This window comes from Brevibacterium sp. LS14 (assembly GCF_012027885.1).
GTDB lineage: Bacteria > Actinomycetota > Actinomycetes > Actinomycetales > Brevibacteriaceae > Brevibacterium > Brevibacterium casei.
Genome location: NZ_SJXG01000057.1, coordinates 1 through 56,890, shown reverse-complemented (window position 1 = coordinate 56,890; position 56,890 = coordinate 1). Strand labels below are relative to the sequence as shown.

Below are 56,890 nucleotides of genomic sequence, written 5' to 3'. Positions count from 1 at the left end.
ACGACGCGAGTCTGAGAATCGACCCGGAATCGACGCAGATGTCTCCAATCCCACATCGCCGCCTCGACACTCGCACCGCTGCCGCCGCACAGACGCCGCACGCAGTCCGTGAGGCGACCTCTCCGTCGGCGCGGAAACGCATCCCACACCCGCAGCGCTTCGTCGCACCGGTGCCAGGGGAGGACGTGACGCTGCGGGGGTGGCGTGCGAAGCGGCGCGGATGATTCGGCGCTACCGGTGCGTCGTAACGCGAAGGGTGCGGCGTGCCACGAACGGCGCACGATGACGCGAGGGGCGTGGCGCGGCTCGAACGGCTTGCCGTGGTCCAAAGGTCGTGACGCGAGGGGTCCGATGGCAGGCCGCCGGTGCTTCGTGAGACGAGTCGCCACCGCACCCAGGGCAGACAGCAGACGACCGGCCTCCACGGACGCATCCGCGAAGACCGGTCGTCGCCGTGCAGTCAGCGACGGATCGCGACTGCGTCAGCCTGGAGCTCAGACGTCGAAGCGACGGCCCTCCGGCTTCGAGGGCATGAGCATGAGGGCGAGCACGATGAGGCCGCCGACGCCGGGGATGAAGGTGAGGAACCAGAACGGTCCGGCGAGGTTCGCGTCGTGGAGTCGGCGCCAGCTGATGGCCAGCGTCGGCACGAGCAGGGCGAGCATGACGATGATCATGAGGATGCCGCCGATGAGCGCGAGTGTCGCACCGCCGGCCGAGGGCTCCGCGGTCGGCGTGCCGTAGGGCGAGTACGACGACGATGCCGCCGTGGCCGTCACCATCGAGAAGCCGATGACGTAGAGGACGGTCGGCACGAGCATGAGGAGCGCCGTGAAGAGGTAGGCGAACCAGTACTCGCTGCGGGACGCGCGTCCGGAGAAGACGGAGAACTTCTTGAAGAAGCGGCGCACGGCCTGGCCGAACGTCGCACCGTAGAGGGGACGAGAGAGGTCATCGGGGCTCTTGGCGCCGTCGAGGTCCGAGCTCAGCGGGCTTCCGGAACCGTATGCGCTGTTCGCGTCGTAAGTCATGATGGCTTCCTGGTTGAGGGGTGGGCCGCACGGTTCGGGATCGATCCGCGCGGTCTCTGCGAACACCATTCTTGCACCTGGCACTCAGGATGAGCACAAGGAAGTGTTCCGAATCTGCCACAGCAGACCACCGCCGTCGTCGGCCGCAGACGGATTCGGCCCCCGAGAGTCTCCTCTCGAGAGCCGAAATCCCAGGTCAGACCGTGAACGCGGGGGCGCGCCCCGTCCGCCGACGCAGGTTCAGGCATCGCCTCCGGTGAGAGCGTAAGCCTCGTCGACCGGTGATTCCTCGAGGTGTCCGTCGATGCGCCTCAGCGCCTTCCATCCGAAGGCGATGACGAGGATCGCCAGCACCACGGAGGCGGCACCGAAGAGGTAGGGCGCTCCTGCCCCGATGCTCTCCGAGACCGTGCCTGCCACGATCGGCGCCATCGCTCCGCCGATGAATCGCACGCCCGAATACGCACCTGATGCGACCGGTCGCGGCAGTTCGCTGACCTCCATCGCCGATTCCGTGAACACGGTGTTGAGGAGGCCGAGCACGAGGCCGGCGGCGACGACGCAGATGATGAGCCCGACGAACGAGGTCACGAGGAAGCACATGGCGACCAGAAGCGCCGCCATGACGACGAGCACCATGATGAGAGTCGCGCGCCGCTTGAAGTGCCGGGTGAGCACCGGTGCGCCGAACACCGAGGTGATCGCGAGGCAGATTCCCCAGCCGAAGAAGACGTAGCCGAGGCCCATCGCTCCGAAGTTCTCGACGCCCATCCGCTCAGCCGCCGCCTCGACCGGGAAGGGGCTGTAGGCGAGGAGGATGAAGAACGCGAAGTTGTAGAGCAGAGACGAGATCGCGATGACGAGGATCCCGGGATGGGCAAGGGCGCGGAATGTGGCGCTGAGATGGACCGGCGCCGCATCGTCCCTGATCGCCGACCCCTCCGACTTCGGGTTCGGCAGGAGCACGATGATCGCGATGAGTCCGATGGCCATGAGCGCCGTGGTGCCGAAGAACGGGCCGCGCCATGAGATGCCGCCGAGCAGGCCGCCGATGAGCGGACCGGTCGCGATCCCCAGCCCGAGAGCCGCCTCGTAGAGGATGATCGCCTTGTCCGCCCCGCCGGCGGCTGCGCCGACGACTGCCGCCAGAGCCGTCGACAGGAACAGGGCGTTGCCGAGTCCCCATCCGGCCCGGAAGCCGATGATCTGATCGACGCTGCCGGAGAGGCCGGCAAGTGCCGAGAACGCGATGATGAGCACGAGCCCGATGATGAGAGTGGTCTTCGTCCCGATGCGGGAGGAGGCGAAGCTCGTGAAGAACATGACCCCGCCGGTGATGAGCAGGTAGCTCGTGAACAGCAGCATCGACTGCGCCGGCGTCGCGTTGAGCTCACGGGAGATCGCGGGGAGGATCGGGTCGACGAGCCCGATGCCCATGAAGGCGATGACGCAGGCGAAGATGACCGCCCACACCGCCTTCGGCTGCCGCAGTATCGACGCCGTCTCGCTGTCCTGCTTGGTTTCGTTCGTCGCGCTCATCGTTTCGCCCGTTCGTCCTTTCGTTCGGTGTTCGCTGTCTGGTCGATGGAGGATCGGAGAGCCGTCCGCCCGTCCGCCTGCACGTGCGTGCGGCGTCATTCGTGGGACTCCCCCGCCGAGGCGGCTCTGGAGTCCGGGTCCCCCGCCGGGACGGTTCCCGGTTCCGGACTTCCCGCCGAGGCGGCACCCGGGTCCGGTCCGACAGGGTCGTCGGCCTCACCCCCGCCGTCGGCCTCGGCGGAGTCGTCGGTGCCCACGGGGTGCTCGTTGCGGAGGTAGTCGCCGACGAGCTCGAGGGCCCGATAGACGCTCATGCGCTCCTCGGCGGTGAGCGACTCGAAGTAGGGGACCATCTGATCGGTCATGATCTGACGGTTCGTCGCCAGGCGTGTCCGTCCCGCCTCGGTGAGCGAGAACTGAGACGCCCGCCTGTCCGTATCACTCGCCTCACGCACGACGAGCCCTTCGCTCTCCAACCGTCCGAGGAGCTTCGTCGCGGCCGGCTGCGAGGACAGGTAGCCCTGCGCGAAGTGACCGACCCGCACGGGCTGATACTGCTCGACGACGGCGAGGGCTCGCAGGGTGACGAGCTCGCTCTCGTTGCCGATGAGCCGTCGGAACGCCCTGGTCAGCCGCGAGGAGACGACGACCAGTCCGCGGACGATCTTCTCCGGATCCACATCTTCCATAACTCGTTTATATACCTTGGTTATGTAACTATGCAACCGCGTCCCACGCACGATCCCGGCTCGCCCCCTCTCCCCGCACCCACCTCACCCAGCACCCGCCTCGGCGGGGACATCGGCCACATGACGGACATCACAGACGTCGCGGGCCCCGGCGTGCTAGCCTGATCGCAACATGTTCCGGGGACGGTGAAATTCCGTGCCGGCGGTGACAGTCCGCGACCCGAGCGCAGCAGTGCGATCGGCCGACTCGGTGGAATTCCGAGACCGACAGTAAGAGTCTGGATGGGAGGAACAGGACGACCGCGGTCGTCGTGTCCGTGCGTGAGAGCGCTCGAGACCGACACCCGTGATCGGCGACCACGCTCCTCCCTCCCGGCCAAGGCTCGGGAGGTTTTCTTATGGGCGCACCGCCCACCGATGACGCGGCGATGGCCGCTGCGCTCACGGCCGCACGCGACGGCCGCCGCGGAGCCAATCCCCTCGTGGGAGCGACCATCCGCGCAGCCGACGGACGAACGGTGACCGGTCGCCACCTCGGCGCGGGGACCGCTCACGCCGAGGTCGACGCGATCGCCGCCGCCCGGGGCGCGGGCCTCGATCTCACGACGTCGACGCTCTTCGTCACCCTCGAACCCTGCTCGCACACGGGCCGGACCGGACCGTGCACGGAGGCGATCCGCGACGCCGGGATCCCCGAGGTCGTCTTCGCCCTCCCCGACACGACGGAGGCCGGTGGCGGCGGGCAGATCCTCGCCGAGGCGGGGGTCCGGGTCCGCTCGGGACTGCGAGCCGAGGAATCGGCTGAGCTCAACGCCCGCTGGCACCGCGCCACCGCCGAGCGCCGTCCCTTCGTCACGGCGAAGATCGCGCAGAGCCTCGACGGGAAGGTCGCGGCCGCGGACCGGACGAGTCAGTGGATCACCTCGGCGGCCTCGCGCATCCATGCCCACAGTCTGCGCGGCGAGGTCGACGCGATCCTCATCGGCACCGGCACGGTCAGCGATGACGATCCGCGCCTGAGCGCGCGCGGTGAGGACGGGGAGCTCCTCGACTCCCAACCCGTGCCCGTCGTCCTCGGCTTCAGCGACCTGCCCACGGGCTCGACGCTGGCAGCCAATCCCGCGACCGTGCACCTGCGCACCCACGACGTCGCCGCTGCCCTGCGCGAGCTCCACGACCGCGGTGTCCGCCACCTCCTCGTCGAGGGCGGGCCGCGTGTGCTCGGAGCCTTCTTCGCCGCCGACGCCGTCGACGAGGTGCTCTGCTATCAGGCTCCCGTCCTCCTCGGTCCCGGCCTGCCGAGCATCGCCGGCCTCGACATCGCGACCCTCGCCGAGGCGGTCGGCCTCGTCCCCGACGACACCGACATCCCCGCGGTCGCCCGGCTCGGCCCCGACGTCCTCCTCCACTTCACGACGGGAGGCCGATGAGCCTCCTCGCCCCCATCACCATCGACCCACCTCACGCACAGGAGGCATCAGTGTTCACCGGAATCATCGAAGGACTCGGCACCGTCGTTGACGTGGCGCGCCACGAGGACTCGGCCGTCCTCACGATCGACGCCGGCGACGTCGTCGCCGACCTCGGCCCCGGCGGATCGCTCGCCGTCGACGGCGTCTGCCTCACCTCGATCGTCGAGGACGAGAACGGCACGGCCGCCGAGACCGGCCGCTTCGTCGCCGAGGTCATGGGTGAGACCCTGCGGCTGACCGGCCTCGGCGCCCTGACCCCCGGTGACCCCGTCAACCTCGAACGGTGCACCGTCGCCGGCGGTCGCCTCGACGGCCATGTCGTCCAAGGCCACGTCGACGGCCTCGGTGAGGTCATCGCGCGCACCGACCACGCGGAGTGGACGACCCTGCGGATCGGGATCCCCGCCCGGCTCGCCCCGTTCACCGCGGTCAAGGGCTCGATCGCCCTCAACGGCGTCTCCCTCACCCTCACCGCCGTCTCGGAGCCCAGCCTCGCCGAGGCGTGGGTCGAGGTCGGCCTCATCCCCGCGACGCTCACACACACGACCTTCGGCGGCATCCGCACTGGCGACCCCGTCAACGTCGAGGTCGACGTCATCGCCAAGTACACCGCCCGGCTACTTTCGTTCGCCCCGGCGACAGCACCCACCACCGACCGAGGAGTCGATCATGACTGAGACCTCACCGACCACCGCTGCGGCTCAGGCCGCAGGGCCATCGCCGCGCACCGGGAGCGTGCGAAACACCGGGGGCGCTCCGGGCGCAGGCGGCGCTCCGGGCGCCGGACTCCTCGACACGATCCCCGAGGCGGTCGCCGCGATCGCAGCGGGCCGTCCGATCGTTGTCGTCGACGATGAGGACCGGGAGAATGAAGGCGACCTCATCATCGCCGCCGAGTTCGCCGACTCAGCGACGATGGGCTTCATCGTCCGCCACAGCTCGGGCGTCGTCTGCGCACCGATGACCGCTGCCCGCGCCGAGGCGCTGCGCCTGCCGCCCATGGTCACCGACAACGAAGACCCCAAGGGCACGGCCTACACGATCAGCTGCGATGCCGTCGGCGTGACCACCGGCATCAGCGCCGAGGAGCGGGCACTCACCGGGCGAGTGCTCGCCGCCGCCGATCCGGACCCGGAGGCGATCTCCCGCCCCGGTCACGTGTTCCCCCTCATCGCGAAGGACGGCGGTGTGCGCGAACGTCCCGGCCACACCGAGGCCGGAGTCGAGTTCGCGCGCCTCGCCGGCGCCCGCCCGGTGTCGATGATCGCCGAGGTCGTCCACGACGACGGGTCGATGATGCGCTTCGACGCCCTGCGGAGGTTCGCGACCGACAACGGGCTCGTCATGGTCTCGATCGAACAGCTCATCGACCACCTCGGCGAGGTCGAGGCGAAGGAGAGCGATGGCGCGGCGGACGATCTTCCGCTCGCGGACGCCGCCCTCACCGGGGCCCCGGCCATGCTGCGGCCCGCGGAGATGCTCGCCGCAGACGCGTCCGACGAGGTGCCGCTGCCGACGAGGTACGGCAGCTTCACGGCCCGCGCGTTCACCGTCGACGGTCAGGACCACCTCGGCGTGTACACGGGTCTGGACGACGATCAGGCTCCCCTCGTGCGGGTCCATTCGGAGTGCATGACCGGGGACGTCTTCGGTTCGCATCGCTGCGACTGCGGGGAGCAGCTCGATCTGGCGATGCGCACGATCGCCGAGGAGGGCGGCGCCGTCGTCTACCTCACCGGCCACGAGGGCCGCGGGATCGGGCTGAGCAACAAGATCCGCGCGTACGCGCTCCAGGACTCCGGCCTCGACACCGTCGATGCGAACCTGCGCCTGGGCCTCAGCGACGACGCCCGCGACTACCGGGCGGCAGCGGCGATCCTCACGTCGATGGGCCTGACGCGGATCCGCCTGCTCACGAACAATCCCACGAAGACCCAGGCGCTCGAGGCGCTCGGGATCACCGTCGAGGAGGTCGTGCCGCTCGAGATCCCAGCACGGCCAGAGAACGCGAAGTACCTCGCGACGAAGCAGACGCGGATGCACCACGCCCTGCATCTGGCCGGCTGAACGCGACCGCCCGGGCTCCCCGCACCGCGCGGGGCGGGCGGGCGGACGCGACCGGCAGGCGGACGCTTCCGGCTGAACCACCCGACCATCACACGCACACCCACACTCACAGAGGAGACTCACCCATGGCGCACTCCGGCGCACCCGACATCACCGTGACCGCAGGCGACTTCACCGTCGCAATCATCGCCGCCTCCTGGCACACCGAGGTCATGGACGGCCTCATCGCAGGTGCCGAGCGCGCAGCCGAGGAAGCCGGCGCGCAGACGACGCTCATCCGCGTGCCCGGCAGCTTCGAACTCGCGGTCGCCGCGGCCCGGGTCGCGAAGCACTTCGATGCCGTCGTCGCGCTCGGCGTCGTCATCCGCGGGGGCACACCCCACTTCGACTATGTGTGCTCGGCCGCCACCGACGGCCTCAACCGCGTCGCCCTCGACTCCGGCAAGCCTGTCGGGTTCGGCGTGCTCACCTGCGACAACGATGAGCAGGCCCGCGACCGCGCAGGACTCCCGGGCTCACGCGAAGACAAGGGCCACGAGGCGATGACCGCGGCCCTGGCGACCGCCTCGGCGCTGAAGGACTATCCGGTGAGCTGAGGGCCCGCGCGGCGAGGGGCCGTCCGCGCCGCGGCGAGGCGGCGAGGGGCGGCGAGGCGGCGAGGGGAACAGACAGAGTCGAGGACGCTCAGTGTCGATTCGTGCCGCAGAAATCGACACTCAGCGTCCTCGACTCGCGGGCTCGCGGGCGCTCCGCACCTGGAGCGCCACCCGCACACAGGTGACTCTCCTCCGCGACGGCAACGCCCCCACGAACGTGCTGCCCGACCGAGTTATGGACGCCCGGTGTCGATTTGTGCCGCAGAAATCGACACTGAGCGTCCTCGACTCGCGGGCTCGCGAGCGCTCCGCACGCAGGCCACGCTCGCCCCGGCTCAGAAGAGCTGGCGGACGTTGGTCCTCGCGAGGTCGATGAGCTCGTCGCCCTTGCCCGAGAGCACGGTGCGGATCGCGTAGAGCGCGAAGCCCTTGGCCTGCTCGACGGTGATCGACGGCGGCATCGAGAGCTCCTGGCGCTCGGTGGTGACGTCGAGGACCGCGGGCCCGTCGTGGTTGAGGAACTCGGTGACGACCGCTGGCAGGTCCTTCGACTTCTCGACGCGGTAGCCCTTGATGCCGACCGCCTCGGCGATCGTCGCGAAGTTCGGGTTCTCGAGGTCGGTGCCGAAGGTGACGAACCCGGCGGCCTTCATCTCGAGTTCGACGAAGTTGAGCGAGGAGTTGTTGTAGACGACGACCTTGACGGGCAGGTCGTTCTGGGTGAGTGTGATGAGTTCGCCGAGCAGCATCGCGAGCCCGCCGTCACCGGCGAGCGCGATGACCTGACGACCCGGATAGGCGGCCTGCGCACCGACGCTCTGGGACAGGGCGTTGGCCATCGACCCGTGGCTGAAGGAGCCGATGAGGCGGCGCCTGCCGCTCATCGTCAGGTACCGCGCCGCCCATACGACTGGTGAGCCGACATCGGGGATGAAGACCGCGTCGTCGGTGGCCGCCTCGTCGATGAGCTTCGTCAGGTACTGCGGGTGGATGGTCCGCTTCGACGGGGTCGCGAGCTCATCGAGCTCCTTGCGGGTCTTCGCGTAGTGCTTCGTCGCGGTCTTGAGGAACGAGCTGCTGCGTCCGGTCCGGATGAGCGGGAGCAGGGCGTTGACCGTATCGGCGACGGTGCCGGTCAGCGCGATGTCGACCTTCGTCCGCTTGCCGATCTGGGATCCGCGCACATCGACCTGGATGACGGTCGCCTCGTCGGGATAGAACTGCTGATAGGGCAGGTCGGTGCCGAGCATGAGAAGGGTGTCGCACGATTTCAGCGCATGGTAGCCCGAGGAGAACCCGAGCAGGCCGGTCATGCCGACGTCGAAGGGGTTGTCGTACTCGACGAACTCCTTGCCCCGCATCGAATGGACGATCGGAGCCTGAAGGGCGTGGGCGATTGCGATGAGTTCGGGATGGGCGCCCTCGGTGCCGGCACCGGCGAGGATCGTCACCTTCCTGCTGCCGTTCAGCGCTGCCGCGGCGTCCTCGATGAGGGTCTCAGCCGGGATGACGCGGGAGGGATAGAAGGAGATCTCCTCCGCCTCGGCGTCGATGTCGGCGAGACCGACGTCGCCGGGGATGACGAGCACGGCCACGCCGCGCTTCTCGATCGCCTCGCGCATCGCGATGCGCAGGAGGCGGGGCATCTGCGAGGGGTGGGCGACGTGCTCGGCGTAGACGCTGCACTCCCGGAAGATCTCCGTCGGGTGGGTCTCCTGGAAGTAGTTCGACCCGATCTCCTCGCTGGGGATGTGCGCGGCGATCGCGAGCACTGGCACCCGGGAGCGCTGGGCGTCGTAGAGGCCGTTGATGAGGTGGAGGTTGCCGGGTCCGCAGCTGCCGGCGCACACGGCGAGCTCGCCGGTCAGCGCCGCTTCACCGCTGGCAGCGAATGCCGCGCCCTCTTCGTGGCGGACGTGGACCCATTCGAGTTCGGGGTTGACCCGCAGGGCGTCGGTGAATCCGTTGAGCGAGTCCCCGGGGATCCCATAGACTCGCTTGACCCCGCTCGCGACGAGCGTGTCGACGATGTTCCTGGCGACGGTGGGCATGGTGCTCCTTCGGTTGGGACACGGCCACCGGAGCCCTGGTCTGCGCCCCGGTGTGAGGCATGGACTGCTGGTGCCAGTCTAGACCTCGCTCTGCGGCAGGGAGAGTTCCGTCGGTCACACCGCGCCAGCGGCAAGGTTTATTGCCACCGCTGTGCTGGGTTCGAGGTGTGAGAGAGGGGCCGCCGCGGCGAGGTGGGAATGCGTGCCCGCCGAGGTGGGGCTGACTCCCCCGTTCCGCCGAGGCCGTCAGGGGCGTTATCCCGCCGAGGCTGTCAGGCGCTCATCGTGTGCGCCTCGCGCTCGGCGATCGACTGCTTCTCGTCCCGGTTGATGATCGCGAGGAACACGACCGCGATGAGGCAGAGCGCGATGAGGAGCGCGAAGGTGAGGTTCCATCCGAAGTGATGGACGACGAGTCCCACCCCGCTCGAGGCCATCGTCGCCCCGAGGACGTACCCGAAGAGTCCGGTGAACCCGGCCGCCGTTCCGGCGACGTGCCGCGGGGAGAGGTCGAGGGCCTGGAGTCCGATGAGCATGACCGGGCCGTAGATGAGGCCGCCGATGACCGTCACCGTCGCCAATGGGATCCACAGGGGTGCATCGGCAGGGGCCAGCCAGTACACTGCGGTCGCGGCGGCGACTGCGAGCATGAACACGATGCCCGTGATCGAGCGGTTGCCGCGGAAGACCCTGTCGGAGAGCCACCCGCAGAGGATCGTGCCGACGATGCCCGCGAGTTCGAACAGCGAGAAGCCGGCGATGCCTCCGGTGAGGCTGGCATTGCGAACTTCGGAGAGATAGACCGGCGTCCAGGTGAGGATGCCGTAGCGCAGCGCGTAGACACAGACGTTGGCCAGGGCGAGGAGGACCATCGTCCGGTTGCGCAGCACGTACTTCTCGATCGTCTGCCACGTGCTCAGGGATTCGCGCTCCTCGGCGTCGGCCTCGACCTTCGCCGGGTCGTCCCGGTACTCCTCGATCGGCGGCAGGCCCTGCGATTCCGGGGTGTCGCGGATCATGAGGAAGGCGAAGAGCGCGACGACGAGGGCGACGAGCGCCGGCAGCCAGAACACAGAACGCCAGTCGTCGCCGGTGAGCTGGAGCCCGAGAGCGGCGAGGACGCCGACGAAGAATCCGCCGACGTTGTGGGCGACATTCCAGATCGAGGTCTTGATGCCGCGCTCGCTCGTGGAGAACCAGTGCACGAGGACGCGCCCGCTGGGAGGCCACCCCATGCCCTGCACCCAGCCGTTGACGAACATGACGATCGCGAACACCGCGATCGATGACGACAGCCAGGGCACCCAGGCGATGAGGAGGTTCGCCACCGCCGAGAGAGCGAGGCCGATCGGGAGGAAGAGGCGGGCATTGGAGCGGTCGGAGACGATCGCGGAGAAGAACTTCGAGAACCCGTAGGCGATGAGCGCGGCATTGGCGATGATCCCCAGCCCGACGGAGTTCATCCGGCCCTCGTCGATGAGCAGGCTGCCCACCAGCGGCACGTTGTTGCGGATGAGGTAGAAGCCCGCATAGCCGACGAAGATCCCCATGAACACCTGCGCCCGGAGGCGAGGATAGCGGCGGGCGACCTCGTTCTCAGAAAGCCGCGGTGCCGGGCTCGGCGCCGCCAGCCACCCCAGACCAGATCCCAGTCGCGCTCCCACGGATTCCCCTTCTATTCATGAACAAGACACCTCATGTTCACAGGAAGTTCAGAGGAATTCAAACGCGGCTCGACGGGCCCTCGCCGAGGCGGTGCTCAGACCTGCCCGCGCGCGAAGTAGTCGGCGACCTCGGGGTCGAGAGGCGGAACGGGCAGCGCCGATCCGCCCTTTCGCAGGGAAGCGGTCGCCTGACAGCCGACGGCGACGGCTTCCCGGGCCGCCACGGGTGAGGTCTCCGTGGGTCCGCCCTCGCGGGCGAAGCGGAGGAACTCGGCGATGAGGAGCGGGTCCGCGCCCCCGTGCCCGCCGTCGCCGCCGGAGACGACGACCGTCTCGTCCGGGGGTGCCGAGCCGTAGTGCCGACGGTCCCAGATGCCGATTTCGTCGCCGTCACCGTCGCCGAAGTTCTCGATCCGGCCGCGGGTGCCGATGACCGTGTAGTTGCGCCAGTAGTCGGGAGTGAAGTGACACTGTTCGTAGCTCGCCAGCGCCCCGCTGCGCAGGGTCATGTTCACCTGCGAGATGTCCTCGACGTCGATGGTCTCGTTGAGCCCTGTCTGCTCCTCCGGGGGCCAGGTGCCGAGGTCGAACCAGTCCCCCATCCGCTTGTCGGAGTTGTCGGCGCGATCGCCGACGTCCCCGTAGACCGTGAGCGCGCCCATCGCCGCCGTGACACGGGTGTACGAACCGGCCAGCCAGTGGATGACGTCGATGTCGTGGGCGCCCTTCTGCAGGAGCAGTCCCGTCGACTTCCGCCTGTCCGCGTGCCAGTCCTTGAAGTAGTAGTCGCCGCCGTGGCCGACGAAATGGCGGCACCACACCGCTTTGACCTCGCCGATCCGTCCGGAGTCGATGATGTCCTTCATCGTCCGCATCGCCGGCATGTGCCGCATGTTGTGGCCGACGTAGAGGCGCGCGCGGTTCCTCGCGGCGGCGGTGAGGATCGCGTCGGCGTCCTCGATCGTCGTCGCCAGCGGCTTCTCGCAGAAGGTCGGGATCCCCGCCTCGAGGCAGGCGATCGCGACCGGAGCGTGCGCGTGATCGGGGGTGAGGACGAGGACGGCGTCGAGTCCGGCGGAGAGGACGTCGCCGAGGTCGTCGGTGATCGCAGCCGTGGGGATCCGGTCTGCGGCGTCTCTGCGACCGCGTTCGCTGATGTCACAGATGATCGTCACCTCGTGTCCGTCCGCGGGCGAGTGCGCGTAGCGCCACAGTCCCGCTCGCAGCCCGAATCCGACGATGCCGATCTTCATGGTGGAGCTCATTCTGGGGTGTCCTTCTTCGTGGTCGGGGAGAGCGCTGCGGGCACCTCGGAGGCGAAGTGGCACATCGCCGTGTGAGAGGCGGGGCGGTCGCCGTCCGCGGCGTGCGGGCGGTCACTGTCCGCAGCGGCGGCGCTGTCTGCGGCGTGCGGGCGCGCACTGTCCGCCGCGTCTGTGGGGGCAGCGGCTGGTTCCCCTGCGGGTCGGGCATCGCCCCCGTGCAAAGAAGCGATGGTCACCGGCTCCGGGACGGATGTCGCACAGATCTCGGCGGCCATCCAGCACCGGGTGCGGAACCGGCAGCCGGTCGGCGGGTCGATCGGCGAGGGCGGATCGCCGCTGAGGACGATGTGCTCGCGCTCGATGCCGGTGGGCGTCCGCAGCTCCGGGGCCGCTGAGAGCAGCGCCCCGGTGTAGGGGTGCGCGGTGCGCGTGTAGACCTCTTCTGTGGGACCGCTTTCGGCGATCCGGCCGAGGTACATGGTGATGACCCGATCGGACATGTGCTCGACGATCTGCAGGTCGTGGGCGATGAAGAGGTAGCTCATCCCGAACTCCTCCTGGAGATCGGCGAGAAGGTTGACGATCTGGGCCCGCACGGAGACATCGAGCGCGGACACCGCTTCGTCGCAGACGAGCAGGCGGGGTTCGAGTGCGATCCCCCGAGCGATGCCGATGCGCTGCTGCTGCCCGCCCGAGAACTGGTGCGGCAGCCGGTCGGCGTGGTCGGGGTTGAGGCCGACGAGTTCGAGCAGCTCCCCGACCTTGGCCCGTCGCTTCCCCGGCGGCAGCAGGTCGCGGTGGATCTCGAAGGGTTCGCCGACGATCTTCGCGACGCTCTTGCGCGGGTCGAGCGAGCTCGAGGGGTCCTGGAAGATGAGCTGGATGTTGCGACGCATCTCCTTCCACGCCGACTTGGACAGCCCTGTGACGTCCTCACCCGAGAAGAGCACCTGACCCTCGCTCGGCGACTCGAGACCGGAGACGATGCGGGCGAGCGTCGACTTGCCGCAGCCGGATTCGCCGATGACGCCGAGGGTCTCCGCGTCTCCGATGGTCAGGCTGACATCGTCGAGGGCGCTGACGATCCGGTGCCGCCCGATCGGCAGAGGGCGTTTGAGCTTGTACGTCCGGGAGACGTGGCGCAGCTCGATCAGCGGCGTGGACCCGGCCGGCTCGGCCACCGAGCCGCCCAGCACCTCCCGAGTGCGCGCCGACGGGCCCAGCGCAGGGGAGGTCAGTGAAGTCGTCGTCACAGGGAAGCCACCCTCTCGCTCAGCCAGCATGCGCTGGTTCTGTCAGGTCCGGTCGGCAGGCGCTGGGGAAGCTGTGCGCACTTCTCCGTCGCGAACTCGCATCGCGGGGCGAAGGCGCACCCGCCGGGCAGGTTGAGCAGGTCCGGCGGCGCACCCGGGATCGCAGGGATCCTCTCCCCCTTGACCACCTCGGCGCCCATCGACCGGGCGAGACCCCTGGTGTACGGATGCGCCGGGGAGGCGAGCACCTCGGCGGTGGGACCCGATTCGACGACCCGCCCACCGTACATGACGATGAGATCGTCGGTGACCTCGCGCACGACGTTGATGTCGTGGGTGATGAGGACGAGGCTCATGCTCCGCGCCTCCTGCTGCTCGCGGAGCAGGTCGAGGATCTGCGCCTGGACGGTGACGTCGAGCGCCGTCGTCGGCTCGTCGGCGATGAGGACGTCGGGGTCGAGGGCGAGCGCCATGGCGATGACGATGCGCTGGCGCATCCCGCCGGAGAACTGGTGGGGGAAGTCCCTTGCCCTGGCCTCGGGGTCGGGGATGCGCACACGGCGCATCATCTCAACCGCCGCGGCCTTCGCCGCCGACCGGCCCATGCCGCGGTGGACGCGGTAGAGCTCCGCGATCTGCCGACCGACCGGATGGACCGGGTTGAGCGCGGAGAGCGCATCCTGGAAGACCATGCTCAGCGACGAGCCGATGATCCGGCGTCGGCGCCGCTCCGGCATCCCGATGAGCTCCTCCTCGCCGAGGCGGACGGACCCGGAGCGGATCCGCGCGGGTGGAGTGGGCAACAGTCCCATGACCGCCGAGGCGGTCACCGACTTCCCCGACCCTGACTCGCCGAGGATGCCGAGCGCTCTGCCCGAGGGGACGCGGAAATCGACGGAGTCGACCGCACGCACGGTGCCGCGGGGAGTCGCGAACTCGACGACGAGGTCGGTGACGGTGAGGTCGGGAGACGGTGTGCCGGTCATCGGTTCGCTCCGTTCGGGTCGAGCTCGTCGCGCAGAGCCTCGCCGAAGAGGACGAAGGCGAGCACGGTCACGGACAGGAACACGGCGGGGAAGATGAGGAGATGGGGCACCGTGGAGACGTACTCGCGGGCGACGGAGAGCTGAAGGCCCCACGACACCGACGGCGGGGTGAGTCCGATGCCGATGAACGTCAGCCCCGCCTCGGCGCCGATGGCCCCGCCGATCCCCAGCGTCTGGAGGACGAGGAGCGGGGTGAGCGAGTTGGGGACGATGTGGGAGAAGATCAGCCGCGAGTCGCTGCCGCCGAGGACCCGGGTGGCCTGGACGAACTCACGGTCCCTGATCGCAAGGACCGAGGAGCGCATGAACCGCACTCCGCCGGGCCACGCGAAGAGAGCGAGGGCGAAGGCGACGGTGAGGATGGATCGTTCGGGGAAGAGCTGGAGGATGACGATCGCGGCGAGGATGAAGGGCAGGCCGAAGGCGATGTCGCAGACGCGGGAGATGATCGCGTCGACCCAGCCGCCATAGAATCCGGCGATCGCGCCGAGGATCGCTGAGATGACGAACGAGGCGATCGAGACGAGGAGGCCGACGACGATCGAGGCCCGCGCGCCGTAGATGACGTTGGTGTAGTAGTCGCACCCCTGCGGGTCGTAGCCGAACCAGTGATCGCTGCTCGGCGGCAGGTTGCTGTTGAGGATGTCGCAGCCCTCGAGCGGTCCGGGTCCGAAGCCGGTGAAGAGCTGCGGGACGGCGGCCATGACGATCATGACGAGCACGAGGCTCGCGGAGAGGATGAGGCGCGGGCGTCGGAGCAGGGAACGGAGGCGGTGGCGCTTGGGCGGGGTCTGGGTCGAGACCGGGGCGGACTCGGTCAGCTGCTGGGTCATACTCTCACCCTCGGATCGATGATGCCGTACATGAGGTCGACGAGGAGGTTGAAGACGAGGTAGGCGATGACGAGGAATGTCGCGATGCCGACGACGACCGTGCCCTCCTTGTTGTTGATGGCGTCGACCATGAGCTGGCCGATGCCGGGGATGTTGAAGATCGCTTCGATGATCACCGTGCCCCCGAGCATTCCGGCGAGGCTGAGACCGAGATACGTCGAGACGGGGATCATCGTGTTGCGCAGGGCGTGGCCCCAGATCTGGCGCTGCGGGCTCAGCCCCTTCGCCATGGCCGTGCGCATGTAGCCGGCGCGCAGGACCTCGACGAGGCTGGTGCGGGTGAGCCGGGCGAGGCCCGCGGAGGCTTCGACGGCCATGACGAGGGCCGGGAGGATGAACGCCATCGGCCAGCCGGCTCCGATGCCCGCTGGGTCGACCCAGTTGAGCTTGACCCCGAAGAGGGTCTGCGCGCCGAGGGCGACGACGAAGCCGGGAACGCCGATGAAGAAGACCGTGAAGAAGAGCGCGAAGTGGTCAGCGGGACGGTTGTATTTGAGCCCCGAGTAGATCCCGATGAGCAGTCCGATCACGAGCTTGAGCGCCCACGCTGTGAGGCCGAGCTGCAGAGTCACCGGCAGGCGCTCGGCGATGAGACCGGCGACGGGACGACCGAAGAGATCGATGCCGAGGTCGCCGCGCAGCAGACCGAGCATGTACTGCCCGTACTGGACGAGGAACGGGTCGTTGAGGTGGTAGGCCTCGCGGATCTGCTGGACCGTCGCCGCGGGCAGTGGGCGCGACCCGGTGACGGCGGCGATCGGGTCGCCGGGCATCGCGAAGGTGAGAGCGTAGATGATGAAGGTCGCGCCGATGACCACGGGGATCATCTGGAGCACGCGACGGATCGTGTAGGCGACCATCATGCCCCCAGACGCGCGTCACCGCTCACGTGGGCGAGCGGATCCTCGAGGACCTTTGCCACCATCGAACTCGCCGCGTAGTGCGTAAGACTCATGAGGTGGCCATTGGAGACGACGACCCGCTCGGAGGCGGCCTCCCCGAGGACGGACTCCCGACCGACTCCGGTGCGGATCTCCTCGAAGTGGTCGGCCACCTCGGCGGGGGAACCGGCGATGACGAGCCGACCGGGGTCGTCGAGGTCGAAGAGCGCGGCCGCCGTGCAGCTGATGGCGCGGTTGCGTTCGCTCAGCAGCGCCGAGGCGGTGGCATCCCCGGTGTCCGCGAGCCTGACGAGGAGGTCGAGGTAGGAGATGTCGGTCAGTCCTGCCGTGTGTGCCTGCCGGACGAGGGCATCGTCGCTGGCGGCGGCCGCGAAGCAGCCGGTGCGACCGCACTCGCAGACCACGGTGGATCCGGGCACCGTGAGGTGGGAGATGATTCCGGCCCGTCGGCTCGCGCCGTGGCGGATGGCTCCCTGCCGCACGCTGATGCAGCCGACGTCCGAGGCGACGACGAGGAGGAGGAAGTCGTCGGTGACCCGACCGACACCGTAGAGCAGCTCCCACTGGGCGGCGGCGCGGACATTGTGATCGAAGACGATCGGCCCGCTGAGCGCGGCACGGAACGGTGAGATCGCATCGAGATCGCGCCACCCGGCGCTCGGGTGGTCGAGGACGACGCCTTCTCCCACGTCGACCTGCCCGCCGGTCGCGATCCCGGTGCCGAGCAGTTCACCCGGTTCCCTGTCGGCGGTGAGTCGCTCGGCCGCCGTGACGACCTTCGCGATCGCTTCAGGACCGGGAAGGTCTCCGTGCGGCACGAGTTCGGAGACCTTCTCCGTGCCGTCGAGACCCATGATCGTCAGACCCGTGACCTGCGGGCCGAGATGGATGCCGAGCACCGCACGGCGGTCCGGATCGACTGCCAAGGGCACCCGCGGACGCCCCATGCTGCCGGACTTCGACACCAGTCCTCGGAGGAATCCGTGGTCGATGAGTTCACCGGTGAGATTCGTGACCGTTGGAGCGGAGAGTCCGACGCTCTTCGCCACTTCCGATCGGGAGAGCCCGGGATTGTGGAGGAGGTGGCGCAGGATGAGTCCTGTGTTGCGCTGTTTGAGGCCGATGAGCGGCTCCCTCGTCTCGTGATCAGCAGGCATAGCCGGCCCGGTAGAACTGGATGTCGCCCTGGACTTCGTTCGTCGCCGCGCACTGCGAGCGCAGCCCGTAGTCCTTGGGGATGAAGAGGGGCACGGCCGGCATGTCCTCGAGGATGAGCGCCTCCGCCTGTGTGAACAGCTCGTTGCGCTTGGCCTCGTCCTGCTCGCCCCTGGCCTGTTCGAGGAGCTCATCGACCTTCGGATTGCTGTACTGGGTCGCCTGGTTGCCGTCACCGCCGGTCTGGTACTGGCTGAGGAACTGGTCGGGGCTCTTGTACGTCCACCCCCACAGACCGTAGACGGCACCTTCGAGCTTGCCGGTGTTGCGCTTCTCCGAGAGCTCAGTGGGCAGAACCGGGTCGAGCTTGACCTCGATGCCGAGGTTGTCCTGGATCTGACGGGCGATCGCCTGGATGAGCTGGTCGCTTCCACCGCTGGCATAGGAGATCTGCAGGGTGCCGGTGAATCCTGACTTCTCGAGCAGCTGCTTGGCCTTCGCAGGGTCGAAGGTGCACGATTCGCAGGCACCCTCCTGATAGGCCTCGAGGCTCGGCGACAGCAGCGAATCCGAGGGCATCCCCTGCCCTTTGAGCAGTGCGTCGACGGTCTTCTTGCGGTCGATCGACAGAGACACGGCCTTGCGGAAGTCGGGGTTCCTCAGCTCCTCGATGTATTCGGGGAACTGCAGGGAATCCTGTTTGCTTCCGGTCTGCACCTCGTAGATCGCGTCCTCGCCGACGTCGGTCTTCGCCTTCTCGACGATCTGCGGGGTGGAGTTGCGCATCATGTCGAGGTTGCCCGCCGTGAAGTCCGTGTAGGCGGCGTCGATGCCGGTGTAGATCTTCGCGACGAGGGACTCCGCTCCTCCGGAGAAGGCCTCTCCACCGGGGAACTCCTTCCACTTCTCAAGGTCGACCTGGACCCCGTGATCCCATGACGTGAACTTGTAGGGACCGTTGCCGATCGGGTTCTTCTCGTACTCTTCAGGGTTGTCGAACGCGGCCTGCGGCAGCGGACAGAGCGGGTTGGTCGACAGAAGCATCGGGAAGTCGGCGTTGGGGGCGTTGAGCGTGACTTCGATCGTCTTGTCGTCGGGAGCTCTCACTCCTGAGAGCTCCTTCGTCTTCGGTTCTCCCTCGGCGGGATTGAGATCGGAGTAGCCCTCGAAGGTGGTGAAGGAGCCGTTGCCCTGCCAGGCGTTCGGGCCGTAGGCGGTCTTGTTCCACGCATCGACGAACGAAGCGGACGTCACCGGGGTGCCGTCCTGGAAGGTCCACCCGTCCTTGAGCTTGATCGTCCAGTTCTTCGCATCCTTGGATTCGACGGACTCGGCGACGAGCGGTTCGTACTCCTGGTTCTCGACATTCATCTCCATGAGGTTCGCGCACAATGCCATGCCGATCTGCGAGCCCGGTTCCTTCTGGGGCAGAATCGATTTCGGCTCGGAGGTGTTGAACGACAGGCTTCCATCGCCCTCCGGGGTCGAGGATGAGGAGCCCGAGGAGCAGCCGGAGGCGAGGAGGACCGCCGAGGCGGCCAGGGCGGAAAGGGTGAGCAGGTGACGCTTCGTCTTCATTGACGTGTCCTTCGTTCCGTTCGTCGGTGAACTGCGGAGGTCGGACCGGGCGGTTCCGGTCAGCGTGATGGTGAGTACGGGGAATTCCAGGTATCCCGACTCCCCTGTGGCGGCTGTCACAGCCGCATGGTTAGTTAGTTTATCTATTGAAAAAACAAAGTCAACAGGCGCGGCGGGGAAAGATCGGTTCGCTGGCGGTGACGGTGAGCGGGCCGGTCAGGTCACCGGCGTCTCGGCTCGCGCACCTTCACCGTGGCTGCCGTCGCCGGTCTCCCACACCATCGTCGAGGCCAGGGTCTTCTGCCGGCTCGGGTTCTCGATCGAGGTCGCAGCACCGACGTAGGGTTCGATCGTCTGGAGCAGCTTCTGCGGGGTCGCGAGCACCATGTGGAAGCCGAATTCGAGGAAGACGTCGAGCGCCATCCGCGTGTACCGGGCATCGGCCTTGTCGAAGGCCTCGTCGAGGATGATCGTGCCGTACTTCGAGATCGCCTCGTCGGGGTCGGCGAGCTGGTAGCGCAGGGCGGCGGCGAGGCAGAAGATGACGAGCTTCTGCTGCTGTCCGCCGGACATCGCCGCTCCCGAGTCGTAAGTCGCGTGCGCGCGGCCGTGGTCGTCGATCTCCTCGGCGAGGAAGCTCACGTGCAGTCGGGTGTCGAGGCACTGGGTCCGCCATACCCGATCGACGTGCTCGCTCGAGGCGAAGCGGCGCATCACCTCGGCGAGGGTCGCGTACCTCTCTTCCGCAGTCTCGCTGTCGTCTTCGTTCCAGCCGCCGCCGACGATCCGGCGGAGGTCGGCGATGAAGGCGTTGACGGTCTCGCTGCGGCGGGTCTTGACCTTGAGCCGGAGGTAGCGGCCTTCGTCGAATCGGGAGCGCAGGAGGGAGGAGTTGATCGGGGCGACCCGGTCCTCGATCTCGTGCGAGGCGGCGTAGATCTCGTTGAGGAGCTCCCCGATGAGGTCGCGGGAGCGCTCGCGCAGGAGGTCGCGAAACCGGTTCTCGTGGTCGGGCAGACCGTGGGCTTCGATCTCGTCGAGCATGACGAGGTAGTCGTGGCGGTCAGCGACCTCGGCCGTGAGCTGGACGGCCACCGACGGCCAGGCCGCCTTGAACTCCGCGGCCAACCGGGTCACGGCCTGACCGGCCTCGCTCGCCGCCGCCTGCGCGCGGTCCTTCTCTGCCTGCAGGGTCTGGGACACCTGCTGGCCCGCCTCGGCGAGGGTCTCCCGGCCGATGCTGCCCTCGACCTTCCCGAAGCGGGCATCGAGGGCGTCGGCGAGGGCGGGGTCGACCTCGAGGATGCGGCCGGCGTCGATGTCCTCGGTGAGGCGGTCGATGTCGGCACGCAGGTCGCTGATCTGCTCGTTCGCCCGCCGCAGCGCATAGTCGGCGTCACGGGTCTGCGCCTCGGCGGACTCTTTGGCCGCACGGGCCCGACGTTCGGCGCCGATCGCCTGCTGGAGGTCGCCGTCGGCGGCCTCGAGGTCGCTCAGCTGCTTCTCGAGCGCCGTGATCGCCGCCTCGGCGCCGGCAGTGTCGATGTCACGCCACGACTGTTCGCGGATGCCGGCGAGGATGCCCTTGCGGCGGTTGGCCAGGGCGGTCTCCGCGGTCGCGGCGCGGACGATCTCCTCGGCTGCAGCCAGCTCCGTCTGCGCGTCGCGGAGGGAGTCGATGAGCGCGTCGAGCTTGGCGTCCCGGTTGCCGAGCACCCAGTTGCTGCGGTCGTCGATGCGGCGCCGGTCGTCCTTCTCGTATCGGGTGCGTGAGGACTTGATCTGACCGGCCAGGGTGACGGCGCGGGCGTAGTCGTCGAGGTCGTCCGGACGGTCGACGCAGGCGACGTCGAAGCGTTCGGACAGGGCCGAGCGGACCCATTCGCCGAATCCCGATTCGGCGACGTCGATCTTGTTGACCAGGGACTTCTCGCTGCTCGCGGGTCGCGGCTTGGGAGCCTTGGCCGGGATCTCCTCGAAGACGAGACGTCCCCTGACCCGGTGGGCGTCGACCCAGGAGCGGACGGCGCCGAGGTTCTCCTGCCGGACGAGGACGGTGAGCGCGAAGGGTCGGAGCACGCGTTCGATCGCTCCCGTCCACTGCGCGTGGGCGGGGTCGACTTCGATGAGCTCGGCGGCGAACGGCAGCGCCTTCTCGCTCAGGCCGGTGCCCTCGGCGAGTTCGCGGCGGATCTCGAGGAGGCTGCCGGGCACGGTCGACCCGGACTTCCGCAGCGAGTCGATCTCGGCCTCGAGGTCCCTGACCCGACGGCGTGCCGTCGAGAAGCGGTCGTGATCGGCGTGGCTGGGTCCGCTCTCGGAGTCGTCGTCGAGGGCGGCGGCGATCTGCTCCTGGAGTGCGGCGAACTCGGCCGCCGAGGTGGGTGCGTGGTCGATGCCCGCCTGTTCGAGTCGGCGTTCGAGGCCGGCCCAGCGGTCGGCGACGGCGCGCCGTTCGGTCTCGGCGGTGGCGATGCGCTGCTGGAGGTGCTCGGCTTCGGCGCCGCCGAGTTCGAGGGTGGCCCGGCGGGCGAGGTCGTAGTCGTCGACGGCGGTGTCGTAGTCGCGTTTGGCGCGATCGGCGGCAACCTCGAGTTCGACGAGGTCGCGGCTGCGGGCGCTCAGCTCGGTGCGCAGGACGTCGAGCTCGCGGCGCTTCTGGAACGGCAGGAGGGCGTCGTTGAGGGCGACGGCCTGGGCTTCGGCCTCGTGGGCCGAGTCGTAGCGTGTCGCGGCGTCGCGCAGCTGGAGGAGGTGGTCGCGTTGGCGACGGAGTTCGACGACGTGGTCGTGGGCGTCCTTGAGGTCACCGAATTCGCTCACCGCCGTGTCGGCGAGGGCGAAGGTGTTGGGGACCTCGAGCATGTGGTCGCGGAAGAGTCGGTCGAGGCTGTCGAGGCTCTTCGCCGACTGCGTCTTGTGGAGCAGCTGGAGGGCGGCATCGCTGGCCATGCCGAAGACCTTGCGCATCCGGGCGTAGAACTTCGCGTGCATGCCGTTCGAGGTGATGACCGCCTCGGGGTGATCGGCCTTGAGTCTGCGGGTCTCGAGTCCGGTGCGCGCGTACTGCTGGAGGTCGGCGAGGTCGAGGCCGGCGCGTTCGAGCAGGCACACGTCGGCGAGGTCGGCCGCGGTCGTGCTCGATCCCTTGAGGAAGAAGAGCCGGGCCAGGGTGAGCGGACGGTCGGAGCCGTTGTCGTAGCGCAGCACGATGCCGCTCCACGTGGCACGGGGCCGCAGGTACTTGCTCACCACTCGGTCCTCGTCGGAGTCCGCGGTCCGCGTCCAGGCCCCGCGGACGTAGCTGACGAGGCTGCGCTGGTCGACGCGGCTGCCGGCGGTCTGGGCGGCGACGTTGAAGCGCAGCCACTTGTCGGGGGTGAGGACGGCGGCGATGCCGTCGAGGAGGGAGGACTTCCCGGAGCCGGAGGGTCCAGTGATGAGATGGCCGCGGTGGGAGACGGGGATCCGGTGGATGTCGGAGTCGAAGGTGCCCCAGTTCGCGATCTGGATCTCCGAGAGCCGCCACTGGCTGCCGACGTCGGGCCGGTGCGCCCCGCGGGCGCGGGCCTGGTCGGCGATGAGGGCGGCGTCGAGCGGGAAGAGGGCCTCGGTCATGCGTCGACCTTTCCGTGGGCGACATTCGTGGCGGGGTCGCCGGTGCCTGCGTTCCGGGTGTCAGCGACCGCCTCGGCGGGGTCATCGGTATCTGTGTCGGCGGTGCCGGCCTCCCCGGTGCCGGCGATGCGTTCGTAGACGTCGATGAGCTCGCGGACGCGGTCCTCGTCGATGAGGAACCTCACCATCGGCGAGATCTCGAAGCGGTCGTCGCCGACCTTGTGGAGGACGCGCAGGCGGTTGCTCATCCGTCCCCACGCGCCGTTGAGGTTGCGCTGGAAGGTCGACTCGTCGCCGGTGCGGTAGATCGCGAGGCGCTCGTAGACCTCGTCGCGGTCGACGATGACCCGGCGTTCTCCGGGGGCGGCGAGGAGGAGCTGGCGCAGGACGAGGAGCATCGCGGTGTCGAGGAAGGTCAGGCGTTCGCTGCGCACGGCGGCCGGGACGTCGAGTTCGTCGGTGACGACCTTGCGGGTGAAGGCGAACTCGTCGACCTTGTCGATGACAAGGTCGAGGAAGAGCTCGTGGAGGCGGGAACGGACGAGGGCCTCGTCGGTGACGAGGGCGGACCACAGCTGCGGGCTCTGCGTGCCCGAGACGTAGGGGCCCTTGAGGAGTTCGAGGAGGACTCGGCGGGTGTTCTCACCGAGCGTTCCCGTGTCCCCGGTCCACAGTCCGTCGGGGCTGTCGGTCGCCTGCCGGTCGGCGTCGAGGCGGGTGTCGGGGGTGTCTGTCATAGTCGGATGCCTTCGGTGAAACGGTGGCGGCGGATGATGGCGTGGCGGTCGACGCCGTCGACGCCGGACCAGGTGATCCTCTCCCTGGCCTCGGGATCGACGGTGCCGTAGGTGCTCGCGAGCGAGAGAAGGCCGACGACGCTGGCCAGGCCCTGCGTGGCCGGGTAGGTCTCGAGCACCTCGGCGACGGTGACCGAGTCGGTCCCGGCGATGGCGCGGTTGATGTTGTCGGTGAGCTCGGCGAAGTCGATCTCGGACTCGCGGGCGATGGCGATGAGCTCGGCGAAGTCGACGTCGGCCTCCCCCGCCTCGGCGAGTTCGTCTCCGGCGTCGAACTCGGCGGGATCGTGGAGGATGACCTCGCCGAGGCTGCCGAGGGGAACGCTCGAGAGCTCGAGTTCGACGCCGACGTCGTCGTAGGGCCGCCGCACGGCGGCGACCGGGGCGGCGGTGGCGAGCGCGTCCTGGAGGAGGGAGCGCATGACGCGGTCGCGTTGGAATTCGTGGGAGTGGACGTAGCGACGCAGGCCGCGGGCGAATTCGGTGAGGATGTCGGAGACCTCGCGGGAGCCGTCCTTCATCTGCCGCATCAGGGTGCGCAGGGACCGGCGGGTCTCGGGGGTGAGGGCTGCGGAGAAGTCGCGGTCGAGGATCGCTGCGATGTCCTCGTCGAAGGCCGCTGCCTGCTCGGGGTCGCGGACGAGGGCGGAGAATGCGGCGAACGTCCGACCTTCGTCGGAGGATTCGATGAGGTCGACGCCGCGGAAGACCTCGTCGAGGACCTTCGACTGGGAGTCCTCGGCGGAGAGGATCGAGAGCCGCAGGTCCTGGTTGAGCTCTTCGAACCGGGCGCGCACGCGCGCGAAGTCGGCGGGCATGCCCTGGGCCTGCTGGAGGATGTCGGCGACGCGCTCGTTGGCGCGGCGCCGGTCGAGCACGATCGAGCGGGGGTCGCCGCGGCGGACGCGGGCGATCTCGGCGTCGATGCGGTCGCGTTCGGCGTGGAGCGCGGCGAGTCGGCGGGCGCTGTCGGGGTCGGTGTCGATCGCGAGCTGCCGCACCGCCTGGGCGAGGCTGACCAGCCGGGATTCGGTCGCCGTCTGCGGTGGGGTGCGCAGCTGTTCGAGCATCCGGATCGCATCGAAGCCCGCGGCGGAGAGCTCGTAGGTCTCCCCGCGCGCCGAGGTGGCCGGCCGCCGCACGAGGATGCCCGCGCGCCGCCAGTCGTCGCAGTAGGCCTTCGCGGTGCGGGTGCCGAGCGGGAAGTGGTCGCGCAGATCCTCGAGGTCGGAGTCGATGCTCTCATGGAGGTCCTCGGTGATCATACGCGTGCCCGGCCGGCCGAGGTGGGCATCGAGGGTCACTGCCATCACGGGAAGGTGGTCGGCCCGGAGCATGCGCAGAGTCTCATCGGACTCGAGCAGTCGCTTGTAGGCGAGTGCGGAACTCAGGGCAGACATGACCTCCATTGTCCGGGCCGCCGCGAATGCACGCCAATCCGGGGTCCCAGATCACAGGTCCCACATCTCAGTCCTGGTTTCGCCCTCCGAAGGTCATCGGATCGACCGGGCGGTCCCTGACCGGCAGCTTCGCCACCACCAGGCAATAGGACTCGAGGACGAGGTCGTGGAGAAGGTCGGCGTCGAAGTTCGACTCCGTCTCGCCCTGTTCGCTGGTCTCGCCCTGTTCGCCGGGATCGCCTCGTCCGGCGACGGTGATCCAATGCTTCTTGCTCATGTGGTATCCGGGTGCGATCTCCGCATAGGCGTCACGGAGGACCTCACCGTCGAGAGGGTCGATCTTGAGATTGATGCTCGGCACGCCCCGCAGCTCGTACTGCATCATGAACATCTTCCCCCGCACCTTGTATACGGCGTACTCGGGTCCGAACGGGTGGTCGACGACGACGGACGGGTACTGCATCGCCTGCTCGTGGGCGAGCCTGAGCACGGTGTCCGGATCCATGTGTGGATGCTAACAGCGGGGACTGACACAGCATCCCGATCTCCTCCGTCACCTCGCTAGACTCGGGGTCATGCCTGATACGCCACTCCATCTGCTCGTCGCCGCGCTCGGCGGAACCATCGCCTCGACCGCCGACGGCAGCGGTGGGGTCGCTCCGGCGCTCAGCGGAGCCGAGATCGCCGCAGCCGCTGGTCTCGACCGGATCTGGCCTGACCTCCAGGCCGACTTCACCCAGGTCGCCCAGGTCTCGAGTGCGAACGTCACCCTCGACATGCTCCACGATGTCGTCGACCTCGCGCGGCGGACCGACGCGGACGGCATCGTGCTCACCCAGGGCACGGACACCCTCGAGGAGTCGGCCTTCGCGCTCTCACTGCTCAATGACTCGGGCACGCCGATCGCCGTGACCGGAGCGATGCGCAATCCGACGCTGCCCGGCGCCGACGGCCCCGCCAACGTCCGCGCCGCCGCGCTCACCGCGCTCTCGCCGTCGGCTCGGCACCTGCCGGCCACCCTCGTCTTCAACGACGAGATCCACGATCCGCATCATGTCCGCAAGGCGCACGTGTCCTCGACGGCGGCCTTCTCCTCGGGTCCGGTGCTCGGCGCCATCGGGTGGATCAGTGAGGACGTCGTCCGTCTCCCCCACGCGCCGCACCCTCGCACGGCGGCCTCGCCGTTCGCAGGACTCCCCCGACCCGACGCGTTCGCGGCGGTCGCCCTCGCCGAGGTGGGACTGGGGGAACCGGCGGAGACGTTCGACCGCCTCGGTGAGGCAGGCTTCGCCGGCCTCGTCCTCGCCGGAGTCGGCGGCGGACACGTCCCCGAGGATCTTGTGCCCGCGGTCCTCCGCCTCGGCGAGCAGATGCCGGTCATCCTCGCCTCCCGACCTGGGTCGGGAGCGAGCCTGACCCGCACGTACGGTTACGTCGGCGGGGAGATCGGCCTGCTCGAGGGCGGGCTCATCCCGGCCGGGATCCTCGATGCGAGGAAGGCGCGGATCGCGCTGACCCTCGCGCTGAGTTACGGCCTCGACCCCGCCGAGGTGTTCGCCCGCTTCCGGTGAGACGGTTCAGTCGGAGAGCAGAGCCGCAATCGTCGACCTGAGCTGCGGAACGCGATCGTTGACGGCTGACCAAACGATCGCATAGTCGATCTCACCGTACTGATGAGCGATGACGTTTCTCATAGCGATGATCCGGTGGATGTCTGCGATCAATGCAGCCGTTTCGGGATCTGCACTGCGCACCCGATTGAGCGCCTCACCCAGCACTTCGAGCTGCCGCTCGACCGCAGACCGGATGAGCAGACTGTGCGTGAACTCGCTTTCATCGACGCCATCGACAAAACTGCCGATGGCATCGATCGCTTCGCGGGCATCCCACAGCCAGGCAGAGGTTTCACGCCGCATAGAGTTCCTGCGCGCCGCTCAGGGCTGATTCGCGGAAGTAGGGATTCTTCAGTGCTCGGCCGACCACCAGCTCCACCTCCCGGTCGAAGAGAGCTGAGAGATCTTCGAGCAGACCGAAATAATCATCGAACATGCTGTCACGCCCAGGAACGAAATCCACGATGAAGTCGAGGTCGCTCGACTCTGGATCGAACCGGTCGGAGACTGCGGAGCCGAAGACGCGCAATCGCTCGACTCCGCGAGCTGCGCAGATCCGCGCAATCGCGGCTTCGTCGAATCTGATTGCCGGTTCCATAGTCTCAGTCTCCCATTCGCGGCCGAACGAGTACACACCTCGATATCTCCGGCCGAATCCGGGCTCCCAACACAATGTCCACGCCGTTCGTCGAGATCGCAGCAGACAACCCGCCCCGTGTCCGGGACGGCTCCATAGCCGTCCCGGACCCCGTGACTAACGCTGGCTCTGCTCGCCGACGGCGACGACCATCTTCCCGAAGTTCCCGCCGGTGAGGAGTTCGTTGAAGTACTCCGGTGCACGATCGAGACCTGTGCGGATGTCCTCGCGGTAGCGAATCTTTCCTTCCTGGATCCACGAGCGCATGTCGGACAGGAACTGCTCGCCCAGGCGGTCGACGAACTCGCTCTGGATGAAGCCGCGCACCGTGAGCGACTGCCGCAGGATCGTCGACATGAGCAGTCCCGTGCGGTCGGGTCCGGGCGGCAGTTCGGTGAGGTTGTAGCTCGAGACGAGACCACACACGGGCACACGGGCGAACGTGTTGAGCAGCGGCAGGACCGCTTCGAAGACCTTACCGCCGACGTTCTCGAAGTAGACGTCGATGCCTTCGGGAACCGCCTCGGCGAGCTCCTGCCTGAAGTTCGGGGAGCGGTGGTCGAGGGCGACGTCGAACCCGAGCTCCTTGAGGTGGGCGACCTTGTCCGGCCCACCGGCGATGCCGACGGCCCGCGCCCCGACGATCTTCGCGATCTGCCCGACGACCGAGCCGACCGGACCGGTCGCCGCGGCGACGACGACGGTCTCACCCGGCTTGGGCATGCCGATCTCGAGCAGCCCTGCGTACGCGGTGAACCCCGGCATCCCGAGCACACCGAGCGCCGTGCTCACGGGCGCGATCTCCGGGTCGATGCGGCGCAGCTGCGAGGCGTCCTCGATGGAGTACTCCTGCCAACCGCCGTAGCCGAGGACGATGTCACCGGGAGAGAACTCCGGAGATCGCGACTCGACGACCTCGGACACCGTCGCTCCGACCATCACCTCGCCGATCTCCGTCGGCCGCGCGTAGGACTTCGCGTCCGACATCCTCCCCCGCATGTACGGATCGAGGGAAAGGTAGAGAGTGCGCAGGAGAACCTGCCCCTCACCCGGGGATTCGACGGGGACCTCGTCGTGGAGGAAGTTCTCAGCCGTCGGCATCCCCACGGGACGCGAGTTGAGGCGGATACGGTGATTCGTGGCCATAGCGATGTCCTCTCAGCGGTGGTCCGGTCTTACGTAACAACCCGCGGGTATGCGTCGATGTTCCCGCTGACCTGGAGAAATTGTGTCCGCCGAGGTGGTCGGGCCGAGCCGCGGCTTCTCCCCCGTTCCGGACCGCGGCTTCTCCCCCGGTTCGAACCCGGCGAGGTCGCGGGCGACGCCGGCCCACCGGGGATCGAACGCCCATCGGTGGTCCTCGAGCCGGTCGAGGACGAGGCTGCCGTTGCCGCGGACGATGTCCGACCATTCGGGCGGCCAGTAGCCGTACTGCGCTGCCGCGGCGATCTCGTGGACGTCCTTGAAGACGGCTCCGCGCGCATTGAGACGGCCACCGGGCAGGTGCAGCGGCTCCTCGGCGACGGGGAAGGTGATGTCGAGGATGAGATCGCTCGTGAACACCGCCTCGGCGGTGCGCAGGTGGATGTTCTCGAGATTGATGTACCACTCGATCCGGACGGGACCCGAGGTCGGGTCGGCCGCCTCGGCGGGTTTGACGAGCACCCACACGGAGAACGGGACGTTCGGCGGGGCGAGCTTGAGGACCCCGTGCCCCTGCCAGCGGGTGGGCACCATGGTCCGGCGGGGTGCCTCGGCGGGCGGGCGGAAGCGGACGTCGAGGGGGACGTCGTGGGCGTTGAAGCCCTCCCATCCGACGATCCGGGTGTCGGTGACCTCGGTGCCCCCGGGCATCCACAGAGCCGCGCCGTCGGGTCCGTCCTCGATGACCCGCATCGGCCGGAGCACCTCGATATGGTCGCGATCGAAGTCGAAGCGCCTGTACGTCCAGGTCACGGCCTGACCCGGCGTCCAGAACGGGGGCTGACCGAGAGGCCGCGCCTGCGACGGGACGGCGAGCGCGAACGGGTCGGTGTACTCCATTCCCGCAGTCTAGGGCGGGTGTTTGGACGCAGCCTGTGGGACGGATCCGCGTCGCTGCCCGGCTGTGTCCGTACCGCGACGTAGGGTGGGACCATGATCGCTCCTCCCCGCACCGATGCGGAGATCCCGGGGTATGTCGAGGCGCTCGATCTGCCGGGGCTGGCCGACATCCATGTCCATTTCCTTCCGCAGAACGTCCTCGACAAGGTCTGGTCCTACTTCGACGACGCCGAGGCGCATTACGGTCGACCGTGGCCGATCCACTACCGTCACGACACCGATACGCGGTTGCGGATCCTCCGCGACCTGGGCCTCCACCGGATCCCGGCGCTCACCTACCCGCACCGACCGGGTATGGCCGCGTGGCTCAACGACTGGAACAGGGAGTTCGCCGCAGCCCACCCGGACGTCGTCCACTGCGGAACGCTCTACGCCGAACCGGAGTCCGCCGAGTACGTGCCCGCAGCTCTCAAGGCCGGGGCACGGCTGTTCAAGGTCCACGTGCAGGTCGGCGGCTTCGCTCCTGATGACCGTATCCTCGATCCCGCGTGGGCGGCGCTGTCGGAGGCCCAGGTGCCGATCGTCATCCACGCTGGGTCGAAGCCGCTGCCCGGCGAGTTCACCGGCCCCGAGGCGGTGGCACGGGTGCTCGAACGCTTTCCCGCCCTCAACTTCGTCATCGCCCATATGGGCATGCCCGAGTACGACGCGTTCGCCGATCTCGCCGAGGCCCACAGCGGGGTCCACCTCGATACGACGATGTACGTCTCCGGGTTCTTCAACCACCCCGCAGAGGTGGCCCCTGCCTTCCGTGAGCGACTCCTGGCGCTCCAGGACAAGGTCGTCCTCGGCTCGGACTTCCCGAACATCCCCTACCCGTACGCCGATCAGCTCTCAGGGCTCGCCGGCCTCGACCTCGGCGACGACTGGATGCGCGCGGTGCTCTGGGAGAACGGGGCCAGGCTGCTCGGGCTCGAGGAGGTGGTCACTGGCGACGACGCGAGAACTGAAGAGTGAGCCTGGTCATACGGACTGATGCCGTCGTCTCACCCGATGTCCGGCCAGCCGGTCGGACTGGTGCCCCATCGGGGCATGCGGTTCTGTGGGGTGCGGCCGGTCAGTCGATGTCCGATCGGGGGATGCGCTCCGCCCCGACGACACCATCGAGCAGCGCCGGGTCGATCGGCCTGCCGCGCTTGATCACACTGATCTGGCCGGTGGGTTCGAGGATGACGCACGCGACCTCGGAGAGCTCTCGGATGCCTGCCATCCGCAGCTTCGAGATCACTTCGACGCGATCGACATGGGCGCGGGCCATGTTGTCGGTGAGGAACTCCTCTCCCGCCATGAGGACGATCGCTGGGCTGTTGACGATGCCCTCGATGCGGGCGCTCCGCCGCGCCTGCCCGGTCACCGCCTGGAGGATGAGCAGCGTCCCGACGGCGAGGACACCGGCGACGAGGGTGGGGGTGTCGCCGAGGATCGCCCGTCCCACGACGGCTCCGAGGGCGATGATCGCGGCCAGGTCGAAGCTCGAGAGACTCGCCAGGGCGCGTTGCCCGAAGAGACGGACGACGATGATGATGCCAAAGTAGAAGACGACGCAGGAGACGACGACGCGCAGGGCGTCGACGCCGTCGAGTCCGTATTCGTGCCATTCCATGCAGGCCACCTCCCGACCGGATCCTACTCGGCGGGAGGCGGAGATCCCGCGCCCCTCACCCGCCGATTCCGGCTGGAGACGCCTCTCCTGCTCTAGGGTGTGAAGGGAGCCGGACGGAACAACGGCTCTTGCCGGCAGCGGTCGACGAGCGGAAGCGGCACAGAATGAGACTGACGAAGGACCCCACACCTGAGAAGGTGCTGGCCGGGCTGCAGGCGCAGATCGAGCGCTCCTCGCAGTTCGCCTCGACCATCGACCCGGTGGCGGCGCTGCAGACCTACGAGCGCCTCATCCGGGTGATCCAGCCGCGCCTGCCAGAACTGCGCCGCAGCGTCGGACTGCCCGCTGACCCGCCGATCTTCGCAGCCGCCCGCGCTCGCACCTCCGCACGGCGTCGGTACGGCGGAATGCCGGTGCCCTCCGACCGTGTGTTCACCTACTGGAACACTCCGATCGACACGGCCCCACCCCTCGTCCAGGCGTGCCTGGCAAACATCAGGGAATCGTATCCCGCGCTGCGTGTGCTCGACGGAGAATCGGTCCGTGAACTCATCGACGTTCCCGACCGGATCGCCGAACTCCTCGAGGACGAACGCCCGGCCCACTTCTCCGACTACGTCCGCACCCGCATCCTCGAAGAGCATGGAGGCGTCTGGTTCGACGCCACGGCGTGGGTCGGACACAACCTCGACGAGGAACTGCAGCGCCGCTATCTGCGTGCGGGAACGATCTTCCCCCGGTGGACGAAGCTGTCCATCGCGAATTGGTTCATCGCCTCGCAGAAGGAGTCGGTGCTGCTGGGCCTGCAGAGGCGCGCTCTCGATGAGTGGTGGACCCACTTCGACGACCTGCCCGACTACTTCCTCTACCACCGGATCTTCGAAGTCCTCCAGGTGCTCGTGCCCGAAGCCCGCGGCCAGTGGAACGCAGCACCGGTGCTCTCGGCCACCTCGGCGCATCTGCTCCAGATGGCGATGATGCAGCCCTGGCGACCGGGTACGCTCACCGACATCGCCGCCGTCGCACCGTTGCAGAAGCTCAGCTACAAGTACGGCACTGTTCCCGACGGCTCTGTCCTCGGGCACCTCATCGGCCCGTACGTCTGAATCACCTCACCGGGTGGCGAGCCATTCGTCGACGGTGACGGTCGAGAGCCTCGGCGACTCGGGGATGAGACCGTCTCCCGCCGTCGGTCCTGGAATCGGCACGGGCACGACCCGGCGGGCCCGCGTCCGTCCCCGACGCCCCACGCCGAAGCCCTGGGTCCGTTCCCCGGTGCGGCCCGCCTCCGCTTCGGCGACGGCTCGGGCGATCGCGGCGAGGTCGCTGATCTCTGGTCCGGCCACCTCGACGGTGCCGCGCTCTCCGGCATCGATGGCCTCTGCCATCATCCGGGCTGCTTCGTCGGCGGCGAGGGCGCGCACCCGCATCTTCGGGGCGAAGACGACCGGGCCGACGGACACCGATGCCGTCTCGGCGAGTTCGTACCATTGGGTCGAGCGGAACATGAGGAGCTGGTCGGCGGGCACGAGCCTGCGGTAGACCCGCTCCTGCATGTCCTTGCCCTGGTAGTAGCCGAAGAGTGCGGATCCGGCGACCGTGGGTTTGAAGGCGATCGACAGGCACACCATCGCCGCACCGGGATTCTCCGCCGCGGCCAACGCGATCGAGCGCGCACTGCGGGAGAAGAAGTCGAGCGCCCGGTGCCGGTTGTTCGTCAGGAGGTTGACGCAGTCGACGAGGACATCGCTGCCGACCGCCGCCTCAGTGACCCCGTCGCCGGTGTACGTGTCGACGCCGATCCCGCGGTGAGCGGCGATGACGGAATGCCCCATCGCCCGCAGCCGGGTGACGAGTCGGCTGCCGAAGGTTCCCGTGGCTCCGTAGACCGTGACCTGCATTGTCTTCCCTTCGGTGGCCCGGCGAGCAGGGCGCGGCGGATGTCGCACCGTGCGCTGCGGTCGTCGAGCCGAAAGCGGTGGCCCGCCGCGCCGCTCAATCAGTTCTGGTCGATCGTGATCGCGCCCGTGTCCGCGGTGACGGAGACAGGGATGACCGCTTTGCCTTCTGCGTCCTTCGGATCCTTCGACGCGTCGTACTTCTCGAGGTCCTTCGCGAGGTCGACGCTGCCCTGGTTCGATGTCGCGTTGATCCGGTAGAAGAGGTCCTTGACCTCGGCACCGCCGTCGTCGGAACCGTCACGTCCGTCGTCGGGGCCGGCCGCCTCGGCGCTCATATGCTCTTTGACGAGGTCGAGGCGGGGCAGACGGAGATCGATCTTGCCTTCGTCGGCCTTGACCGTGATTCCCGAGGTCGGGACCATCTCATTGGAGAAGTCGAGGTCGATCGACCCCGTCGAGGTCGTCGCGTCGACTCGGTCGCGGACCTTGAGGTCGGTTCCTTCGAGGGTGCCGACGTCGGACTTCGCCTCGATCGATCCGAAGCTGCCCTTGAACCGGGTCTGACCCCAGTCGGTCGTCGTCTGCACCTTCTCGAAGTCGCCCTCGAGCGAGACCGACCCGGCGTCGGTGTCGGCCTTGACGTCATTGAACTCCCCCCGGACGTCGACTTCGCCGAGGCCGCCGGCGAACGTGAGGTTGGTGTCCTTCGACGTCGCCTTGGGGATGGCGACGTCGATGCGGGCGTTCTCGAAGACCTTCCTGTCGTCGACGGTGACCACCGATTCGCCGTTGGTCTCCTCGACACGCAGTTTCGGGACGTCATCGCGCGGACCCACCCCGGTCATCGTCACCGTCGCCGTGTCCGCATCGGTCGTCCTCACCGTGATCGAGGCTCCCGTGTCGAGGGAGAAGCGGACGTCTCTCGCCGAGGCGGCCAGCTGCTCACTCGACTCGACCTTCGTGTAGTCGAGCCGGGAGGCACCGTGGGCGACGCTGATCGCGATCGGAATGAGCAGGACGATCGCTGCGGCGATGACGAGGACGGCACGCAGTCCGGTGCGGGCCGACTGGTTGACGAGGACGGTGGCAGGCATTTCTATGCTCCGAGGAATGTGAGGACTGCGAGGACGCGACGGTTGTCCGAGGTGTCCGCGGTGAGTCCGAACTTGGTGAAGATCGAGCTGATGTGCTTCTCGACGGCTCCGGCGCTGAGGAAGAGGGTGCCGGCGATCGCGGCGTTCGACTTGCCCTCGGCCATGAGCTGGAGGACCTCGAGCTCGCGGGGACTGAGCGTCGAGAGCCCGTCGGTCTTGCGGGTGCGCACGAGGATCTGGGAGACGACCTCGGGGTCGAGGACGGTTCCGCCCTTGGCGACCTCGTCGACGGCGGAGAGGAAGTCCTCGACATCGGCGACGCGGTCCTTGAGCAGGTAGCCGAACCCGCCGGTGTTCTCGGCGATGAGTTCGGAGGCGTACTGCTCCTCGACGTACTGGCTGAAGACGAGGACCTTGACGTCCGGATTCTGCTTGCGGATGAGGACCGCGGCGCGGATGCCCTCGTCGGTGAACGTCGGCGGCATGCGCACGTCGATGACGGCGAGGTCCGGGGGCATCGTATTCACGGTCGCCAGCAGCTCATTGGCATCGGGCACGGCCGCGATGACCTCATGTCCGGCGTCGACGAGGAGTCGTTCGAGTCCGGCCCTGAGGATGGCTGAGTCTTCGGCGATCACGATGCGCATGGCACCTCCACAACGATGGTAGTCGGCCCACCTGCGGGGCTGGTCAGGTTCAGTGTCCCACGGGCGGCCTCGACCCGGTCGACGAGACCGGCGATGCCGGTGTGCCGACCCGACCGGTCGATCCGGGCTCCGCCATGACCGTTGTCGGTGACGACGATCTCGACTCCCGCCTCGGTGGGGGCGATGACGACCTTGGCCTGCGTGGCACCGGAGTGCTTGGCGATGTTCGTCAGGCACTCGGCGACGACGAAGTAGGCGACGGCTTCGGCTTCGCGTTCGATCCGACCGCCGAGGCGGACGTCGACCTCGACGGGGATCGGTGAGCGGCCGGCGAGCGCGGAGACCGCAGCGTCGAGACCGCGGTCGGTGAGGACGGCGGGATGGATTCCGCGGGCGAGCTGGCGGAGTTCGTTGACGATGCCCTTCGCCTCGGCGTGGGCTTCGGCGACGAGCTCTTTGGCACGTTCCGGGTCGGAGTCGATCTTCGACTTCGCCAGGCCCAGGGTCATCGTCAGGGCGACGAGGCGGGGCTGGGCGCCGTCGTGGAGGTCGCGTTCGATGCGCAGACGCTCAGCGGCGGCCGCATCGATCCCGGCCATGCGGGCGCGGTCGAGCTCGGAGACCTCGGCCTGGAGGGCGGCGGTGCGGGCCGGCGGCAGAAGGCTGCGGTCGAGCGCACGGTCGAGATACGGGGCGAACCAGAGGATGGCGAGCGAGCTGGCGAGGATGATGAGCGAGCCGATCGCAACGCCGACGCGGCCCAGGCCGCTCTCACCGCCGCCGAAGAAGAGGCCGGGGATCCCGTCGGGGTTGATCGCCGAGAAGACGCCGAGGATGCCGCCGCAGATGCCGGTGATCGTGCCGCCGACGACGGCGAGGCCGAGGAGCATCTTGACGTAGTGGTGGGCGGTCGAGCGCCAGAACGAGCCCGAGGACACGAGCAGCCACCGGTTGTGGAGGAAGCGGGCGAACCCGGATTCGCGGGTGCTGCGCGGGACCGTCGGCACCGGGATTCTGTCGTCGTAGACGAGTTCGGCGCGGTAGCGTTCGAAGACGTTGGCGACCTGCTGGACGAGCACCCAGAGGATGAGCGCGAGGACGCCGAGGCCGAGGGCGAAGATGCCGCCGATGCCGGTGATGAGGAGCCCGACGGGGATCCACGCCCAGAGGATGGCCATGACCGCGGAGAGGAAGAGGTTCGCGACCCCGACGACGCCGACCGGCCGCTTCGGCCAGTCGATCGGGCCCTCCGGAGGGATGTCGGTGACATCGGTGCGGCTCAGCGGCATGGGTCCGGTGACCGGAACCATGACGAGGTCGTTCGGGCGGGGCTTCTTCCGCCGAGGCGGTCGCGGCGGTTGGAGCCGGACCTGTCCCGGGTAGGGGCTCTGCCCCGGGAAGGGATTCTGTTCCTGGTGGGGGCTCTGTCCTGGGAAGGGTCCCGCGTGCGGGCCAGGCTGGGGCCCTGACTGGGTCGGGTACTGCGCACCCGGAGCGTCGACGCGCTGCGGGGACGGGCGCGACGGCGCCGGTCGACCCGGGCCGGAGACCGGGCCGCCGGGACCGTACGATGCGGACGCGTACTGGCCGGGGTGCTCAGCGCCGGGCAGCGCGTGCTCGACGCGGGGCGGCATCGGCGGCTGTGCGCCGGCAGGATGCTGTGCGGCGCCGATGTAGGTCTGTGCAGGAGTGCCGTAGGCCTGAGTCGGGTCGCTGGCGGCGGGGCTCGGGTTGCCGGCGGCGGGGCTCGGGTTGCCGGCGGCGGGGAATCGCGACGGATCGTAGGCCTGAGTGTGAGGGTACTCCCGAGTCGGTGACTCAGCACTGCCCTCGAAGCCGTCGGCCGCCTCGGCGGGGTGGGTCCAACCGGGCCGCGGGGTGGTGAAGGGAACCTCGAGGTCGAGCGGGGTGGTGCGGAACTGCCCGGCTTCGGTGGCCTGTGGCGCACTGTCGCCGTGGGGGTGCTGAGCTTCTGCAGGCATGGAGCCGGTCGGCTCCGGTTCCTGCGGATGCTCGGGGGTCTTCTCACTCATACCGAATACGCTACGCGGGCGGGTGTCCGGGCGACAGCACGTTGACCGCCGCGACCGAGTCGGGTTTTCCCCCGCGCTGGAGCGCTTCCGCTCCTTGGGCCTTCGTTCCGCGCCACCCCTGACGGCGTCTCCTGGGCGAAATGGGCAGAGAATCGACGCGATTTCCTGTCCAGATCGACCTGAAGTCGAGCGCGTTCAGGCCGCCTCACACTCTCCACTCCGAATGACCCCTGGAACATCACGCCCTCCCTGGAGCGCCACTTCGCCGCCGGAGCGTCTCACACAACCCTGAGCAATTCACCTCATCCATCGAGCGCCATGTCCTACGTGTGCAGACGTAGGACGTGACGCTCGTGGTGTGGGGGGCGTCAGGGCACCGGCGCTCGCGATGGTGAGCCGGGCGCGGACGGCATTGCGGCGCAGACTCTCCGGCGGGAGGCTAGACGATCTGAAGTGCGGGGGCCGGAGCTGTCTTAGCCTGCGCTTTCGACCGGCTGGCGGCGTCTTCGCCAGACGCTGCGAACGCGTTCGTCTTGGCCAGCGCCGCGTCGAGGTCGGCGAGGATGTCCTCGATGTCCTCGATGCCGACCGACAGGCGGATGAAGCGACCGGAGACGCTCAGTTCGCAGTCGGCGACGGCGAGATGCGTCATCGTCGCCGGGTGGTCGATGAGGGACTCGACCCCGCCGAGCGACTCGGCCAGGGTGATGAGCTCGGTGCTCTGCACGAGCTTGAGCGCCCGCTCCTCGGTGTCGGTGGAGAAGGAGACCACTCCCCCGAACCCGCTCATCTGCTTCTTCGCGATCTCGTGGCCCGGGTGTGAGGGCAGTCCGGGGTAGAACACCTCGGCGATCTCCGGACGCCCCTCGAGCCATTCGGCCACGGCCTGCGCGTTCGCGCAGTGCGCGGCCATGCGAACGGGCAGGGTCTTGATCCCGCGCCGTGTCAACCACGCGTCGAAAGGGGAGATCCCCAGCCCCACGGATGCGAAGTGGCTGGTGAGACGGTCGATCACCTCGGCGGCGCGGGGACAGGTCTGCCCGTCACCGGCGAGCACGGCCCCGCCGATGACATCGGAATGGCCGTTGATGAACTTCGTCGTCGAGTGGATGACGAGGTCGGCGCCGAGCTCGATCGGACGCTGCAGGTACGGGGTCGCGAACGTCGAATCGACGGCGAGGAGAGCATTGTGGGCATGGGCGATGCGGGCGGTCTCGACGATGTCGATGACGTCGAGGCCGGGGTTGCTCGGGGTCTCGGCCCAGACGATCGCGGTGCGGTCGGTGATCGCCGTTTCCAGCGCCTCGGCGTCGGTGAGGTCGACGGTGCGGATGACGACGCCCCAGCGCTCGTACTCATTCTTGAGCAGCCGATACGTTCCGCCGTAGACATCGCGGGGGATGATGATCTCGTCGCCGGGACCGAGCAGAGCGGAGAACACGGCGACCTCGGCCGACGTTCCCGAGTTCACGGCCGCCGCGTACGCCGCCCCTTCGAGGTTGCACAGCACCTCTTCGAGGTCGCTGCGGTTCGGGGTGCCCGTGCGCGCGTAGTCGAAGCCGGCCCGGGGCACGCCCGGGACGTCCATCTCGAAGGTCGAGGTCTGGAAGATCGGGGCGACGACGGAACCAGTGTGCGATTCCGGGGCGGCGCCGGCGTGCACCGAGCGGGTCGAGACCCCGCTGCGGTCTGTCGAGCTGCGGTCGAGTGAGCTCACGGCAGATCCTTCCTCTCTGATGACCTTCGACGCGGCTGTCGAAGTCCCACCAGTCTGTGTCGACGACGGTGCGCGAGGAGCCGACCGCGTCCCGTGAAGTCACCGAGCGTCATGTGTGCGACTTCTCCCGTCACGAACCGTCATACGGGTTCCGCTTCACACCGCGGAGCGACGGCGAGCCGACGATCGGGAGGTCAGCGAATCCGCCTCACCGAGGCGGTGCGCCCACTCGTGGACCCAGCCCTTCCCATTCCCCGCGCGCCGTGCAATACTTAGCCACATGGCTAACCATTCGGAGGAGCTCGACGAGGTGTTCACCGCACTCGCCGATCCCACCCGACGCGCCGTCGTCGCCAGACTCGGCCACGGCCCGGCGAGCATCAGCGAACTCGCCGAACCACTGAGCATGTCGATGCCGTCGTTCCTCAAACATGTCCGCACCCTCGAATCGTGCGGGCTCATCACGACCCGCAAGACCGGGCGGGTGCGCACCTGTGTGCTCAACGAGAACCGACTCGCCGTCGTCGACCGATGGCTCGAGACCCAGCGCCGCAGCTGGGAGGCCGCCACCGACCGACTCGACGCCTTCGTCACCGGGACCTCGGCGCCCGACTCATCTGCTCCAACGGCCTCATCCGACCACCCTGCCTCCGCTGCCGACCGCTCTTCCCCGACCACACCCCCGACCACTCACCCACACCCCAAGGAGACGCCATGACCTCGACCCCTGACTTCGGACTCGGCCCCGATACCGACTTCGACACCGGCATCGACCCCGACCGCGACCTCATGATCGAACGCATCATCCGCGCCCCGCGCCAGGCCGTCTGGTCCGCGTGGACCGATCCGGCGCAGCTCGTCCAGTGGTGGATCCCCTCCCCACTCGTCCTCCGCGTCGACGCGCTCGACCTCCGCCCCGGCGGCGCGTTCGTCACCCGGATGAGCGAGGACGGGCAGACCTTCACCTCGCACGTCGACGCGGTCTTCCTCCGCATCGAGGAGGACACCCGCCTCGTCTTCACCAATGCTGTCGACAGCTCCTGGCATCCCGCGCAGCCCGCTCCCGTGACGATGACGACGGAGATCATCCTCGGCGACAGCGAGTTCGGCACCGACTACCGTGCCATCGTCCGGCATGCCAGCCCCGAGCAGCGCGCCCTGCATGAGGAGCTCGGATTCTTCGAAGGATGGGGCACCGTCACCGAGGCGCTCGCCAGACTCGTCGAACGCTGAGTTCCGCGGGCGTTCTTCCCGCCCCAGCGTCCACACTGAACCGAAGCCGTCCCGGCCGGTGGCCATTCCTGCGGCGGGGCTGCTCGGATGAGACGATGGCATCACCCGACGTCAGGAGTCGACACCATGACCATCGCCTTCGAGACAACGCCGTTGCCGATCATCGGCGCCCCTATGGCCGGCGGGACGACGACCCCCGAACTCAGCGCGGCCGTCGCCGCTGCGGGCGGCTTCCCCTTCGTCGCCGGCGGCTACCTCACCGCCGAGGCGCTCGCCCCGCTCGTCGAGCGGATGCGCGAGACCTCCGAGACCTTCGGGGTCAACCTCTTCGCCCCGAACCCCGTGCCGCTCGACCGCGCCGCCTTCGACCGCTTCGCCACCGCCCTCGAACCGCTCGCCGCCGAGCACGGGGTCACCCTCGAAACCGAGCCCGTCGACGACGATGACCACTATGACGCGAAGGTCGACTGGCTCGTCGCCCATCCCGTGCCCTTGGTCTCGATGACCTTCAACCTCCCCACCGCCGAGGTGGTCGACCGCCTCCACGCGGTCGGCACCCACCTCGTCGCCACCGTGACGACGGTGGGCGAAGCCCGCGAGGCCGCTGCTCGCGGCGTCGACGCCCTCATCGTCCAGGGTCCGCGTGCGGGCGGGCATTCGGGCACCGCGGATCCGACGCGGGAGATCGAGGATCGGCCGACTGCTGATCTCGTCCGGGAGATCCTCGCCGAGGTGGACCTGCCCATTGCGGCCGGCGGCGGAGTCGACGGGGCCGAGGCGGTCGGGGAGCTCCTCGATGCGGGGGCGAGCGCGGTCGTCGTCGGGACCCTGCTGCTCCTCGCCGACGAGGCGGGCACTTCGGCGCCGCATCGGGCCGCGCTCCAGGATGCGGAGAAGTACTCGGAGACCGGCCTGACCAGGGCGTTCACGGGTCGCCCGGCTCGTGCGCTCGTCAACGACTTCGTCCGCGAATTCGACGAGGTCGCCCTCGACGCCTACCCAGCCGTGCACCACCTCACGAAGGGCCTGCGCGCCGAGGCGAAGGCTTCGGGTGACCCGAACCTCCTTCACCTCTGGGCGGGCACCGGCCACCGGTGGGCCGTGCCGGGCTCGGCGGAGACGATCGTCAAGCAGCTCGGCACCCGCTTCGCACGCTAGGGTCGCCCTCTCCCGTCGAGTCGCCCGGTAGATACCGAGTTCGCCGTCGAGTCGAGGACGCGCAGTGTCGATTCTGAGCTCACCGATCGACACTGGGGGTCCAGAAGTCCGTTGGTTATGGCGCGAACAAGTGTCGAAGCGCGCACACCCTGTTGGCGGTCGGCTACCGAACCGTGGACTCGTCTCAATCCCGGCTGCGCATCGCGAAAAGTACCCTGACCAGCCAGGGGAGGAATAACGTCAGCATCCAGGCGCCGTACATCGCTGCCATCAACCACAGAATGTCCGTACGGCTGGATTCGGACAGATTGTCGCGCTCGACGAAATACACGAAAGTCGTTCCCAATGCGATGAGGAAGAGAATCACTCGCACTGAGTTGACCAAGAAACGCACAGGGTGAAGGGCAATTCCGATCAGCAGAGAGACGACGAACGCAAAGACAATGATCCCGATAAACCACATGTAGTCATTCTGGCATTGCACCGGCCAGTTCGGAGAGCTTCGCGAAAGCAGATGTTCTCCGCTTCGCACGGTAGACACCGGACGCGCCTCCGCGGCCGAGTCGAGGACGTGCAGTGTCGATTCTGAGCTCACCGATCGACACTGGGGGTCCAGAAGTCGAGAGTCTGGGCTCAGCGGGGACGATCCTCGTGGTGCGGCCATGCGAAGTCGAGCATGGGATGTCGGTGATTCGGCCGCTCACGGACCTTCCCCGAACCGTCGTCGTCCGCGGTCCTCCGGCCGTACTGGTCCGGAATGGTGCCCCACCCCCAGTAGGGCAACGGCGCCGCGGGGACGATTCCGAGGGTGATCGCGGGGTCGATCTTGGGGGAGTGCACGGTGCACTGATGGACCCATCGGTCGCCCAGATCGAAGGTGAACCTGCAAACGTCTCCGGGCTTGAGGAGCTTTGTCACCTTCGCCCTGGCGCTGTCGAATGCCCGGCTCGTCGGTCCCGCAGTGGAATCGGCCAGCTCGATCCCCGACTCGACATCGGTGACGATGTTCCCGTCGGCGAGGTCGAACAGCGAGAGGTGTCCGCGATCCCACCTCGCGAAAGCGGTGTTGATGGCGTCGGCGAGGTCATCGAAGGTATGCGCCGGGCCGACCGCGAACGTTCGACCCGGCGGCGGCCACAACTCGTGACCTCTCCCGCCGAGGAGTTCGACCGCCACGGACAACCACGTCCTCGCCATGATCCGAGTATGTCACTCAGGCACTCCTCCTGCACTCCACTCAATGAGGAGCCTTCAGCGCACGGCAACGAAGCGGCTCACCGTCGAGTCGAGGACGCGCAGTGTCGATTCTGAGCTCACCGATCGACACTGGGGGTCCAGAAGTCGCGGGGCCGCGCGGGCGAGCGGGGCCGCGCCGCGGGTTCGCGTGCTCGCCGCCCGCCCCTGATCGTTCGATTTCTCGCACAGGTACGTTATCGGGACTCTCAGCGATCGGCTGGTCTCAGCGCGCCCCGCGCTCATTAGGATCGATCTCGAGGCCGCAGCGCCGCGATTCGGCAATCTTCCGGGCGCAGTCACCGGTGGCACCAGGTGGCTGAGCGACCGGAGGGTTGCCGGGAGCGAGGCCCTGCCCACTGCCGCCGGCAACCCCGGACCACAGAGACGAAGGAGTCCCACCGTGCACCAGACGACCCGCCCATGGATCCCCACCGAGAGCCGTGCGCGCATCGAGGAGATCGCCGGCGACCGCCTCGGCGAGGGCGGCACCGCTCAAATGCCCACGGTGGTTGAGACGATCGAGGACCTCATGGCGGCCTCCGAGCGCCTCCACGACGAGGAGGCGTTCAACCTCAATCCCGCGTCGAACGTGCTCAATCCCAGGGCGGCGGCACTGCTGGCGGGAGGATCGGCGTCGCGGACCTCGCTCGGGTATGCGGGGGCGAAGTACGAGATGGGTCTCGAGCACATCGAGCAGGTCGAGGTCATCACCGCCGAGCTCGCCGCCCGCCTCTTCCACGCCGACTTCGCCGAGGTGCGGGTGCCCAGCGGGGCGATGGCGAACCTCTTCGCCTTCATGGCGACCTCTTCACCAGGCGAGACGATCATCGCGTCACCGGCGACGATCGGCGGCCATGTCACCCATCACGCCGCCGGTGCCGCGGGACTCTACGGTCTGACTACGGTCGGAGCTCCCGTCGACGTCGCCCACTACACGTACGACATCGATGCCCTGGCAGCCCTCGCCCGCGAGGTGCGGCCGTCGCTCATCACGATCGGCGGTTCGCTCAACCTCTTTGAGCACCCAGTCGCGAAGGTCCGGGAGATCGCCGACGAGGTCGGCGCCCGAGTCCTCTTCGACGCCGCGCACCTGAGCGGGATGATCGCCGGCGGGCAGTGGGCGAACCCCCTCGACGAGGGCGCGCACCTCATGTCGATGAGCACGTACAAGAGCCTCGGCGGACCGACCCACGGCCTCCTGCTCAGCAACGACGCGGAGCTGTCCGAACGCATCGACGCCATCGCCTTCCCCGGCATGACCGCGAATTTCGATGCCGCGGCCGTCGCGGCCCTCGGTGTCACCCTCGCCGACTGGATCGCGACCGGCACCGACTACGCCTCGCAGATGCGGGCGTGCGCGAGCGCCCTGGCCGACGCCCTCGCCGAGGCGGGAGCTGTCCCCTTCCAGTGCGTACGCGGGTTCACCGACTCCCACCAGTTCGCCCTGCTCGCCGCACCGTTCGGCGGCGGCACGCGGGGTGCGCGGGTGCTCGAGAAGGCCGGCATCCTCACCTCGGGCATCGGCCTGCCCGTCCCCGAGGTGCCCGGCGACCAGAACGGCATCCGCCTCGGCACCCCGGAGATCGTCCGGCGCGGCATGACGGCGTCCGACATGCCCCGGCTGGCCGGATACATCGCCCGCGCCCTCGACACCGCCCGGACTCCCGCGGATCCCGGATCGATCTCAGACACCCCCGCCGAGGTGGTGCTCCGGGAAATCGCCGACGAGGTCGCCGCGTGGCGGAAGGACTTCACCGGAGTCCGCTTCACAGCGTGAGCGGCGCTGCCCGCGGGGTGCTCGCCACCCGGGTCCGCGGCCGGCCGGCTCCCCGACGTCAGCCCGCTTTCATCCTTTCGGCCGACCCCGCCGAGGTGGTCGCCCGGGTATCGTCGAAGAGTGCCCCTGACCAATCGCCGCAATCGCGTCATCCGCGTCGTCGTCTGGACGGCGATCTGCTTCGTCATCGGTGCGCTCATCGTCGCCGGCCTCATTGCGGCCAACTGGTCCAACCCGAACGATCCCGACGTCGACGAGGCCAGCCGGAACGTCGAGATCGCCATCCACATCGTTTTCGGGGCGATCTCCGTCGCGTGTCTGCCCGTCGTCCTCTGGCTCAACGGGCGGACCGTTCCGCGCTCGACATTGCGGCCCAAAGTCCTCGCAGCCGAGAAGCTGCGGGACTTCCTGGCGGCGAGCGGACGCGGCGGCGAGAAGTTCCTCGACCGGGATGGTTCGGTTGAATCGCTGCAACGACGCACCGGAGGATGGATTGCCGTCACCCTCGGCCTTATCGGGGTCGCTTTCGGGACGATCGGCGTCCTCGGCATCGCCTCGTCGGGGCTTCTCATGATCACGTTGTGCGCACGGCGCAGCTGGCTGCTCACAATCTCGACACTTCTCGTGTCGATTGCGGCGCTGACGAGCGCCTACGTCATCACGCCTGTCGCACTCGGCGGCTTCCAGCTGCCCGTCTATCTCTTCAACCTCTCGTCACTGTCCATCATCGTCGTCATCGGCGTCATCCGCGGGGCGCGAGAGCAGGGCTTCATCGACTCCGCCGCCCAGACCTTGCTGCGTGGACAGGCTCGGCAGGAGCGAGCGATCGCCGAGGTGCGTCGGGGCATCGCCCGCGACATGCACGATTCGCTCTCGCACCACCTCAGCGTCATCGCGATGTACGCCGGCGCTCTGTCCGTGCGCGAAGACCTCGACGCCGACTCCGTGCGCGAGAGTGCGCGCCTCATCGCCGGCAGCGCCCGCCGGTCCGGCGTCGAACTCCGCGAAGTGCTCACGATGCTGCGCGGGGATGACCAGGGCACCGTCGTCGACCCCGACCTCGACCGCCTCGTCCGCACCCGCGCGGACACCGTCACCCTCGACTACCAGCCACCGCTGTCCGCAGCCACACTGCAGGATCTCGGGGCTCTCGAGCGGACGACGATCTACCGCTTCGTCCAGGAGGCGATCACCAACGCCGTCAAGCACGCCCCCGGCGAACGCCTGCGGATCACCGTCGCCGCAGATGAGAACCCCGAGACGCTCGTCCTCACGGCGAGCAACCCGCGCCGAGCAGCCGGGGCGGAGGCCGGAGCGGCGAAACCGTCATCACTGGTGACCGGGTCCGGGCTGGGTCTGCTCGGTCTGCGCGAGAGGATGGAGGCAATGGGTGGGACTCTGACCGTGAGCAGAGGAGACGACTTCGTCCTCCGCGCGACACTCCCAGCAACGGGGCTTGCTACTCCCGCCGAGGTCGAACCATCGGCGCAGCCTGCCGTCGGCCCGTCCGGCACTCCTACGCATACCCAGACCCCCGAGGACGCACCCACCGAACCGACCGGCGAGGAGCGCCCGTGACGATCAGGATCATCATCGCCGACGACGAGTCGCTCATGCGCTCGGGCCTGCGCCTCCTCCTCGGCGCCGCACCGGACATCGACATCGTCGCCGAGGCGGCCAACGGTGAAGAGGCCATCGCCCTGGCCAGGGAATTCTCACCCGATCTCATCCTCATGGACCTGCGGATGCCCGTCATGGACGGCCTCGAGGCCACGCGCACGCTCCTCGCGCAGGCAACACATCCCGAGGTCCTCGTCCTCACCGCCTTCGGCACCGACGACTTCGTGCTCCGAGCGCTGAGTGCCGGCGCGGCCGGCTACCTCCTCAAGGACACTCCGCCCGACGAACTCATCCACGCCGTCCGAGCGGCCGCCGGCGGCACTCGGGCGCTCTCCCCCGGTGTCATCGACTCCCTGCTCGACCGCTCGGGATCCTCCACCTCGACGGGAGGCCTTACCTGGGGAGACAGCGGTGAACGGCGTCCGGACCCCCTTGCCGTGCTCACCGCCAGGGAGCGTGAGATCGCCGAGGCGGTCGCCCAGGGGATGACGAATGCGCAGGTGGCGCGTTCGCTCTTCGTCTCCACGGCGACGGTGAAGACGCATCTGGCCCGCATCTTCGACAAACTCGAGGTGAGCACCCGGGTGCAGCTCGCCCTCCTCGTCAACGAATCACGCTGACCGGGCGCAGATGCGCCGAGGCCGCCCCACGGTGCGTGGGACGGCCTCGCGCTGCTCGGTGCCGTGAGTCGCTTCAGCTCACTTCGGAGCCATACGGATCGCGCCGTCGAGGCGGATCGTCTCCCCGTTGAGCATGGGATTCTCCACGATCGACTCGACGAGCTGTGCGTACTCGGCGGGCCTGCCCAGCCGGGCGGGATGGGGCACGGACTTGCCGAGGGATTCCTGCGCCTCGGCGGGCAGGCCTGCCATCATCGGGGTCTCGAAGATGCCGGGGGCGATCGTCACCACGCGGATGAGGGAGGCGGCGAGCTCACGGGCCATGGGGAGGGTGACCGCGGCGACGGCGCCCTTCGACGCGGAGTAGGCGATCTGGCCGATCTGCCCGTCGAAGGCCGCGACCGAGGCGGTGTTGACGATGACGCCGCGCTCCTCGCCGACGGGCTCCTCCTGCTGCATAGCGGCGGCGGCGAGACGGCAGACGTTGATGGTGCCGACGACGTTGATGGCCATGACCTTGGAGAACGCCTCGAGGGGCAGCGGGCCCTTCTTCGACACGAGCTTGCCCGGGGTCGCGACGCCCGCGCAGTTGACGACGACGCGCAGCGATCCGAGTCCGGTCGCCGTGTCGACGGCCGCCTGGACCTGCGCCTCATCGGTGACGTCGGCTGCGACGAAGTGGGCACGGTCGCCGAGTTCGTTCGCGACCTGCTCCCCCACCTCGGCGTTGAGGTCGACCATGACGACCTGGGCACCGGCGGCGAGCAGGCGTTCGGTGGTGGCGCGGCCGAGCCCGGAGGCTCCGCCGGTGACGAGGGCGACGGTGTCGGTGAGTTCCATGGGTGTCCTTCGCTGCGAGGGGCGGCGCCCAGGCGAAACCGCACCTGAGCGATCGTTCACTGGCTCGACTGTATCCCAGCGGTGTCGCCCAGGTCACGGTGGGGTGGGCGCATGGGCCCCGGCCAGGCCGGGAAGACGGCGCAGCCCGCCTGCCGGGAGGGCAGACGGGCTGCGGGTCGTGGTCGACGACCGCCGTCACGCTGACGGAACTCGGCGCTCGACCGTGGTCGGCCGGCTCGGCGAGGGTGCCGATCGATCTCAGACGGTGAGCGACTGGCGTGCCTCGCGCACGCCCTTGAGGGCACCGCCCCACGCGACGAGGTCGTCGACCATCGAGGCGAACGGCGCCGCGGAGACCTCGGTCGGGGCGAAGGTGCCGTCGGCGACGTCGGTGAAGATGCTGAAGGAGGCCTGGTCGCGGACGACGGCGACCTTGTAGTTCGCGAGGATGTGGCGCAGGTGCTCAGCGGCGCGCACACCCTTGTCGGCGCCGTAGTTGACGATGCCGGCGACCTTGTGGTTGAACTCGGTAGCGACGAAGTCGAGGGCGTTCTTCAGGGAACCGGAGATCGAGTGGTTGTACTCGGGAGTGACGAAGATGAAGGCGTCGAACTCGTCGAGCTTCGCACCCCAGGCCTTGGTGTGGGCGTTCTCGTAGCGCTTCGCACCGGCCGGGATGACCTCATCGAGGAGCGGGAGGTCGAAGGCGCCGAAGTCGACGACCTCGGCGGTCACGTCGTCGCGGCCGGCGAGCTGGTCGCTGACCCACTGGACGACCTGCGGGTTGAGGGCTCCGGGACGGGTGGTTCCGGGGATGATGGCGATTGTGAGCATGGACGTCCTTCGCTGTCGGGTCGGTGGTGCGCGGCTGTGCCGAACCGACCGGGAGAAGGGCCGGTGGTCGGCCCCGGTTCGATCGGTGTGCCGCACTCGGGCGGCACATCCATGCCCAACGTCGTTGAAATTTGCATCATTCCGCGACCAGGGTGTGAGCCTCGTCACTGCGCGGCTGGTGGCGGGGTGCGGGTAAGGCGGAGTGCGGTTGGGTGCGGGGTGGAGTTGGGGGCAGGGTGCGGCCGCGGGCGGGTTGCGCCCGATGCCGCGGATTGCCCGGGGACTACCGCGGCAGGCGGGTCGATCTGCGGTATTGTCGAGGGGCACATGAAAGATTGTTCGATCGTCGATGATTGAGGAGCGAGGTCCCGTGAGAGCAACGAACGGCCGCAACAACATCCTCCGCTCGGCTCGCGACACGTTCGCCACGAAGGGCTTCGACGGAGCATCGATCCGCGACATCGCGCAGGCGGCGGGGCTGAGTCTCTCCGCCCTCTACTACTACTTCCCGTCCAAGCAGGAAGCCCTGTACGAGCTCGTCCACACCGCCTACACGTGGTACATCGACCACTCGCGGGCTGTCGTCGCCGAGGTGGGCGACGACCCCGTCGACCAGCTCGCCGTCTCGGTCCGCTACCTCTCCCGCTACCGGATGGCCAACGTCTCCGTCTCCACCGTGCTTCTGCGCGACACCGAGCGCCTCGACGGCGAGAACGCCGCCCGGATCAAGACCCTGCAGCGCGAGGCGCGGGCGGTGCTCGGTGACATCATCGAGGCGGGCATCGCCTCAGGCCAGTTCCGCGTCAGCCACGCCCAGCTCGCGACCCGGGCGATCCTCTCGATCTGCAATTCGCTCTCGATCTGGTTCCGCCCCGGCGGCGGCCTCGAATCCGACCAGATCGAACGCGAGTTCACGCTCTACGCGATGCGCATCGTCGGCATCGACGCCGATGAGGCCGAACTCGACCGCCTCCTCGCCCTGCCCGTCAACGAGGCGGGCATGCTCGACTTCATCGCCGAGAGCAAGTAGCCGCAGGCAGCAACCCTCCGGTTCGCGCGTTTCCACCGCGGCACCCCTCCGGGCGCTGGGCAACCCGCGCAGGGTCCCCCAGCACCCAGAGGGTTGCCAGACGCCTACGCCCCCGCCGCGGCCCGCAGCCGCCGGGCCGCCTCCCGCCGCTGCGCCTGCTCGACCGGGTCGGGCACCGGCAGGGAGGCGATGAGCCGCTTCGTGTAGTCGTTGCTCGGCGACCCGAGCACCTGCTCGCCCGTGCCCTCCTCGAGCAGCCTGCCGTGGTAGAGCACGCCGATGCGATCCGAGAGCATGTCGACGACCGCGAGGTCGTGGCTGATGAACAGTGCCGCGAAGTCGAAGCGGTTCTGCAGCTCGACGAAGAGCTCGAGCACCTTCGCCTGCACGGACACGTCGAGCGCCGATGTCGGCTCGTCGGCGATGAGCAGCTCGGGATCGAGCGCGAGACCGCGCGCGAGCGAGGCCCGCTGCCGCTGACCGCCCGAGAGCTCGTGCGGGTAGCGCCCGGCATAGTCCGCCGGCAGCTGCACCGAATCGAGGAGTTCGAGCACCCTGGCCCCGCGATCGCGCACGCTCAACTCCGGCCGGTGGATCGCGAACGGCTCCGCGATGCACTCCCCGATCGTCAGATGCGGGTTGAACGAGGCCGCCGGGTCCTGGAAGACGAACCCGATGCGCTTGCGGATCGACCGGAACGACCGCTCCCTGAACCCGACCATCTCATGCCCGAGCACCGAAAGGCTGCCTCCGCTCGCCCTGGTCAGACCCGCAATCGCGCGCCCGATCGTCGTCTTGCCCGATCCCGATTCGCCGACGAGCCCGTAGACCTCGCCCGCGCGGATCTCGAAGCTCACCGACTTCACCGCGTGGAAGTCCGGCCGTCCCAGCCCGCCCGGATAGACGATGTCGAGTCCGTTTGCGACGACGACGGAATCCCCCGCCGAGGCGGCCGTCCGTTCCGGTGCCCTCGCCGAGGCGGTTGTGCCGAAGCTCCCCTCCCCTGCCGCAGGGCCCGGTGCCCGGTCAACCACGGCGGCCCGGTCGTCCGCCGCGCCCCGGCCCACTCCTGCGTCCCGGTCGGCGGCCGCGGCGGCCTTGCGGCTGCCGACGACGGTCGAGCCGAGCTTCGGCACGGCCGCGAGCAGGTCGCGGGTGTACTGCTCCCTGGGGTCGCTGAAGAGCGTCCTCACGGGCGAGACCTCGATGAGGTCGCCGCGGTACATCACGGCCACCCGGTCGGCGAGGTCGGCGACGACGCCCATGTTGTGGGTGATGAGGACGATCGCTGTGCCCGTCTCATCGCGCAGCTCGCGGAGCAGGTCGAGGATCTCGGCCTGGACCGTGACGTCGAGAGCCGTGGTCGGCTCGTCGGCGACGATGAGCTTGGCACCGAGGGCGAGCGCCATCGCGATGACGATGCGCTGCTTCTGTCCGCCTGAGAACTGGTGCGGATAGTAGTCGAAGCGGTGCTCGGCGTCGGGGATGCCCACCTGCTCCATCGCTGCGACGACCTTCGCCTTGAGCTCGGCCCGGCTCGCCTTTCGGTGGTGGGCGCGCAGTCCCTCGGCGATCTGCCATCCGACCGTGAAGACGGGGTTGAGTGCCGTCGACGGCTCCTGGAAGACCATCGCGACATCGGACCCGCGCATCTCTCGCAGCTCCTCGGCGCTGACGGCGAGCACATCGCTGCCCGAGAGCACGACGGCCCCAGACCGCTGCGCCGTCTCCGGAAGGAGGCCGAGGATGGACCGTGCGGTGACCGTCTTGCCTGAACCGGACTCTCCGACGATCGCGAGCACTTCGCCCGGGCTCACGGCCAGGGACACGTCCTTGACCGCATGGACGTCGCCGGCGTCGGTGGAGAAGGTGACGTCGAGGTGATCGACGTCGAGGATGGGCTGTCCGCCGTCGACGGTGCGGGCGCTTCCGGGCGTCTCGATCGCGCCGTCAGCGCCGTCGAGGGTCTTCATCATCCTGTCGTTGCCGCTCATGCGCGGGCCTCCGCCTTCCAGTCGCGGGCGCCGGCGGCACCGGCCTTCGTCTTCGCCTTCCTGCGCACGCGCAGACGCGGATCGTTGAGGTCGTTCATCGACTCCCCGACGAGCGTGATCCCGAGGACGGTGAGCACGATCGCCAGACCTGGGAACACCGAGGTCCACCACACACCGCTGGTGACGTCCGGCAGGGCCTTGTTGAGGTCGTATCCCCATTCCGCCGCCGAGGTGGGTTCGATGCCGAATCCGAGGAACCCGAGCCCAGCGAGGGTGAGGATCGCCTCGGACGAGTTGAGTGTGAAGATGAGCGGCAGCGTCCGCGTCGCATTCCGGAAGATGTGCTTGCCGATGATCCGCGTCTTCGACGCGCCGAGGACGATCGCCGATTCGACGAACGGTTCGGCCTTGAGTCGCAGGGTCTCCGCGCGGACGACGCGGAAGTACTGCGGGATGAAGACGACGGTGATCGACAGCGCCGCCGCAGCGATGCCGCCCCACGCGCTCGACTGCCCGCCGGAGATCGCGATCGCCATGACGAGGGCGAGCAGCAGGGTCGGGAATGCGTAGACGGCGTCGGCGATGACGACGAGGATCCGGTCGAGCCACCCGCCGAGGTACCCGGAGATCAGCCCCAGGATGACCCCGGCGAAGAGCGAGGCGGCGACGGCGACGACAATGACGGCGACCGCGGTCTGGGCACCCCAGACGACCCGGGAGAAGACATCGTAGCCGCCGACGGTCGTGCCCCAGATGTGCTCAGGACTCGGCGGCTGGGTGGCCCCGAAGTTCCCTTCCGCAGTGCCGAGCTGGTTGAAGCCGTAGGGGGCGATGAGAGGCGCGAAGATCGCGCAGATGAGGACGATCCCGCAGAGCACGAGACCGGTGATGAGCATGCCCCGCTGCAGTCCGACGGACTGCCGCAGGTGGGAGACGATGGGCAGACGGGTCCACCACGACTTCTTCGCCTTCTCGTCGAGGACGACGGCAGGGACACCGGAACCGGGGGCCGCCTCGGCGAACTTCTCTGTGTTCTCAGACATCAGTACCTCACTCGGGGGTCGATGAAGGCGGCGATGACGTCGACGATGAAGTTCGTGAACGCCACGATGACGGCGAGCATGACGACGATGCCCTGGACGGCGACGAAGTCGCGGGCCGTGAGGTACTCGGCGAGCTTGAAGCCGATGCCCTTCCATTCGAACGTCGTCTCGGTGAGCACGGCGCCGGCGAGCATGAGCGCGATCTGCATGCCCATGACCGTGACGATCGGGATGAGCGCGGGCCGGTAGGCGTGCTTGGTGACCAGGCGGAACTCGGAGATGCCGCGGGAGCGTCCGGAGTCGATGTACTGCTGGCCGAGGGTGCCGATGAGGTTCGTGCGCACGAGCCGGAGGAAGACGCCGGCGGTGAGGATGCCGAGCGCGAGCGCGGGCAGCACAGCGTGGGCGAGGACGTCGCCGAGGACCTCGAAGTTGCCGATCCGCAGCGCATCGATGATGTAGAAGCCGGTCGGTCCGACGACTCCGGACATGATGTACTCGGTCTCCGTCGTGCCGCGACCGGCCACCGGCAGGATCGGGAAGTAGACGCCGAAGATGAGCTTGAGGATCATGCCGGCGAAGAACACGGGGGTGGCGTAACCGAGGATCGCGAGGATGCGCAGCGCGGCGTCGGGGGCCTTGTCCCGCTTGTAGGCGGCGAGCATGCCGAGTGGAATGCCGATGATGAAGGCGACGATGAGCGCGTAGAAGACGAGTTCGACGGTGGCCGCACCGTAGGTGAGGAGGATCTCGGTGACCGGGCGGCCGTCGGAGATCGTCGTCCCGAAATCCCCGCGGAGCAGGTTGCCCATGTACTCGAAGTACTGGACGAGAATGGGGCGGTCGTAGCCGGCGGCGGCGACGCGTTCGGCCAGCTGGTCCTGGGTGAGGCGGCCGCCGAGGGCCGCGGTGATCGGATCACCGGTGATCCGCATGAGGAAGAACACCAGGGTGGTGAGGATGAAGATCGTCGGAATGATGAGGAGGAAGCGGATGAGGACGTAGCGTCCCAGTCCGGTCCCGGAGGACTTCTTCACCGCTGCGGTCGGTTCGGCCGCCTCGGGTTGGCTGATGGCTGCAGACATGGTTCCTTTGGGATTCGTCTTTCGGTGCGGACGCGCCACGAGGTGCAGGTGGGTCACACCTGCACCTCGGGGACGGTCAGCCGGCTGATCGTCGCTGCTCGGTCCCGTGCCGCCTGCCGGCGGCCACGGGTCGGAGCGTCGGAGTGCTCACTTGCTCAGCAGAGCCAAGCGGAACTGGAAGGCGGGATCGAGGGTGTCCTCGACGCCCTTCACGTCCTTGCCGGAGACAGCGATCTGGTTGCCCTGGAGCAACGGCAGCGTCGGCAGCTCCTCGGCGAGCTGGTTCTGGATGTCCTCGATCGCCTTGGCGCGTTCGCCCTTGTCGGCGATCGACGCCTGATCGGTGAGCTCCTTGTTGATCTCCTCGTTGCGGTAGTGGTTGGCGAGGAAGCTCGGGGTCTCATCCGTGTCGTAGAAGAACGGCACGAGGTAGTTGTCGGCATCCGAGTAGTCGGGGAACCACCCGAGCTGGTACATCGGATAGACGTCGGCCGTGCGGTCCTCTGAGTACTGGACCCATTCCGTCGACTGGAGGTTGACCTTGAACAGGCCGGTCTTGTCGAGCTGATCCTTGATCAGGGCGTACTCGTCGCCCGAGGAGGGACCGTAGTGGTCGGGGTTGTACTGGAGGTTGAGTTCGACCGGGGTTGTCACGCCGGCGTCCTCGAGCGTCTTCTTCGCCTTCTCGACGTCCGCGCCGCCCTTGCCGTCGCCGTAGGCGGACTTGAGCGATTCGTTCGCGCCCGGCAGTCCTTCGGGGACGTAGGAGTAGAGCGGGGTGTAGGTGTCCTTGTAGACCTGGCTGGCCACGGCCTGACGGTCGATCGAGTCGGCCATCGCCTGGCGCACGGCCAGCGCCTTCTTCTCGTCGGTGTCGTCGGTCTTCTTACCGAAGGGCATCGTGTCCATGTTGTAGACGATGTAGCGGATCTCGCCGCCGGGTCCCTTGTGGACGGTGAGGTCGTCGTTCTTGCCGAGATCCTCGATGTCGGTGGCAGACAGCGAGCGCCACGCGACGTCGATCGTGCCCTTCTCGACGTCGAGCTTCATGTTGTTCGCGTCCGAGTAGTACTTCATCTGCACGGTGTCGGTCTTCGCCGGCTCGAGGTAGCCCTGATAGTCCGGGTACGCCTTGTACGTGATGAGCTCGTTGAACTTGAAGCCGTCGATGACGTAAGGGCCTGAGAAGGCCTTGCCGTCGACGATCTCCTGGTCAGGGGTGAGCTCGGTGGGCGAGAAGACGTCCTCGTCGACGATCGGTCCCGCCGCCGAGGCGAGGACGCCCGGCCAGGTCTGGTCGTTGTCGCGCTTGAGGTTGAAGACGACGGTCTTGTCGTCGGGGGTCTCGACCGATTCGAGTCCGCCGAGGAGGGACGACGGTCCGTTGGGGTCCTGGATCTTGATCTGCCGGTCGAAGGAGAACTTCACATCCGAGGAGGTGAGTTCGTTGCCGTTGGCGAACTTGAGGCCGTCCTTGAGCTTGACCTCGTACTTCTTCGGATCCGTGAAGTCCGCCGACTCCGCGATCGACGGGTTGAGCTCGGCGGTGCCGGGCTTGTAGGCGAGGAGGAACGGGTAGACCTGCTGCTCGACGAGAGAGGTGCCGTTGTCATACGCTCCGGCCGGGTCGAGGACGGTGACCTTGTCCGTCGTGCCCACCGTGAGGACGCCGCCGTCCTCGCCGCCGCCTCCACCGCCGGTGGTCGAGGTCGAGCATGCCGAGAGAAGCAGGGCGCCGGCCGCAGCGATGGCAGCGACCTTGATGCCGGTTCGACGTTTCATTGTGATCCTGTTCTGTCACATGTGCTCTCCGTGTCGTCTTTGCTCGGAGAGATCCGCGTCACATCATACGGATTCCGTCCCAGATAGTGAACCAACGGCCTCGCGGAGAGGGATACTGAGACCGTTTCGCAACCAAGAGTTTCCCGGATTGTCGGGCCTCACCGGCCAATTTGCGTCCCAGCTCACAATGGGCTTCACTTATGAGGTGGCTCACAGCGAAGCCACAACCTTCTTTCGAAGTGAGCGCTTCGAGTCGGGAGCCCGACTCGCGCAGCCAGCACCAACGCACGCATCAACGATTGGAAGAACGTGTCCGCAGTCATCGAATGGATCAACGGGATCATCTGGTCCTCGTGGCTTGTCTACCTCTGCCTCGGCGCAGGCGTGTACTTCACGATCCGCTCCCGCGCCGTCCAGATCCGCAAGGTCAAGACCATCTTCACCCAGATGTTCCGCGGCAAGAGCTCCGAGGACGGCGTCTCCTCGTTCCAGGCTCTCTCGATGTCGCTGGCCGGACGCGTCGGCGTCGGCAACATCGCCGGTGTGGCGACCGCGATCGGCTTCGGCGGACCCGGTGCCGTCGTGTGGATGTGGATCTCCGCCCTCCTCGGCGCTTCGACCTCCTACGTCGAGTCGACCCTGGGCCAGACCTACAAGGAGAAGGACCCGAAGACCGGTGAGTACCGCGGCGGTCCCGCCTTCTACCTCGAGAAGGCCTACGAGCTGACGCGCTTCGGAAAGTTCTTCAAGGTCTACGGCTTCGTCTTCGCCGCCGTCACCGTCCTCGCGATGTCCTTCCTCCTTCCGGGCGTCCAGTCGCGCGCCATCGGCGGCGCCGTGACCAACGCGTGGAACCTGCCGACCTGGGTCACGGCGCTTGCCCTCGTCGTCATCATGGCCTTCATCGTCATCGGCGGCGTCAAGCGCATCGCGCACTTCGCGTCGCTGGCCGTGCCGTTCATGGCCGTCATCTACATCCTCGCGGCCATCGCGGTGACCTTCATCAACGCCGACCAGATCGTGCCGGTCCTCCAGCTCATCTTCACCTCCGCCTTCGGCATCGACTCGGCTCCCGATGCGGCCTTCGGCGGCATCATCGGCCTCGCCGTCCAGTGGGGAGTCCAGCGCGGCATCTACTCGAACGAGGCCGGTCAGGGCACCGGTCCCCGGTGGTGTCATAGCGTCGAAGCAACACTCCCGGTCGGCGGGGGTCTGATCGGTGGAGTGTGCAGATGGCGCGGGTGGGGTTGTCGTTCAGCGACAGGTCGGAGATCTCGGCGGCCTCGAAAGCGGGCTGGTCGGTGCGGAGGATCGCCCGTCACCTGGGGCGTTGCCCGTCGGTGATCTCGCGGGAGCTTCACCGGAACTCGACGAAGACCCGCGGCTACCAGGCCGTGACCGCAGACGTCAGAGCGCAGCGTCGGCGAGCTCGCCCGCAGCAGCGGAAGGTCGCGGGGGATCCGGTGCTGCAGGCGAGGGTGGACGCCGACCTGGCCGCGTCCTGGACGCCGAACGAGATAGCGGGCCGGTTGCGTCTGGAGGCGACAGACCCGACCGTTGAACGCATGGCGAACTCTCCTGACGCACGCGGCCGAACCGTCTCCGGTGAGGCTATCTACCAGTACATCTACGCAATCCCGAAGGGTGAGCTCGCCCGCAAGGGCATCTTCCTGCAGTCCAAGCGGACCAAGCGCCGACCACGTACGACCGGGCGGACGCGCGGTGGCCCAATCGTAGGTATGGTCCCGATCGCGGAGCGAGGTGAGGACGCCGCCCAGCGTCGGGTGCCGGGGCACTGGGAGGGTGACCTGATCATCGGGAAGAACGGCACCTCGTGCGCGGCGACGCTGGTGGAGCGGATGAGCGGGTTCACCGGGCTGCTGGCCCTGCCCTCGAAACACGCCGAGCCAACCGCTGACGCGGTCATCGAGTTTTTCAACGACCTGCCCGAGATGATGAAGGCATCGTTGGCGTGGGACCAGGGCAGCGAGATGGCCCAGCACGCGAAGGTCTCCCTGGCCACGGCGATGCCGGTCTACTTCGCCGATCCCCACTCGCCCTGGCAGAGGCCCAGCAACGAGAACACGAACCGGCTCTACCGGGAGTATCTGCCCAAGGGCACGGTGATCCCCGATCACCAGCCCTACCTCACCACCATCGCCGAGGAGATCAACAATCGACCCCGCCGCCGACTGGGCTATCTCACGCCCACCGAGGCATTCGCTCGACTGCTCGCCGGCGAGCCCCATGTTGCTTCGACGCCTTGACATCGCC

At 68.2% G+C, this 56,890-nt stretch carries 50 protein-coding genes and 1 riboswitch; of the genes, 16 read left to right on the top strand and 34 right to left on the bottom strand.

From position 1 onward, the window contains the following. Positions 1-494 precede the first annotated feature (494 nt). The 3 genes from EZE58_RS13655 to EZE58_RS13645 all read right to left on the bottom strand — a co-directional run bounded on the left by EZE58_RS13655 (position 495) and on the right by EZE58_RS13645 (position 3,259). A complete protein-coding gene (locus tag EZE58_RS13655) occupies positions 495-1,100 on the bottom strand; it encodes a DUF805 domain-containing protein (RefSeq protein ID WP_063249675.1) in 606 nt (201 codons plus the stop codon). 171 nt (positions 1,101-1,271) lie between these two features. Beyond that, positions 1,272-2,570: an MFS transporter gene (locus EZE58_RS13650; protein WP_063249674.1), complete on the bottom strand. Its 1,299-nt coding sequence runs from the start codon at positions 2,568-2,570 to the stop codon at positions 1,272-1,274. A gap of 95 nt (positions 2,571-2,665) precedes the next feature. Beyond that, complete coding sequence (locus EZE58_RS13645; protein WP_063249673.1) at positions 2,666-3,259, bottom strand: MarR family transcriptional regulator; 594 nt, start codon at positions 3,257-3,259, stop codon at positions 2,666-2,668. 169 nt (positions 3,260-3,428) lie between these two features. Beyond that, positions 3,429-3,557, top strand: a riboswitch (FMN riboswitch). Between the two features lie 100 nt (positions 3,558-3,657). Between EZE58_RS13645 and ribD the strand changes: the two genes are divergently transcribed. The 4 genes from ribD (at position 3,658) to ribH (ending at position 7,394) form a co-directional block, all read left to right on the top strand. After that, a complete protein-coding gene (gene ribD / locus EZE58_RS13640) occupies positions 3,658-4,689 on the top strand; it encodes a bifunctional diaminohydroxyphosphoribosylaminopyrimidine deaminase/5-amino-6-(5-phosphoribosylamino)uracil reductase RibD (protein WP_063249671.1) in 1,032 nt (343 codons plus the stop codon). After that, positions 4,686-5,408: a riboflavin synthase gene (locus tag EZE58_RS13635; protein WP_164672054.1), complete on the top strand. Its 723-nt coding sequence runs from the start codon at positions 4,686-4,688 to the stop codon at positions 5,406-5,408. The genes ribD and EZE58_RS13635 overlap by 4 nt, the downstream gene beginning before the upstream one ends. Next, the gene (gene ribA / locus EZE58_RS13630) at positions 5,401-6,798 is read left to right on the top strand and encodes a GTP cyclohydrolase II (RefSeq protein WP_082834898.1); all 1,398 of its coding nucleotides are present in this window, start codon (positions 5,401-5,403) and stop codon (positions 6,796-6,798) included. Before EZE58_RS13635 ends, ribA begins: the two co-directional genes overlap by 8 nt. 125 nt (positions 6,799-6,923) lie before the next feature. After that, entirely contained in the window at positions 6,924-7,394 is a 471-nt protein-coding gene (gene ribH / locus EZE58_RS13625) for a 6,7-dimethyl-8-ribityllumazine synthase (protein ID WP_063249670.1), read from the top strand. Between the two features lie 335 nt (positions 7,395-7,729). On the opposite strand, the gene poxB is transcribed toward ribH, so the two are convergent. From poxB to EZE58_RS13560, 13 genes are all read right to left on the bottom strand, one after another. Further along, on the bottom strand, positions 7,730-9,445 hold the full coding sequence (gene poxB, locus EZE58_RS13620; RefSeq protein WP_009378881.1) for a ubiquinone-dependent pyruvate dehydrogenase: 1,716 nt from the start codon (positions 9,443-9,445) through the stop codon (positions 7,730-7,732). Positions 9,446-9,717: 272 nt separating this feature from the next. Further along, positions 9,718-11,109, bottom strand: coding sequence for an MFS transporter (locus EZE58_RS13615; RefSeq protein ID WP_040341892.1), 1,392 nt, complete (start codon positions 11,107-11,109; stop codon positions 9,718-9,720). Positions 11,110-11,204: 95 nt separating this feature from the next. Continuing rightward, positions 11,205-12,374 (bottom strand): Gfo/Idh/MocA family oxidoreductase, encoded by a 1,170-nt coding sequence (locus tag EZE58_RS13610; RefSeq protein ID WP_040341890.1) that lies wholly within the window; start codon positions 12,372-12,374, stop codon positions 11,205-11,207. After that, positions 12,371-13,627 (bottom strand): oligopeptide/dipeptide ABC transporter ATP-binding protein, encoded by a 1,257-nt coding sequence (locus tag EZE58_RS13605; RefSeq protein ID WP_223289895.1) that lies wholly within the window; start codon positions 13,625-13,627, stop codon positions 12,371-12,373. Before EZE58_RS13605 ends, EZE58_RS13610 begins: the two co-directional genes overlap by 4 nt. Further along, the gene (locus EZE58_RS13600; RefSeq protein ID WP_009378876.1) at positions 13,624-14,613 is read right to left on the bottom strand and encodes an ABC transporter ATP-binding protein; all 990 of its coding nucleotides are present in this window, start codon (positions 14,611-14,613) and stop codon (positions 13,624-13,626) included. Before EZE58_RS13600 ends, EZE58_RS13605 begins: the two co-directional genes overlap by 4 nt. Then, a complete protein-coding gene (locus EZE58_RS13595) occupies positions 14,610-15,506 on the bottom strand; it encodes an ABC transporter permease (RefSeq protein WP_009378875.1) in 897 nt (298 codons plus the stop codon). The genes EZE58_RS13600 and EZE58_RS13595 overlap by 4 nt, the downstream gene beginning before the upstream one ends. Continuing rightward, positions 15,503-16,429, bottom strand: coding sequence for an ABC transporter permease (locus tag EZE58_RS13590; protein WP_197907822.1), 927 nt, complete (start codon positions 16,427-16,429; stop codon positions 15,503-15,505). The genes EZE58_RS13595 and EZE58_RS13590 overlap by 4 nt, the downstream gene beginning before the upstream one ends. After that, complete coding sequence (locus EZE58_RS13585) at positions 16,426-17,625, bottom strand: ROK family transcriptional regulator (RefSeq protein ID WP_009378873.1); 1,200 nt, start codon at positions 17,623-17,625, stop codon at positions 16,426-16,428. Before EZE58_RS13585 ends, EZE58_RS13590 begins: the two co-directional genes overlap by 4 nt. Further along, positions 17,615-19,201 carry an ABC transporter substrate-binding protein gene (locus EZE58_RS13580; RefSeq protein WP_009378872.1) on the bottom strand — a complete coding sequence of 529 codons (1,587 nt, stop codon included), beginning with the start codon at positions 19,199-19,201 and terminating at the stop codon, positions 17,615-17,617. Before EZE58_RS13580 ends, EZE58_RS13585 begins: the two co-directional genes overlap by 11 nt. A 216-nt stretch (positions 19,202-19,417) precedes the next feature. Next, positions 19,418-22,819: an SbcC/MukB-like Walker B domain-containing protein gene (locus tag EZE58_RS13575; RefSeq protein ID WP_009378871.1), complete on the bottom strand. Its 3,402-nt coding sequence runs from the start codon at positions 22,817-22,819 to the stop codon at positions 19,418-19,420. Further along, positions 22,816-23,556: a DUF4194 domain-containing protein gene (locus tag EZE58_RS13570; protein ID WP_009378870.1), complete on the bottom strand. Its 741-nt coding sequence runs from the start codon at positions 23,554-23,556 to the stop codon at positions 22,816-22,818. The genes EZE58_RS13575 and EZE58_RS13570 overlap by 4 nt, the downstream gene beginning before the upstream one ends. Continuing rightward, positions 23,553-25,016, bottom strand: a complete 1,464-nt coding sequence (locus EZE58_RS13565; RefSeq protein ID WP_009378868.1) for a DUF3375 domain-containing protein — start codon at positions 25,014-25,016, stop codon at positions 23,553-23,555. The genes EZE58_RS13570 and EZE58_RS13565 overlap by 4 nt, the downstream gene beginning before the upstream one ends. A gap of 67 nt (positions 25,017-25,083) precedes the next feature. Further along, positions 25,084-25,521, bottom strand: coding sequence for an MmcQ/YjbR family DNA-binding protein (locus EZE58_RS13560; RefSeq protein WP_009378865.1), 438 nt, complete (start codon positions 25,519-25,521; stop codon positions 25,084-25,086). 70 nt (positions 25,522-25,591) lie between these two features. On the opposite strand from EZE58_RS13560, the gene EZE58_RS13555 reads away from it, so the two are divergent. Then, positions 25,592-26,587: an asparaginase domain-containing protein gene (locus tag EZE58_RS13555; RefSeq protein WP_009378864.1), complete on the top strand. Its 996-nt coding sequence runs from the start codon at positions 25,592-25,594 to the stop codon at positions 26,585-26,587. Positions 26,588-26,593: 6 nt separating this feature from the next. On the opposite strand, the gene EZE58_RS13550 is transcribed toward EZE58_RS13555, so the two are convergent. From EZE58_RS13550 to EZE58_RS13535, 4 genes are all read right to left on the bottom strand, one after another. Next, positions 26,594-26,932: a HepT-like ribonuclease domain-containing protein gene (locus EZE58_RS13550; protein WP_009378863.1), complete on the bottom strand. Its 339-nt coding sequence runs from the start codon at positions 26,930-26,932 to the stop codon at positions 26,594-26,596. Continuing rightward, positions 26,922-27,227, bottom strand: coding sequence for a nucleotidyltransferase domain-containing protein (locus EZE58_RS13545; protein WP_040341888.1), 306 nt, complete (start codon positions 27,225-27,227; stop codon positions 26,922-26,924). Before EZE58_RS13545 ends, EZE58_RS13550 begins: the two co-directional genes overlap by 11 nt. A 156-nt stretch (positions 27,228-27,383) precedes the next feature. Continuing rightward, on the bottom strand, positions 27,384-28,412 hold the full coding sequence (locus EZE58_RS13540) for an NADP-dependent oxidoreductase (protein WP_009378861.1): 1,029 nt from the start codon (positions 28,410-28,412) through the stop codon (positions 27,384-27,386). Positions 28,413-28,424: 12 nt separating this feature from the next. Beyond that, complete coding sequence (locus EZE58_RS13535) at positions 28,425-29,309, bottom strand: DUF402 domain-containing protein (protein WP_009378859.1); 885 nt, start codon at positions 29,307-29,309, stop codon at positions 28,425-28,427. A gap of 93 nt (positions 29,310-29,402) precedes the next feature. On the opposite strand from EZE58_RS13535, the gene EZE58_RS13530 reads away from it, so the two are divergent. Continuing rightward, positions 29,403-30,326: an amidohydrolase family protein gene (locus EZE58_RS13530; protein ID WP_167560727.1), complete on the top strand. Its 924-nt coding sequence runs from the start codon at positions 29,403-29,405 to the stop codon at positions 30,324-30,326. 100 nt (positions 30,327-30,426) lie between these two features. Here EZE58_RS13530 and EZE58_RS13525 read toward each other — a convergent pair whose 3' ends face one another. After that, on the bottom strand, positions 30,427-30,972 hold the full coding sequence (locus EZE58_RS13525) for a YetF domain-containing protein (protein ID WP_009378852.1): 546 nt from the start codon (positions 30,970-30,972) through the stop codon (positions 30,427-30,429). Between the two features lie 164 nt (positions 30,973-31,136). On the opposite strand from EZE58_RS13525, the gene EZE58_RS13520 reads away from it, so the two are divergent. Next, positions 31,137-32,078 (top strand): capsular polysaccharide synthesis protein, encoded by a 942-nt coding sequence (locus tag EZE58_RS13520; RefSeq protein ID WP_009378850.1) that lies wholly within the window; start codon positions 31,137-31,139, stop codon positions 32,076-32,078. A gap of 6 nt (positions 32,079-32,084) precedes the next feature. Here EZE58_RS13520 and EZE58_RS13515 read toward each other — a convergent pair whose 3' ends face one another. From EZE58_RS13515 to EZE58_RS13495, 5 genes are all read right to left on the bottom strand, one after another. Further along, positions 32,085-32,873: an SDR family oxidoreductase gene (locus tag EZE58_RS13515; protein WP_009378848.1), complete on the bottom strand. Its 789-nt coding sequence runs from the start codon at positions 32,871-32,873 to the stop codon at positions 32,085-32,087. Between the two features lie 98 nt (positions 32,874-32,971). Further along, on the bottom strand, positions 32,972-33,967 hold the full coding sequence (locus tag EZE58_RS13510) for a DUF4097 family beta strand repeat-containing protein (protein WP_063249660.1): 996 nt from the start codon (positions 33,965-33,967) through the stop codon (positions 32,972-32,974). A gap of 2 nt (positions 33,968-33,969) precedes the next feature. After that, positions 33,970-34,614, bottom strand: a complete 645-nt coding sequence (locus EZE58_RS13505; RefSeq protein ID WP_009378844.1) for a response regulator — start codon at positions 34,612-34,614, stop codon at positions 33,970-33,972. Continuing rightward, positions 34,602-36,647 (bottom strand): sensor histidine kinase, encoded by a 2,046-nt coding sequence (locus tag EZE58_RS13500; protein ID WP_167560725.1) that lies wholly within the window; start codon positions 36,645-36,647, stop codon positions 34,602-34,604. The genes EZE58_RS13505 and EZE58_RS13500 overlap by 13 nt, the downstream gene beginning before the upstream one ends. Positions 36,648-37,086: 439 nt before the next feature. After that, positions 37,087-38,364 carry an aminotransferase class I/II-fold pyridoxal phosphate-dependent enzyme gene (locus EZE58_RS13495; protein ID WP_009378841.1) on the bottom strand — a complete coding sequence of 426 codons (1,278 nt, stop codon included), beginning with the start codon at positions 38,362-38,364 and terminating at the stop codon, positions 37,087-37,089. A 280-nt stretch (positions 38,365-38,644) separates the two neighbouring features. On the opposite strand from EZE58_RS13495, the gene EZE58_RS13490 reads away from it, so the two are divergent. The 3 genes from EZE58_RS13490 to EZE58_RS13480 all read left to right on the top strand — a co-directional run bounded on the left by EZE58_RS13490 (position 38,645) and on the right by EZE58_RS13480 (position 40,755). Further along, positions 38,645-39,082 (top strand): metalloregulator ArsR/SmtB family transcription factor, encoded by a 438-nt coding sequence (locus tag EZE58_RS13490; protein WP_081591015.1) that lies wholly within the window; start codon positions 38,645-38,647, stop codon positions 39,080-39,082. Further along, positions 39,079-39,597 carry an SRPBCC domain-containing protein gene (locus EZE58_RS13485; RefSeq protein ID WP_009378838.1) on the top strand — a complete coding sequence of 173 codons (519 nt, stop codon included), beginning with the start codon at positions 39,079-39,081 and terminating at the stop codon, positions 39,595-39,597. Before EZE58_RS13490 ends, EZE58_RS13485 begins: the two co-directional genes overlap by 4 nt. Positions 39,598-39,723: 126 nt before the next feature. After that, complete coding sequence (locus EZE58_RS13480; protein WP_167560723.1) at positions 39,724-40,755, top strand: nitronate monooxygenase; 1,032 nt, start codon at positions 39,724-39,726, stop codon at positions 40,753-40,755. A gap of 184 nt (positions 40,756-40,939) precedes the next feature. Here EZE58_RS13480 and EZE58_RS13475 read toward each other — a convergent pair whose 3' ends face one another. Next, complete coding sequence (locus EZE58_RS13475) at positions 40,940-41,350, bottom strand: hypothetical protein (protein ID WP_167560721.1); 411 nt, start codon at positions 41,348-41,350, stop codon at positions 40,940-40,942. A gap of 38 nt (positions 41,351-41,388) precedes the next feature. Beyond that, positions 41,389-41,952: a hypothetical protein gene (locus EZE58_RS13470; RefSeq protein ID WP_063249654.1), complete on the bottom strand. Its 564-nt coding sequence runs from the start codon at positions 41,950-41,952 to the stop codon at positions 41,389-41,391. A 439-nt stretch (positions 41,953-42,391) separates the two neighbouring features. Here EZE58_RS13470 and EZE58_RS13465 point away from each other — a divergent pair, with 439 nt between their 5' ends. The 3 genes from EZE58_RS13465 to EZE58_RS17735 all read left to right on the top strand — a co-directional run bounded on the left by EZE58_RS13465 (position 42,392) and on the right by EZE58_RS17735 (position 46,008). Beyond that, positions 42,392-43,768 carry a beta-eliminating lyase-related protein gene (locus EZE58_RS13465; protein WP_167560720.1) on the top strand — a complete coding sequence of 459 codons (1,377 nt, stop codon included), beginning with the start codon at positions 42,392-42,394 and terminating at the stop codon, positions 43,766-43,768. Positions 43,769-43,888: 120 nt separating this feature from the next. Further along, complete coding sequence (locus EZE58_RS13460; RefSeq protein WP_009378831.1) at positions 43,889-45,346, top strand: histidine kinase; 1,458 nt, start codon at positions 43,889-43,891, stop codon at positions 45,344-45,346. Next, positions 45,343-46,008 (top strand): response regulator transcription factor, encoded by a 666-nt coding sequence (locus EZE58_RS17735; RefSeq protein ID WP_009378829.1) that lies wholly within the window; start codon positions 45,343-45,345, stop codon positions 46,006-46,008. The genes EZE58_RS13460 and EZE58_RS17735 overlap by 4 nt, the downstream gene beginning before the upstream one ends. Positions 46,009-46,086: 78 nt before the next feature. Here EZE58_RS17735 and EZE58_RS13450 read toward each other — a convergent pair whose 3' ends face one another. Next, on the bottom strand, positions 46,087-46,848 hold the full coding sequence (locus tag EZE58_RS13450; protein WP_063249649.1) for a 3-hydroxyacyl-CoA dehydrogenase: 762 nt from the start codon (positions 46,846-46,848) through the stop codon (positions 46,087-46,089). 258 nt (positions 46,849-47,106) lie between these two features. Continuing rightward, positions 47,107-47,682, bottom strand: a complete 576-nt coding sequence (locus tag EZE58_RS13445; protein WP_144587658.1) for an NAD(P)H-dependent oxidoreductase — start codon at positions 47,680-47,682, stop codon at positions 47,107-47,109. A gap of 370 nt (positions 47,683-48,052) precedes the next feature. On the opposite strand from EZE58_RS13445, the gene EZE58_RS13440 reads away from it, so the two are divergent. After that, positions 48,053-48,712: a TetR/AcrR family transcriptional regulator gene (locus EZE58_RS13440; RefSeq protein ID WP_009378823.1), complete on the top strand. Its 660-nt coding sequence runs from the start codon at positions 48,053-48,055 to the stop codon at positions 48,710-48,712. Positions 48,713-48,816: 104 nt separating this feature from the next. Here the strand turns inward: EZE58_RS13440 and EZE58_RS13435 are convergent, their stop codons facing one another. The 4 genes from EZE58_RS13435 to EZE58_RS13420 form a co-directional block, all read right to left on the bottom strand. Continuing rightward, a complete protein-coding gene (locus tag EZE58_RS13435) occupies positions 48,817-50,706 on the bottom strand; it encodes an ABC transporter ATP-binding protein (RefSeq protein ID WP_205772280.1) in 1,890 nt (629 codons plus the stop codon). Then, complete coding sequence (locus EZE58_RS13430; RefSeq protein ID WP_223289893.1) at positions 50,703-51,749, bottom strand: ABC transporter permease; 1,047 nt, start codon at positions 51,747-51,749, stop codon at positions 50,703-50,705. The genes EZE58_RS13435 and EZE58_RS13430 overlap by 4 nt, the downstream gene beginning before the upstream one ends. Next, positions 51,749-52,834: an ABC transporter permease gene (locus EZE58_RS13425; RefSeq protein WP_009378817.1), complete on the bottom strand. Its 1,086-nt coding sequence runs from the start codon at positions 52,832-52,834 to the stop codon at positions 51,749-51,751. Before EZE58_RS13425 ends, EZE58_RS13430 begins: the two co-directional genes overlap by 1 nt. Positions 52,835-52,981: 147 nt before the next feature. After that, positions 52,982-54,616, bottom strand: a complete 1,635-nt coding sequence (locus tag EZE58_RS13420; protein ID WP_063249646.1) for an ABC transporter substrate-binding protein — start codon at positions 54,614-54,616, stop codon at positions 52,982-52,984. 309 nt (positions 54,617-54,925) lie between these two features. Here EZE58_RS13420 and EZE58_RS13415 point away from each other — a divergent pair, with 309 nt between their 5' ends. Continuing rightward, complete coding sequence (locus tag EZE58_RS13415; protein WP_346773188.1) at positions 54,926-55,960, top strand: amino acid carrier protein; 1,035 nt, start codon at positions 54,926-54,928, stop codon at positions 55,958-55,960. Continuing rightward, on the top strand, positions 55,849-56,883 hold the full coding sequence (locus EZE58_RS13410) for an IS30 family transposase (RefSeq protein WP_009381402.1): 1,035 nt from the start codon (positions 55,849-55,851) through the stop codon (positions 56,881-56,883). Before EZE58_RS13415 ends, EZE58_RS13410 begins: the two co-directional genes overlap by 112 nt. Positions 56,884-56,890: the final 7 nt, after the last annotated feature.

Bases quoted from the DNA above. Each gene is read 5' to 3' on its own strand.
- EZE58_RS13585 (WP_009378873.1), bottom strand. From the start codon at position 17,625: ATGCCTGCTGATCACGAGACGAGGGAGCCGCTCATCGGCCTCAAACAG.
- ribA (WP_082834898.1), top strand. From the start codon at position 5,401: ATGACTGAGACCTCACCGACCACCGCTGCGGCTCAGGCCGCAGGGCCA.
- EZE58_RS13560 (WP_009378865.1), bottom strand. From the start codon at position 25,521: ATGGATCCGGACACCGTGCTCAGGCTCGCCCACGAGCAGGCGATGCAG.
- EZE58_RS13610 (WP_040341890.1), bottom strand. From the start codon at position 12,374: ATGAGCTCCACCATGAAGATCGGCATCGTCGGATTCGGGCTGCGAGCG.
- EZE58_RS13445 (WP_144587658.1), bottom strand. From the start codon at position 47,682: ATGCTCACAATCGCCATCATCCCCGGAACCACCCGTCCCGGAGCCCTC.
- EZE58_RS13425 (WP_009378817.1), bottom strand. From the start codon at position 52,834: ATGTCTGCAGCCATCAGCCAACCCGAGGCGGCCGAACCGACCGCAGCG.
- EZE58_RS13510 (WP_063249660.1), bottom strand. From the start codon at position 33,967: ATGCCTGCCACCGTCCTCGTCAACCAGTCGGCCCGCACCGGACTGCGT.
- EZE58_RS13645 (WP_063249673.1), bottom strand. From the start codon at position 3,259: ATGGAAGATGTGGATCCGGAGAAGATCGTCCGCGGACTGGTCGTCGTC.
- EZE58_RS13470 (WP_063249654.1), bottom strand. From the start codon at position 41,952: ATGGCGAGGACGTGGTTGTCCGTGGCGGTCGAACTCCTCGGCGGGAGA.
- EZE58_RS13410 (WP_009381402.1), top strand. From the start codon at position 55,849: ATGGCGCGGGTGGGGTTGTCGTTCAGCGACAGGTCGGAGATCTCGGCG.
- EZE58_RS13595 (WP_009378875.1), bottom strand. From the start codon at position 15,506: ATGACCCAGCAGCTGACCGAGTCCGCCCCGGTCTCGACCCAGACCCCG.
- EZE58_RS13430 (WP_223289893.1), bottom strand. From the start codon at position 51,749: ATGTCTGAGAACACAGAGAAGTTCGCCGAGGCGGCCCCCGGTTCCGGT.
- EZE58_RS13545 (WP_040341888.1), bottom strand. From the start codon at position 27,227: ATGGAACCGGCAATCAGATTCGACGAAGCCGCGATTGCGCGGATCTGC.
- EZE58_RS13530 (WP_167560727.1), top strand. From the start codon at position 29,403: ATGATCGCTCCTCCCCGCACCGATGCGGAGATCCCGGGGTATGTCGAG.
- ribH (WP_063249670.1), top strand. From the start codon at position 6,924: ATGGCGCACTCCGGCGCACCCGACATCACCGTGACCGCAGGCGACTTC.
- EZE58_RS13590 (WP_197907822.1), bottom strand. From the start codon at position 16,429: ATGATGGTCGCCTACACGATCCGTCGCGTGCTCCAGATGATCCCCGTG.
- EZE58_RS13420 (WP_063249646.1), bottom strand. From the start codon at position 54,616: ATGAAACGTCGAACCGGCATCAAGGTCGCTGCCATCGCTGCGGCCGGC.
- EZE58_RS13535 (WP_009378859.1), bottom strand. From the start codon at position 29,309: ATGGAGTACACCGACCCGTTCGCGCTCGCCGTCCCGTCGCAGGCGCGG.
- EZE58_RS13575 (WP_009378871.1), bottom strand. From the start codon at position 22,819: ATGACCGAGGCCCTCTTCCCGCTCGACGCCGCCCTCATCGCCGACCAG.
- EZE58_RS13515 (WP_009378848.1), bottom strand. From the start codon at position 32,873: ATGCAGGTCACGGTCTACGGAGCCACGGGAACCTTCGGCAGCCGACTC.
- EZE58_RS13600 (WP_009378876.1), bottom strand. From the start codon at position 14,613: ATGACCGGCACACCGTCTCCCGACCTCACCGTCACCGACCTCGTCGTC.
- ribD (WP_063249671.1), top strand. From the start codon at position 3,658: ATGGGCGCACCGCCCACCGATGACGCGGCGATGGCCGCTGCGCTCACG.
- EZE58_RS13485 (WP_009378838.1), top strand. From the start codon at position 39,079: ATGACCTCGACCCCTGACTTCGGACTCGGCCCCGATACCGACTTCGAC.
- EZE58_RS13520 (WP_009378850.1), top strand. From the start codon at position 31,137: ATGAGACTGACGAAGGACCCCACACCTGAGAAGGTGCTGGCCGGGCTG.
- EZE58_RS13555 (WP_009378864.1), top strand. From the start codon at position 25,592: ATGCCTGATACGCCACTCCATCTGCTCGTCGCCGCGCTCGGCGGAACC.
- EZE58_RS13435 (WP_205772280.1), bottom strand. From the start codon at position 50,706: ATGAGCGGCAACGACAGGATGATGAAGACCCTCGACGGCGCTGACGGC.
- EZE58_RS13525 (WP_009378852.1), bottom strand. From the start codon at position 30,972: ATGGAATGGCACGAATACGGACTCGACGGCGTCGACGCCCTGCGCGTC.
- poxB (WP_009378881.1), bottom strand. From the start codon at position 9,445: ATGCCCACCGTCGCCAGGAACATCGTCGACACGCTCGTCGCGAGCGGG.
- EZE58_RS13480 (WP_167560723.1), top strand. From the start codon at position 39,724: ATGACCATCGCCTTCGAGACAACGCCGTTGCCGATCATCGGCGCCCCT.
- EZE58_RS13635 (WP_164672054.1), top strand. From the start codon at position 4,686: ATGAGCCTCCTCGCCCCCATCACCATCGACCCACCTCACGCACAGGAG.
- EZE58_RS13650 (WP_063249674.1), bottom strand. From the start codon at position 2,570: ATGAGCGCGACGAACGAAACCAAGCAGGACAGCGAGACGGCGTCGATA.
- EZE58_RS13565 (WP_009378868.1), bottom strand. From the start codon at position 25,016: ATGTCTGCCCTGAGTTCCGCACTCGCCTACAAGCGACTGCTCGAGTCC.
- EZE58_RS13505 (WP_009378844.1), bottom strand. From the start codon at position 34,614: ATGCGCATCGTGATCGCCGAAGACTCAGCCATCCTCAGGGCCGGACTC.
- EZE58_RS13550 (WP_009378863.1), bottom strand. From the start codon at position 26,932: ATGCGGCGTGAAACCTCTGCCTGGCTGTGGGATGCCCGCGAAGCGATC.
- EZE58_RS13655 (WP_063249675.1), bottom strand. From the start codon at position 1,100: ATGGTGTTCGCAGAGACCGCGCGGATCGATCCCGAACCGTGCGGCCCA.
- EZE58_RS13570 (WP_009378870.1), bottom strand. From the start codon at position 23,556: ATGACAGACACCCCCGACACCCGCCTCGACGCCGACCGGCAGGCGACC.
- EZE58_RS13450 (WP_063249649.1), bottom strand. From the start codon at position 46,848: ATGGAACTCACCGACACCGTCGCCCTCGTCACCGGCGGAGCCTCCGGG.
- EZE58_RS13490 (WP_081591015.1), top strand. From the start codon at position 38,645: ATGGCTAACCATTCGGAGGAGCTCGACGAGGTGTTCACCGCACTCGCC.
- EZE58_RS13500 (WP_167560725.1), bottom strand. From the start codon at position 36,647: ATGAGTGAGAAGACCCCCGAGCATCCGCAGGAACCGGAGCCGACCGGC.
- EZE58_RS13540 (WP_009378861.1), bottom strand. From the start codon at position 28,412: ATGGCCACGAATCACCGTATCCGCCTCAACTCGCGTCCCGTGGGGATG.
- EZE58_RS13580 (WP_009378872.1), bottom strand. From the start codon at position 19,201: ATGAAGACGAAGCGTCACCTGCTCACCCTTTCCGCCCTGGCCGCCTCG.